Origin of the sequence: Vibrio sp. M260112, assembly GCF_036533775.1 — a bacterium.
Lineage (GTDB): Bacteria > Pseudomonadota > Gammaproteobacteria > Enterobacterales > Vibrionaceae > Vibrio.
Genome location: NZ_JATABH010000020.1, coordinates 1 through 57,671 on the forward strand (window position 1 = coordinate 1; position 57,671 = coordinate 57,671).

The window sequence follows — 57,671 nt, forward strand, 5'->3', positions numbered from 1 at the left end:
CTAAGCGCATTACTCACTTGCAAGAGGAGGCGATACACCATGTCTTGCCCATTAAACGAGAAGAGCGGATATATCCGAGAGCAATAAAACCAAAGGCAAAGAAATACCCCAATAAAAAGAAAGCCAGTCAGCTTAACTGACTGGCATTACCCTATTCTCGGCTGCTTTTTATCTCTGACTGAACGAACGCTTAGCTTACCACTTCAACATCTGTTTGCGGTACGCTACAACATGCAAGCACTACCCCCATATTTCGCTCATGCTCTTGCAACGCGGGCACGTCGGGTTGATGAACAACTCCTGATTCCACCGTGACCTTACATGCACCACACAGACCAGCACGACAACTATTCGCGATTGACGCTCCCGCATCTTCCGCTTGTTCAAGCAGTGTTTTCTGATTATCCCCTTTGAAAACGTGCCCATTAACACTTAGCATCAGTTCTTTAACTGGCTGCTGAGAAATCTGGCTCACCCCGAACGCTTCTTGGTGATAGTTTTCTTCCGGTAGCCCTTTTTTAATCAGCAAGTTTCTTGCTTTTTGCATAAAGCCATCAGGGCCACAAACAAATACTTGGCGGGACTTTGCATCCTTGATCTGTTTGAGGTGAGTTAGGGTTAAACGTCCCTTTAAGCCGAACCAATCGATAGGTGCCTGAGAAAGGGAGATGAGCACCGTTAAACCAGGATGTTGACGACGTAAATCATCCAACTCCGACTTACATGGAATGTCCTCTACACTGCGGCATTGGTGATAAAACACCACATCATCCAACTGATTATGATCTGCCAAATAGCGCAACATAGATAACATAGGTGTGACACCACTTCCCGCTGATAGCAGCAATAACGGCTGGTTGGACTTATCACCCAAATGGAAACTGCCATCTGGTCTTTCGCAAGTTAGCGAGTCACCAAGCGCCAAGTTGTCAACCAGCCAGTTAGAGACACGCCCACCATCAATACGCTTAACAGAGATTGCCAGACGCCCAGGTCTTGAAGGGCTAGATGATAAGGTGTAGCGACGCGCGATGGTCTCCGCACCAATTCTCAATGTAATCGGCAGATGTTGTCCTGGCTGATAAACGGGGAACTCTCCATGCTGTGGTTCCAACCAGAAAGTGATAAAATCTCTAGCGATCTCTTCTCGTTCAACGCATGTCATCACTAAAGTTTTCGGACTGTTGTCGGGATAGAACTCTTTATCTTTGTATTCAAGCACTTCAACTTTCTCGCCCTGATGAATCACACCTTCATTAAGAGCGACGAGGTTCTGGCCGAAAAATACCCCGCCACGCTCATTTGCACGAAACTGTGACAAGGTATTCAGTGGTTCTTTACTTGCTCTAAACTCACCTTTGTCAACATCAACCGTGGTCAGGATACAACGCTCACACGGCTTCACAGCTTCAAACTCGACTTCACCAATACGTATACGTTTCCATCCATCTTCAGCAAAAGGCTCAGTACCTGAAACCACTAAGTTAGTACGAAACTGATCCATAGAGTGAGTTTCAGGACTACGTCGGTTGAGCTCGGATAGCGATGCTTCGCTGATCACCAACAAAGGGTATCCATCTGCAAAACTCACGTTATAGCCGAATTTTTCACGCACACGATTCGACTGTTCACCGCAATAAAGCAGTTCCACACGCTGACCAAGAACATCACTAAACCAATCATCGGCAGCATCTGTGGTGGTGTAAGCGACGAAGTTATCACTCCACACCTGTGCTGGCGCTTGTTGCATTTTAAATTCTGAATAGCGAATTCGTAGGTTTGAATAACCCTTCGCAGTAAAGATAACGCCATCTGGCGAGAGATTCGCTTGGACTCTAACCATCTGTGGGTACTTGCGTGCAGTGACCATCGAACCATCCGCCAAGGCAAGCATAAAGCGACGATCGAACATCAAACCTTGTTTTTCAACCCAAGAAGTTGAGAGTGACAAACCGCCAACGGATTTGACCGGATAGACATTGATTTGTGAAAGAATAGGTGCTGACATTGCTTATCCTAAGCAGTAATTATTGTTGCGGTATTATACCTAATTCCGTTTGATTTAATTGAGTTTATTTTACAAATAACCAACAAGCACTGAGCGTCTCAAAAATGAAATCCGCGCCTAAAACACGTAAGAACACTCTGAATATTATCGTCTGCTAGGCTAATAGAATAGACATCTTGTCGCGGAACGAGATAATGCCGAACAGGTACAAACCGATGTATTCAATTTATTGGAGTTAAGCAGACTTATGAACAAACTAGTGATGATCCTACTGTGTATTTTTCTACCACCTTTGGCCGTCTTTCTCGATAAAGGTTTGAATAAAGACTTCGTCATCAACCTGATTCTGACGTTTTTCTTTTTCATTCCAGGTTCGATTCACGCACTATGGTTAACGGTCCGCTAACCACAACCGTTGAGGCGAGTAATTACCCAACCAATAGCTTCCACCAAAAAAGAAGATGAAATAGAAAGCGCTTTGCTCTATCATCCTGTCGCCTAAGCGTAAGCGTTTGCCTTCAAGGTTTTCGTATCGGTTAGGCTCCAATCAGACAACTTTTACAATGGTGGGAGCAAAAATGACAACACTTACGATCACACGTCCTGACGACTGGCATGTTCATTTACGTGACGGCGAAGTTCTAAAGGATACCGTGCGAGACATTAGCCGCTACAATGGACGCGCGCTAATCATGCCAAATACAATCCCACCTGTTACCGATACCGATATGGCTCTGGCTTACCGTGAACGCATCATGGCAGAGAAGCCAAGTGAACAGTTCGAGCCTTTAATGGCACTTTACCTAACAGATAACACAACACCTGATGAGATTCGTAAAGCTAAAGCTTCTGGTGCAGTAGTTGCAGCTAAGCTTTACCCTGCTGGTGCCACAACTAACTCCGATTCTGGTGTGACGAATGCAAAGAACATCTACCCTGTTTTAGAAGCGATGCAAGAAGTGGGAATGTTACTGCTGGTACACGGCGAAGTCACTCACCACCATGTTGATATCTTTGACCGCGAGAAAGCGTTTTTAGACACTGTACTGGCACCTATCGTCAATGACTTCCCTGATCTAAAGATTGTTCTTGAGCATATCACCACCGCCGACGCTGCGAACTTTGTGAAAAATGCGAATGAAAACGTCGCGGCGACGATTACTGCTCACCACCTACTTTACAACCGCAACCATATGTTGGTAGGAGGCATTAAGCCTCACTTCTACTGCCTACCGATTCTTAAACGCAACACTCACCAGCAAGCTCTAATTGAAGCAGCGACAAGCGGCAGCAAGAAATTCTTCCTTGGTACCGACTCTGCACCACATGCAAAAGGCATGAAGGAAGCGGCTTGCGGTTGTGCGGGTTCATACACAGCGCACGCAGCGCTAGAGCTTTATGCAGAAGTATTCGAACAAGAAGACAAGTTAGAGAATTTAGAAGCGTTTGCTAGTCATAACGGCCCAGATTTCTACGCTGTGCCACGTAATACGGATACCGTCACTCTAACCAAACAAGAGTGGACAGTGGCAGAGTCTATGCCTTTTGGCAAAGATGTTGTCGTGCCAATCCGTGCGGGTGAAACCATCGCGTGGACTGTGAAGTAATAGCAGGTTAGTCTAACTATAGTCACAACAGCCCTCATAGCTTAACTTGAGGGCTGTTTTTATTTCGCCGTTGATATCGCTAGCAGCATTTTCTCACACTCTTCTTGCTGCATGTACCTAGGGACCGGATAGTTCCATCTCGCCTCATGTAACGACTGTTTTGCCAGTTCATTGACGTGCTCATGAAGAATATTGTCAAAATGAGTCGGCAGATCCAATTTATGCTGTAGCAACTTTACATACTCAATTAAAGCCTGCGCTTTGTCTCGATCAGGGGTGTATGGATTAGTAAGGTTCAACGCCGACGCTAGTTCGGCAAGACTCGATTCCGCTTCGTTTTTGGAAAACTCTAAAACATGGGGTAAAACCACCGCGTTGGCCAGCCCGTGTGGCGTACCGTACTTAGCGCCGAGGGTATGAGCAATGGCATGAACATAACCTAAACTGGCTTTGGTAAACGCAAGCCCAGCGTAGTAGGATGCCAATGCCATGTTTTGGCGTGCGGTCGCATTCTGACCAAATCTCACCGCTTTTTCTAAATTCTCGTCTATAAGAGTGATAGCTGCAAGCGCATAGCGATCTGTTTCAGCGGTAGCGTTGCAGGAAATGTATGCTTCAATGGCGTGAGTCAGCGCATCCATGCCTGTTTGGGCTGTAATAGAGGCAGGTAGCGCCAGCATCAAAGAAGGGTCAAGCGCTGCCGCAATCGGCACCAACTTAGGATCCACAACTGGGGTTTTCTTATGGGTGACTGGATCAGACACAACCGCCGCAACGGTGACCTCAGAACCTGTCCCTGACGTGGTGGGAATCACGAAGGTTGGAGCTGGCGATTTCCAAACTCGCAATAATCCAACCAGACGTCGCACCGGTTTGTTATTGGTCGCACACGCAGCAATAACCTTTGCACAATCTATTGGTGAGCCTCCACCAATCGCGACCACGCCTTGGCACTGCTGCTCACGATAGATCACTAATCCAGCATCAACTTGATCATAGGTAGGGTCAGGGAGGACGTCACTGAAGATGACGCACTTGACGCCAACTCGCTCGAATTCAAAAGCGAGTCGTTTGGCAAAGCCTAGTTTGACGATCCCAGCATCCGTCACGATTAGAACCTTACTAATGCCCATGATGGAAACAGTGTGACAAAGCTGCTTCAAGGCATCCTTACCAATAAATAGTGTTGGTTTCGTAATGGGCAACACTTTAGCGGCGATTCTAAGCCCCAACATATAGAGCCTATGTAGCCAATAGTTAAGTTTCTGTAGCCAATAGTAGAGTTTCTGTTCCATCAGATATCTCTAAGTGATTGAATTGATACTTTTAGCCTAGACTTTACAAAGAGTTCTCTCTAGTAGTCACGTCTATTTTTTTGAATTTTATGACTCAGGCTAAATATGCGATAACAGACGTCCAACCCAGGTGATTTCACCGAACGCGATCAAATCATAAATAGTGAAAAACAGCGCGGAGATCAACGCCAGCTTAATTAAACGATATACAATAAACATCTTTGTTTCCAAACGTTAAAAAGCCGCACTCGGCGGCTTCTAAATCAGTCATCAATACAAATTAATGCACTGGCTTATCATTCTTAGCGTAGAACTTACCAAAGTACTGCTCTAGGACTTCTGGGGTCAATTTACCTTCGGCTTCAAGCTTCTTTAACTCTTGTGCAATCGCTTTCTGCTCATCAATCGACGGTAATGCCACTTCTGGTTCATCACCCATTTCCTGAGCCATCTGTTCTAGCTCTTTTTCGAAATCACTCATGATCTCACTTACCTTTTAAAATACAACAGGGGCTAAGTTTACCCACTTAGCCCCTGTTATGCCAGTCTACATCAGAGTAGTTTAAAGCCAAAGAACCAGCCATCTTGCTGCTGATTTAACTGACGCAGAAAGCCATTCTGCATTCGTTGATATCTTGGTCTGCAAACTTCGGTGTTATCACCAAAGTGCCATGCCTAATTTAGACCCTTCCCATGAGATTAGCATATCGACCGATAGTAAATTTTCTTTATAAATCAATCAATAAGAATGAAATGCAATTTTCCCTGCTGAGAGATTCGCCATTCAACCTAACTTTGCACAAATGAAAACTTGCAACTGAGATTTTAACCCCCATATTTTAACCAACTGAAATACATACATTTGTCGAGATGCTACTATCACAGCCTGCTGATATATCCACCTCTTGACCGAGGAGATGGATTTCACACGGAACTTTTTCAGTTAGCGAGCTACTAAGTGAAAAAATAAGGAGAAGCGAAATCATGAACGCACACGCTCTACAACACCTGCGCGATTATTTGAATAGCCAAATTATTGGCCAGAGCGAACTCGTGAATCAACTACTTGTCGCCTTGCTCGCAGATGGCCATATTCTTGTCGAAGGGCCTCCTGGGCTTGCCAAAACTCGAGCGGTAAAGTCCCTTGCCGACTGCATTGAAGGCGATTTTCATCGTATCCAGTTTACTCCGGATCTATTACCCGCAGATCTCACGGGTACTGATATTTTTAGGCCGGAAACTGGCGAATTCTGCTTCCAAGCCGGACCTATTTTCAACTCATTGATCCTCGCTGATGAAATCAACCGCGCTCCTGCCAAAGTGCAAGCTGCGATGCTCGAAGCGATGGCAGAAAAACAGATAACGGCAGGTCGTAAAACCTACCCATTGCCAGAATTGTTTCTCGTGATGGCAACACAGAACCCGATCGAGCAAGAAGGCACTTATCCTCTACCGGAGGCGCAGCTTGACCGTTTCTTGATTCACCTAGACGTTAGTTATCCTGACGCAGAAAGCGAACTGGCTATCTTGCGCCTGAATCGTGGTGAAGCTAAAGGGAATAACAGGGTTACGCCCCCCTCTTTATCTCAAGCGGATGTTTTTGCTGCGCGTCAGGCTGTACTGGATATCCATATGGCAGAAACCATTGAGCAGTACATCATTCGTTTGGTTATGGCTACAAGAGAGCCTTCCAAATACAATGATACCTTGGCGCAATGGTTAGAAATGGGTGTCAGCCCACGAGCCACCATTGCACTTGATCGCTGTGCACGTGCTTATGCGTGGCTCAATGGCCGAGACTATGTGTCCCCGCAAGATGTTCAAGCCATGGCCTACCCAGTGCTACGTCACCGTTTACTGCTAAGCTATCAGGCTCAAGCAGAAGGCATCGAAGCAAACAAGGTCATTAGCAAGTTGTTGTCTTTAGTTGGCAGTGCTTGAGGCGTTAAGGTATGGACACTAAATTACCTCCCTACAGCGATGGCGTAAATCTCTCACTAGATGAACTGATGTACTACAAGCAACAGTGCATCAAGTGGTTACCACCTGGCAAAAGTTTATGGTCACAGATGCTCGGTCAGCATCAAAGCCGTCAACTAGGACGAGGGATGGATTTTAGTGAAGTTCGACAATACCAATCGGGCGATGATATTCGCACTATCGATTGGCGTGTGACCGCTCGCACTGGCAAACCACACACAAAACTATTCTCAGAGGAACGTGAAAAACCTATCATCCTCTACATCGATTTATCACATAGTATGATGTTCGGTTCGACACTATTGCTGAAGTCGGTTCAGGCCGCGCATATGGCAAGCCTAATCGCTTGGCTGAGCGTAACTGAGCAAGATCGTATAGGCGCGGTAATCGATACAGGGGAACGTCTTATCGAACTCAAACCTACAGGGAGAAATAAGGGGGCGTTAACGCTTATTCAGTCGTTGATAACACTCCATCAACAACAACTGAAACAAAATAGCAAGATTGACTATGGCTTTGAGCAGGGCTTACGATCGATTGCACGTCTTTGTCCAAAAGGTAGCGAGATTATCATACTGAGTGATTTCTCTCGCTTTACACCAACGTTGGAGCCACAACTCAGTCGCCTAACTCAACACAACCGCATACGCTTAGTTCAAATTGTCGACCCACTCGAACGCGGCGAAACCGCTTTTCGTGGTAGCGAGCAAGTGTCTGATCAACGCAATACATTATGGCTAGACTTTTCATCAACTAAGACCCGCCAAGGTATAGGGCAGGCCTTCGAACAACAGCAGCACTATCTCAAGCAACTAACACAGAAGTTAGGCATCCGTTTTTCTACGCTCTCTAGCGATGCTGCTCTTACTCAACAACTACACGGATTTCAAAAATGAGCAACGAGACTCAACAATCACTTTTACCTCTTAACGCTATGCACCTCCCAGAACCACCAGCGTGGTTGCCTTTAGCCTGGGGATGGTGGGCTAGCATAGCTGGTGTCGCCTTATTGCTCATAGCCAGTTTGTTCTTCATTCGCTGGAACAGAAAACGCTTAGCCCCCAAGAAAACAGCACTACGCCTTTTGGCTCGAGGCCAAAAACCTTCTGAGGCGTTCGAGTTAGTCAGACAAGCTGCACTATGCTACTACCCTCGAGAAGAGATAGCCCAACTAACGGGCAAGGAGTGGTATGCATTTTTAGACAGCCAAGCGGGTGGTTCTCATTTTGGTGATAACTACGATTTGTGGCAACAGGCACTCTACACTTCTCAACCAATCGACAATGCACCTGAACTCATTCAGCATTGCAGTGACTGGGTTGAACAGGCACTGCCACCGAAAAAAAGGAGAAGAAAGCGTGACTAATATCAGCTTCGTTTGGTGGTGGGCCTTGTTGCTGGTACCACTGCCGTTGTTGATCTATTTTTTGCTGCCGAGTATTAAAGCTTCGGCCCCGATTCGCCTGCCCTATCTTCCGAAATCATCCAGTGGTCAGGTTCCCAAAAATAGAGTGGCAAAGCTGCTGGCTGCTCTTTTTTGGCTTACGTTCATCATCGCCTTAGCCAGACCGGTTTGGTACGGCGAACCTGTCACCAGCCAGCCTAAGCACCGAGATTTGATGCTGTTGATCGATCTTTCCTACTCTATGAGTCAAAAAGATATGCAGAATCAAGACGAGTATATCGACCGTCTTACCGCAGTTAAAAAAGTGGTCTCTGATTTTGCTCAACAACGCAAAGGCGATCGGCTGGGATTGGTGCTCTTTGCTGATCATGCTTACCTACAAACGCCATTAACTTTAGACAGAGCTTCAATATCCCAACAAGTGGATTCACTAGTCCTACGCCTGATTGGTGATAAGACCGCCATTGGCGAAGGGATCGGTTTGGCAACCAAAACCTTTATTGATAGCGATGCGCCACAGCGAGTGATGGTACTCCTCAGTGATGGTAGTAACACATCAGGTGTACTCGACCCTATTGAAGCCGCACAGATCGCCAAGAAATATCAAGCAACTATCTACACCATTGGTGTTGGTGCGGGCGAAATGATGGTGAAAGAATTTTTTATGACCCGAAAAGTCAATACCGCCCAAGATCTCGATGAAAAGACTTTGCAGCAAATTGCGCAAATCACGGGGGGGCAATATTTTCGCGCACGTAACGCCAGCGAGTTGGCAACCATTTACGATACCATCAATAGCCTAGAGCCGATAAGTAACGCATCGCAAACTTGGCGTCCGCAAAAAGAGTGGTTTGGGCTACCACTCTTGATAGCGCTGCTTAGTTTCACACTTTTGCTAGTACTAAGGAGAGATCATGTCTGAGTTTGTCGTTCTCTATCCATGGGTGTTGTTGGCACTTATGCCATGGGCGATGGTGATCTTTTGGCTAGTCAAAAGAACTCGTACACAAACACTTATTGCTCCTCACCTTGCCGCAGCAATGGGAGTATCTGCCCCGGCTAAAAAAACCGTAAGACTCTATATCACAGCCCTTTGTGGAATCGTGGTGATTGTTGCTCTTTCTGGGCCTAGCATGTCCAAACAACCCCGTCCTAGTTATACAAACAGTAGTGCCCGTGTCCTTGTGATGGACATGTCGATGTCGATGTATGCCACCGACATCAAACCAAACCGTTTAACTCAGGCGCGCTTCAAAGCGACAGACCTTCTGTCTAGTTGGAAAGAAGGCAGTACAGGACTCGTCGCATACGCTGGCGATGCCTATCAGGTCAGTCCCATGACTAGTGACAGTAAAACCATCGCCAATCTACTGCCAAATCTTTCCCCTGACCTGATGCCATATCCAGGCGCTGATGCCGCTGCAGGAATAAAGCTCGCGATCGAAATGATGACCAATACTGGCTTGGCCTCCGGTGACATCATACTGATAACAGATGATATCGATGATGTAGAGCAACGAGAAATCTCCAAACAGTTAGCCAATACGCCATGGCGACTCGTTATTTTTGGGGTCGGTACTCGTTCGGGCGCACCTATCAAGCTTTCTGATGGTTCTCTCATGACCGGTAGCAGCGGACAAACTGTAGTAGCAAAAGCCAACTTCGACAATATGCGAGCGCTAGCTTCTCAGTTGGACGGCTACTTTGTACCCGTTCAGGTGACAAACAGTGACGTAGAGAGTATTATTCTGGCGACTTCCCGTGTCGATGGCACCGGCACATCGTTAGCCAATCAAACGATTTCAGAACAAATCAATCAAGGCTATTGGCTGCTGCCTCTCCTTGTTATTCCTGCGCTGCTCGTATTTAGACGTGGTGTGTTTTTCGCCGCTACACTGATACTGTTGCCAGCTTTGTCGCCTAAGCCAGCGCTTGCCAGCCCTTGGCTCAATGACAATCAAAGAGCGATGGAGATGTATAACAAACAAGAGTATGCGGAGGCTGCCGAACTATTTGAAGATAGTCAATGGAAAGGCATTGCCCAATATCAGGCTGGTGATTTTTCGGCTGCCATTAACTCCTTGCAAGGTGCTCAAGAACTAGAGCAAAGATACAACCTCGCCAATGCCTATGCACAGAATGGTCAACTCGACCAAGCCGCCGAGATATATGAACAGATCTTAACAGAACAACCTGATCACAAAGATGCTAAACAGAATCTCGACATAGTACGTAAAGCACAGCAACAGCAACAGCAACAGCAACAGCAACAGCAACAGCAACAGCAACAGCAAGGTGAGTCGTCTCAGCAAGAGAGTCAACAACAAAATGGCTCTCAATCCGCCTCATCTTCACAAAATCAGCAAGAGAATAAAGGCGATCAACCATCGTCAGACTCTCAGCAAAGTGCTTCCCAGCCGTCAAGCGAACAAGAGCAGTCCGGTCAACAAAACGATCAGCAAAGCCCATCTGATTCGACTCAACAGAGTTCAGAGCAGACACAACTTGCGCAACAAAATCAAAAAGCAAACGTTCAGCAGAAGCCGGAGGATTTGTCCCAAGAGCAAATCGGTGAGGCAACAACCCAAGACAATCAACAGGCGATTGAGCCTGAGCTAAGGAAGCTTCAGCAGGTAGAAAGTGCGCGTGACCCAAGCCGACTTCTCCGAGCTCAAATCTTGCTCCAAGCTCAGCAAAAGAAACCGCCTCAAGATACAGGTAAGAAATGGTAATGAAGAGAATCATCAAACGACCTATTGTCGGCTTATTGGTCGCCGTGCTCACACTAATGAGCCCGCTAGCGCTAGCAACCAACATCACTGCCACAGTAAGTACCAACAAAGTAGTGAAAAACCAAGTGTTTCAGTTACGAGTGGTGGTTGACTCAAAAGTCTCATCTGATGCGTTGGATTTGTCTGGACTTGAAAAAGACTTTTATGTCGGCAGACCCAGCTTTGGCAGTTCCATGAACTTCATCAACGGAAAACGTTCCAACAGCAGTGAATGGAACATATCGCTTGCTGCACAACGCCTCGGTATCGCGACCATCCCTAGCTTTACCGTTGACGGCGCCACATCTCAGCCGATCACGATTCAGGTATCCGTTGACAATGATCAACCTCAAGTCCGTGATTTGGTTGAACTGCACAGTAGCCTAAGTAAAACAACACTTTACCCAAAAGAAAGCACTCAGTTGACCACCCGATTAATTGTCAAAGCCGACCCAAGACGACTACAAAATCCCAATATCATTGCGCCAAGATCACAAGGCATTGTTCTAGAGCCGATGGGAGAACCCAATCAGTATCAAGCTGTCGTTGATGGTGTTGAAGTCACTGTCGTCGATCAAAACTATCGAGTGACAGCACAACAATCTGGGCAATTCACGGTGTCGGGCATCGGCTTCACTGGCAGTGTCGTCTTTGGCGACAATCGGACTGGCACGACCAAACTGGTGTCAGCAAACACGCCAGCCGAAGAATTTCAAATCATAGTACAGCCCATTCCGAGTGAGTATCAGGGACAATGGCTACCAGCGGCAGCGCTGACCTTATCCCAACAATGGCGTGATTCCAATGGTCAGAACATCGATCCTTCTCAGCCATTTACGACCTCGGTCGGAGAGTCGCTCACCCGAGAGATTTACCTAGACATAGAAGGTTTATCTAGCGAGCAGTTTCCCGACCTCAAAGTAAACTACCCAGATTCAGTACGAGTCTATCAAGAGAAACCTCAGTTTAGCGATCTCGGGGATGGAAAAACGCGCATGACTTTAAAACAAGTCCTTATTGCTCAGCAACAAGGTCAAATCGAACTGAGTCAGATTGAATTGAATTGGTGGGATAGCAGCAATCATCATCAGGCAAAAGCCAGTTTAGACGGTTTACAGCTTTTCGTGAATCCCGCTGACCAAGTCAACAACGAGCCCATTTCAGCACCGACAGTGTCGTCGCCACAATCAAAAACCGTCACCATTTATCAAGCTGGAATCTGGCCCTATTTGACGGCGCTATTTGCCCTACTCTGGCTGGCTACCTTAGTATTGTGGAACAGAGCACGCCACGCAGACATACCTAACAACACCGAATCTGTTGCCAGTCCGACAGAAGATAAACTCAAGGGCGCCTTGGCGGCTGACGACAGATTACAGGCTAACTTCCTGCTCAATTGCTGGCTAGAAGAACACCCTCAAATAAACGCCGAGATTCGCCAACAAATTGAGCAACAACGTTCGATGATGAACCAGAGCAGTTACTCTCAATCCGAACAGTCATGGCAAGCAACTGAACTGCTCAGTTTGCTTAAAAAGGCTCGCAAATCGAAAACGAGTCGCAGCAACAAAACCTCTCAGCTCGCCTCTCTGTAAGCCGCTTAATAAAAACCAGGGCAGCCCATATGTGGCTGCCCTGTTCACTTTAACTCAGTTAATGATGAACTTTCAGTTTAATACCAAGTGATGAAATCACTCCTTATTAGTAAAAAGATCGATTAGACTGATAAAAGTATAGTTAGCAAGGGAATGTGGTTTTGGCTAAGTGGTTGTTCGTTGTTGGTTTAGTGTTTTGCTTGCCTACTTGGGCGAGCGTAGATCTCATTAAAGTCGATAAATCAAAGCGTCGAATGTATTTGATTGAAAACAACGAGGTGATCAAAGAGTTTCGAATTGCGCTTGGTAAGAGACCAAAAGGTCATAAAGTCTATGAAGGTGACCAACGCACACCTGAAGGACGTTATTTTTTAGATTTTGTTCTTGAGGACTCAGATTTTTATCGCTCTATTCATATCAGTTACCCTAACCAACAAGATTTAGCCTACGCAGAAAAGCGTAACTTAAACCCAGGTGGCAACATAAAAATCCACGGTCTAAAAAATGGTGAGACTCGCCCAGTCAACTTTGTGCAAAGCTTTGACTGGACGGATGGATGTATCGCTATCAGTAATCAGGAAATGGATCAGTTGCTTCAATTAGTTGAAGTGGGGACGCCAATAGACATTACTTGGTAGCTGATGGTAATTTTTCGCGAGTCACCCACCAGCACATCAAAGAGCCAATAGTCACCATTACCACCCCTTGAATAAAACTTTGAGTCAACACCAACCCCAAAATAAACGAAGAGATCACCGTCGATAGCACGGGAGTAAAGTAGGACATAGTCGCTAACAGCACCATGTTACCGCCTATAATCGCGTAGTTCCAAAGCGCGTATCCACTGCCCATTGCGATACCCGACACCAATAGAAGCCCACCGGATTCAAGAGTCAGAGTCATGCCAGTTTCATCACTGAAGGCGTACTTAATCCACAAAGAAACCGCCGTCATGATAAAAAATAGCGTTATCGCATTCTGACCATTGGAGATTCGTTTCGTCAGATTGCAGTAGATCGCCCAAAGAAATGCACCAATAAAGGCCATGGCATAAGTCGTGGGATTGGTCGCCACATTCGCGGCTATCTGCGCGAGAGACAGCCCCTGATCACCAGTGATGCTCCAAGCAACACCAAAGAAAGCCAACGCAATACTCGGATAAACCAATAGGTTGGTTTTCTTGCCACTGCCCAACACCGCAAGCAACACCGTTAGCGCAGGCCAGAGGTAGTTGATCACGAGCATCTCAATCGCTTGTTGTCGCGAGTTTGCCATTGCCAGAGCCAGCGCCAGACAAATTTCATACGCAACGAACAAGCCACCACCAATCAGAACGTAGCGCAAAGAGTATTGACGCAGTTTAGGTGCCCCCATCACCAGCACCAAAAACAGTGACGCTACTGTATAAATTGATGCCGCTCCGCCAACCGGCCCGAGCATTTCAGTGACGGCCCTTGCCAAGCCCATAACACTGCTCCACAGAAGAATAGCGATCATTCCTGCAATGGTGAATTTATGATTAGTATTGTTCATCGCAATTTGCTCAAAAAAAAAACCGAGCTGAACGCTCGGCGCTATCAAGTGAAAGGGAGTTAGACGATTGCCCAGCTGTGTGTCATCTCGACACCTTTTCCAAGCATTAAGCACACTGAACAATACTTTTCTAGCGAATCCGCTGCCACTTTCGCCACGACTTCAGGCGATAAGTTGTCACCTGACACCTCAAAGTGGATATTGACCTGAGTAAAAATACGCGGCGCGGTTTCACGACGTTCTGTGGTCAGTTTTGCTGTACATGCTGTCACTGCCTGACCCGCTTCTTTAAGACCATCAACCACGTCAACGGAACTACAACCGCCCGCTGCCATCAACACCATTTCCATTGGGCTTGGTGCCGTAGCTCCGCCGTTACCGTCCATAACGATTGAGTGACCCGACTGAGATTGACCCAGAAATTTAAACTCTTCTACCCACTTTACTTCAGCTTGCATGTATCTCTTCTCTATTGTTTAGGAGAAATGGCGTCATCTGTCGGGAATACTACCCCTGTTTGACGACGAATTTCTTCAAGTAACTTAGCGACAACGAGTGAACGTTGAGTGCATTGTTTATTGGCTGATTGTTGCTTAAATTGGTCTGCAAATTCAAGTGCTTCGTAATACATTGGGTTACTGACCTGATCGACGCTTTCATCAACCCGACACTTATCACTGCGTAGGATTTTCATCAGCTTGCTAGCAGTGGAAATCATTTCCATCTGCAACACCCCTTCTTCCCCCTGAATCTCACTAGGCAAGTAAGAGTCACTGGTCTTTGAGTGCAGGAGTACGACTTCAAAGCCCTCGTAATTAAGAATGACACTCCCACTACCATCGACACCTGAATCAAGCAGTTGCGCTTGTGCCTTAACCATCGTCGGTTCGCCAAATAACTCAATTGCCGAGCTCAGACAGTAAAAACCAATGTCCATGATTGAGCCATTGGCAAACTGAGGATTAAAGGTGTTAGGATTTTCACCAGCTAGATACTTGGGATAACGGGATGAGTACTGACAGTAGCTAATCATTCCTTTGCGTATCTGACCAATCGACGGTAACAACTGCTTTAGCTTTTTAAAGTTAGGCAAATGAGCCGACATAAACGCTTCAAATAACAGCACATTATTTTGCTCTGCTACCTCAAACATCTTCTTAGCTAGCGCGTAATTGGATGCCATTGGCTTTTCAACAATGACATGTTTTCCTGCTCGCATCATCTGAATAGCCTGTGGGCCATGCAACGAGTTGGGACTGGCGATATAGACCACATCGACTAGCGAAGAAGCGCCAAGCTGCTCTAGATCATCGAACAGTTTTGGAGAGCCATATTTTTGTGCAAAACGGCTTGCCTGCTCCATCGAACGCGAATAAACCGCTGTCAGCTGATATTCCTGGGTCATCAAAGCTGCTTCGATAAACTGATCCGTGATCCAGTTTGTTCCTATGACCGCTAGCTTTATCATTACAAGATCTCCTTAGTGAAGCGCAATTGTCTGTCCTAAACGGTCATGACAACGCGCAACGCAAGTAAAATTAACACTGCACCAGACAAGCGGTCGATCAACATCGCTTTGGAACGAATTTTATCAATCAGCTTAGGACTGGAGAGTAAAAAGGTAATTAGGGTATACCATAAGCCGTCAACAATCAGCGGCGTCATGACAATAAGACTTTTGGCGGTATACGTATCCCCTACCGCAACAAACTGGCTAAATAATGCAATAAAAAACAGGGCAATTTTAGGGCTTAGCAGAGAGATCAAAAAACCTTCTTTTGCCGATTGCCACACGCTAGTTTGTTCTCCTGATTCAAGTCGAGCGGCCACTCCCCCTTTCGAACGCAGTGCGTTGTAACCCAAATAAGCTAAGTAGGCTGCGCCAGCGTAACTGATTGTTTTAAAAAGCAAGGGAGATTGCTGTAGCACGACGGCTAAGCCAATGAGGGTGATAAAGGCATAGATGCCAATACCAAAGGCATGTGCCCACGCTGTCGCTAAACCGTTGACTCTGCCACCAGCGAGGCTATGTTTGGCAACCATCGCTAAACTCGGCCCCGGAGACATAGCCCCGAGAATACAAATGGTGAAAAGTGAAAGCCAAATCGTGAACGTCATTGATATTATCCTTGTTGGAGTCGAGCGATCTCGACATTGCTAACTGGCTATCCAAATTAAATCATACTGATAATGATCTGAAATCAAATGTTGTCATGGCCATAATGATTTCAAATCATACCTATTGAGTAAGGAGATGTCTGCATTGCATCAAGGAGATTGCTGCGCATCCACTGGTGAGCCTTATCCTGATCATACTTGGGATGCCACATTAACCAATAAAGATGCTCACTGGTCTCAAAAGGCAGAGGACGATAGGTCAAATCTGACTCCCTAGCCAGATGAAAAGCAATGTGTTCAGGCACTATCATCAGGTAATCACTGCTTTTCAGTGCATTCGCGGCAGCAGAGAAAAATGGCACTTTCAAAGCAATCCGCCGTTGATAACCTAGCTCAGCCAGAGCCAAGTCAGCATGACTATCCTTGTCACCCCCTCCTGTCACCTTGAGGTGAGGATAGGCGACCAGCTCTTGGCAAGTGATGCTTTCAAGACGAGCAAGCGGATGCTCTTTGCGCATCACACACATCGATTTATCATGACCAATTTTGATACTGCTTAAATGTTCGGGCTTATGTGACAGCATCGTTGACGCTAAATGAATCCCTGTCTGGTCAAACTGTGCCAAATACTCAGGCTGCCATAAGCGGTAAGCAATATTGACCTTAGGCGCCTGAGCGGTAGTCAAAGACACCACGTCCGGTAAAATATACTGGGCAACATAATCACTGGATGACAACACAAACTCTTGCTGCCATACCTTAGGATCAAACGGCTTATCGGCCAGAAGAGCATCAAACTCTCCAAGCAAGCTACGTAGCTTGTCCTGCATTTCAAGGGCTCTTGGTGTCGGCACAAGCTGGTTACCATCACGAACCAGTAACGGATCACCGCATACATCACGCAGTTGCGATAGCTGTCGGCTCACAGCAGATTGTGTAATATGCAGTCGCTGTGCTGCTCTGCTGACGTGACACTCTTCAAGTAAAACATGCAGCGAACGCAACAGATTGAGATTTAAGTTACTTAGCATGGTGTAAGGTGTTAAAAAATTCGGTTAGCACGGTGTGGGTCATCAAATGACGAAGCTCTGGGATTTTTTGCAATCGGTCTCGAATCGCATTCAATTGCGTCATCGTTTCAACTTCAACATAAAGCATCATATCGGTTTCTCCACTAATTGCATGGCACCATTTGACCCCATCAATTTGATAGATTTGATCGGCGTAGGTCTCGCAATATTGAGTCGAACTCGACATATCAAATTTCAACGCTAGATAAGCCTTAATGAATTCGGTGCTCTCCTTTTTTGCCACCGATGCGTGATAACCAAGAATAACCTTCTCAGATTCTAGTTTTTGAATGCGTGCGGTCACTGCTGAGCGCGAAAGATTTACCTGGCGTGCAATATCGCTTACGCTCTCTCGGGCATTGAGTTTTAAGATATTAAGAATCTGCTGATCAAACTTGTCCATTAAGTTACTTCCCATGTGCTCCAACTTATCCTGTCGGTTGAGTGCAATGTGACATAAAAAGTCGCCAGATGAAAGCAGACAAATTGACAGCGCTTAGTTAGCAAACCGACAATATGACGGCAAACTGCGACGAAATGACTAATGCATAGATAAGCCGCTTCAGCTAATCTATGTGAAAAAATATGCAGGGATGCAAGAAAAACATGAGCCAATTAAAACAAGAGATTACATTGCTGTCAGGGATCGGACAGCTATCAACGACCTTGCTAGGCACGGGATTATTTATGGTGCCAGCCATCGCTGCAGGCATCGCTGGTCAGTTGTCGTTATGGGCATGGCTGGTGCTGTTTATTGCCATCTGCCCTATCGCTTTAACCTTTGCTCAACTGGGTAAACACTTTCCCAACGCTGGCGGCACCGCCTATTTTGTTCGCAAAGCATTCAATACCAAACTTGAAAAAAGCGTCGCTTGGCTGTTTTTAAGCGTCATACCGGTAGGGGTGCCTGCCGCGATCGCTTTAGCCGCGGGTTTCCTGCAACAACTACTACCCGACGGCCTCGGGTCCTCGTTAACAGCGCAAATAGTAACCGTTGCACTGTTGGTTGGCGTCAATCTGGCAGGTGCGAAATCATCAGGCCGCCTACAGACCGTCATTGCCATCGCCATTTTTTCTTTGATTACGGCATTTTGGTGGAAAGGCGGCTTTACTGTCCAAGACCTCACCTTACCTCCTCTCACCACTGAAGGCTTACTGCCGATTGGATTGGCTCTTGGCGTGATGTTTTGGTGCTTTGTTGGTATTGAAGCCTTTGCCCATATGGGTGAAGAGTTTAAGAATCCACAACGCGACTTTCCAATCGCTATCATCATTGGCTGTTTTGTCGCGGGGGCTACTTATTGGATCTGTTCAATCATCATTCTCAAAATGGGCGCGTTCGGTAACCCCGCGTTCGACAGTACCTCTATTCCCTGGATATCAGAGCAGTTGTTTGGGGTTCAATTCAAAACACTCATCAGTGTGATTGGTTTTGCTGCCTGTTTTGCCAGTGTCAACCTATACACTCAGAGCCTGTCACGTATGTTGTGGGCACAAGCAAGAGAGTACACACCTCAAAGCGCAATCGCTCGTTTATCCATTCGAGGTGTACCCGCCAACGCCACCCTAGCCGTCGGCGCAGTGGTTTTGGTGTCATGTCTGTTCGGTGAAATGTCTGGCTTAGACTTGGAGTTTTTCCTTAAGCTCGCGAACGGAATCTTTGTACTTATCTACCTGCTCGCGATGCTGTCAGCCTATAAGCTACTGACCGGTTATAGCCGCAAGCTTGCGGGTCTCTCACTAGTACTGTGTAGCGCAGTATTTGTCTGCCTTGGTTGGTCGATGCTTTATGCAGTCTCTGTGTTCGCCATACTAAACCTACCTTGGAAAAGATGGCGAACGCTAAGACAGAGCAACGTTAGATAAGAAAACTTTCGACAACGTCAGAGTGGATTTGGAGAATACTTTGTGGTGTAACCGATTTCCACTCACTGCTTTGCTCTAAAGGCTCAGAAGCCAATACGATGTTGGCGCCATCTTGTTTGATAAACACGGTCGGCGCATCTTGGTTAGAGCTATAACGCACTACCCAGAAGTGTTGACCATCAGAAATACAGATCGACGCTTTTAGCGGATCGCCAATCTGTTTCTTTTCCATCTCGATACGAATCGTTTCCAACGTTTTTCTTATCGCTTCAATCGGGTTGTCTACCAAACCATTTTGCAACATTAACAGGAAAATCAACTCGCTGTCAGTTGTCCCCATACGTTTCAAAAATAGTGGCTCGCTGAGCAATTGCTGCAATGGGTACTTAACCTGATCAAAACCACCTATCTGACCATTATGAAGAAACATCCAGTTCTCATAGATGAATGGATGGCAATTAGAGCGCGAAACTTGCGTTCCGGTGGACGAGCGTACATGTGCCATAAAGCGATGTGAACGGATATGGTGAGCCAAAGAGCGAAGATTCTCATCTCCCCATGCTGGTAAAACTTCATGGAACTGGCCCGGCGTTTTCCGCTCGGTATACCAACCCAGTCCAAAACCATCAGCGTTGACACGAGTCACTGCTTTTCTCGCTTCTAAGCTTTGATGGACCAATGAGTGTTCCGGCTGATAAACCAACTCATCTAAATAGATCGGCTCTCCCTGATACGCTAACCAGCGGCACATGTTCTTCCCTTAATATGATGTTTACTTTGCTTCATATCATCACGATTCAAACAACTCGGCAAGCGTTTGAATGTGCATTTCTATCTCGTTTAACGCAACGTTTCCAAAACCAAGTACTGCACCAGACCAGTCTCGTTGAGTTTGACTAGTATGTTCATAATAGCTCAAAGGACGAATCACGATTCCACGTTGTTTCGCTAAGTCCGTCCACTGCTGTTCATCAACATAACCTCGCCATTTAAGGGTAATGTGTAAACCTGCCGCTTGGCTGATGACTTCAACCTTATCCGCGAAATAGAGCGTGATCATTTCAAGCATTCGTTGATGCTTTAGCTTATACAAACGGCGCATCTTGCGAATATGGCGGATAAGATCGCCTTCTGAGATAAAGTCTGCGAGAGCCGCTTGGGCATGAGTGGGCGAGTCCCCTGTTAGCGCATCTTTAATCATCAACGCCTTCTTAACCTGCGATTCCGGAACCACAAGGTAGCCGAGCCTCAAGCCGTTAAACATCACTTTGCTCAAAGAGCCAACATAAATCACATGATCGTCATAACCGGTTTTTGCCGCCAATCCCTGTAAACTTGGGTAAGGACGATGAGCAAACTGGAACTCACTGTCGTAATCATCTTCAATGATCCACCCCAGCCTCTGCTGCGCCCACTCAATCAACCTGAGTCTTTGATTGATATCGAGCGTTGTCCCCATTGGATATTGATTACTGGGTGTCACATAAATCACCCGTGCTTCGCTTTGCTCGACCCTCTCTAAATCGAGGCCATTTTTTTCTGTCACTGTCGCTTCAAGCAACGCTAAGTTGAACAGTTTGAGTACTTTAGCCATTTGTGTATAACCAGGCTGTTCCATTAACACACCTGAGTCCTGCTGCTTAGTTAACAACGCGGCAATGGCCAAAGCCTGCTGAGCACCAGATGTAATAATGATCCGACTGGGCTGACAAACCACGGAGCGACTTGATGCCAGATAGCTAGATAGCGCCTGACGCAACGCCATATCTCCTTGCACCTCTTGCCCTCCTAATAACGAGGCTCGACCTAAGTGACGCATGAGTAGCCTTTGCCATTTCTGCTGAGGGAATTGAGCCAAATCAGGAACTCCGGGAGCAAACGCTTGATTATTAATCGAAGAGGTGGTCACACACTGAGGTTCGGCCCGCGCCACAGAGGTGGCAACAAACTGATCGGGCAGTTCAAGTGCGACGAAGTAGCCTGACCCGATGCGACTTTCTAAATAGCCTTCTGCGTGAAGCTGTTCATAGGCGTGTATCACGGTGTTTCGACTCAGATTGAGCTCTTGTGCCAGTTTTCTCGTCGAGGGAAGCTTTAAGCCTTTACCCCATAACTGCGCGACTATCTTGTTGCGAATCGCCTCAAACAACGCGGTTTGTTTGGTGGTCGTCTTGTCATCAAGTTGCAAGTCGCCAATATCAATCAACGCCATAAAGTGGATCCATCCATTATCTAAAACTGGCTCTAAATTAAGATCCAATCTAAAGCTACATTAACGATAAATCAAACCGTTATCGAGGAGAGAGTCATGTTATCGACCACCAGCCGAACTGAAATTAAGAAAGGGGCGCATAAAGCCGTCAGCGACAGGCAAGCTTTGTACGACATCATCGATGAATCACTGGTCGCACATATTGCGATTACCACTCAGGATCAACCCTACGTGATCCCAATGCTCGCTTGGCGTGTTGACGACTATGTCTACATCCATGGCGCTCACAATAGCCGCTTATTGCGCAATTTAAAAAGTGGAACTCAGACATGTTTGACCTTCACTCTGTTTGACGGTTGGGTATTGGCAAGAAGTGCATTTCACCACAGCGCTCACTATCGCAGCGCGGTTGTATTGGGCCAGTTTACTCCGATTGAAGATCTGAGTGACAAAGACAGATTGCTCAATCACTTTATTGAGCAAATCGCGCCACAACGTACACAGGATGTCCGTTTAAGTAGCACTAAAGAGTTAAACGCCACCATGCTACTCGCTATTCCTTTGACAGAAGCGTCAGTGAAGATCAGTTGTGGTGAGGTAAACGACGATCAGAGCGATCTCTCACTAAACACTTTTGCAGGCTACCTACCCTATCGAACCGTTGTTGGTCCCCTAACGGCCGCCAGTGATTCCAAGCATCAGCACCTCCCTGATTACAGTCAGGCCTATGGTTCTCGTTGGCACGAGGAGACTTAATTCACTCTCTGCCCATCCAAAGCAAAATGCTGTATGTATTGGCTGGGCGTCATCCCGCGATTTTTCTTAAACATCCGATTAAAGCTCGCGGTATTTTGATAACCTAATCGTCTCGCCACGGTATCCGTGTCCACCCCTTTAGCCAGCATAGAGACAGCGATATTGCTCAGCACATAGCCACATACCGTTGAAAAGTTCATGCCCAGTTTTCTCAATGCTCTTTGAAGCTGTTGGGGCGACATAGCTAATAAGGAGCTAACATGCTCAAGAGTCGGCAAACCGTAGTAACGGCTATAATTGATGACCTCATAGATGACTTTGACTTCATCTTCAGGATCGGGCATGTTCAATAACTCATCGAGGTCAGCGAAATTCATCGCTAAACGCCCTTTCTGTATCTGGCTTTGCTGCTTGGATACCAAACGTAAATCAGAATGGAACCATATTTCCGTACATGAGTGGCTCCAATCGACGTCACAGCCAAAATAGGTGACATACTTACTGTGGTCTTTGCGTATCCCTGACAACCTGACCCGTAAGGGTGCAAAGTCGTCGCCAAGATACATACGCATTACTTTGACCAGAATCATCGCCATTCGAATACTGTCGTGAGCTTTACAACTCGGTTCAACATGCGGATTTCGATATGACCATTTGATGATGGAACCGCTGATGGACGCAGAAAGGAAAGCGCCATTTTGCAGGCTGCTCAACCCATAGTTAAGACGACGAATGGTTGAGGCAAAGTCGGAACCTGACAACAACCAATGACTAATCGCTCCAGCACGAGAAACTTCATGATCCCGCGCAAGATCCAGAATCACATCAGGGTTGCCAGTCAGACGCTCAAGTCTCGAGTACCATTCATTGACCACAGAGATGGGGACCAAGGTCATCGGATTATTGAAGATATCCTCAGGAATACCCAGCTCACCAGATCCAATGTTGTAGCGTCTACGTGCTTCATGGTGGATGTTCATAATCCCGATAGCACGGATAAATCTAACTTTCTTCACTGACAGATCCATTCATTTTGAAGTGATATTTGACTCAATGTGTCACAATGTCTACCAACTTTCAAATCTAGATCACAATCAAGCTCCGCTATTATATTGGAGCCTTGAATGAGTTTACTAAGTGTCCCGTTCGTTGGAACCAGCGCCGATACCATCTTGCACGTCGTCGCTACTGTTGTGCTTGTAGGCACTATCTCTGCCGCACTATTTGGATTTTGGAAATTCCACGAATTACCAATCAATAAAGCCCACAGTAAAGAGCATCATCAAATAGGATTAATAACTGCACTCACTTGGATTGGTTTTATCTGGCACTGGGTTTGGGTTCTCGCTGTCATTCTTGCATTCGTTGATGTGGAAAAAGCCATCATCAACCTTCGTGATACTTGGCGCCATGCACCAAAAGTCAACAACGATCAGGAGGAAGCGTAATGTTAGAAGGCTTAGCAGTATGGTCACTGTTTATCTATCTATTGCGTTTGATCGGTATGCCTTGGAACAAGGCAACGAAAACATTCGCCTATCTAGGTGGGGTATCCTGGCTAATGTTTGTTTGGGTTGGCTTAATCAACTTCACACCAATGGACTTATCCGGTGGTTCTGTTGTTCAATCTCCTCATATTCAACTGCGCCCTGATTCAACCAATGTTACGGGCAAAGTAGACAAAATCTACATTGAACCTAATCAACAAGTACACAAAGGACAACTTATTTACGAGATTGATCCTACCCAGTACCAGATTGCGTTCAATCAGGCCAAAGTGGCCGAAGAAGCAGCACAAGTGGCTCATCAAGTTTCGATTGAAGACATTGCCATTGCAAAAGCAACGTACACCTCGATGTTGCAGGACGTTAAGACGACTCAAAGTCGCTTAGCCTCAGCCAAAGCAGACTACGAGTTGCAACAGAAAATGCTTAAACGGTACCAAGAGCAGAACCGTGTGGTAAAAAATACCATTACTGCCAGTGATATCGATAAGCAGCAAACCACCGTTGAAAAAGCTCGACATAACATCGCAACGATTGAGTCTGAGTTAAGCAGTAAGAAAGTCGCGGCAGATAAAGCAAAGTTGGCGATTACCAAGTCAGAACTTACGGTTCAGAGCCGCCAAGCGGATTGGAAAACCGCAAGCGAACAACTGGCGAAAGCTCAATGGGACTTAGACAGCACCAAAGTCTATGCTCCGGCGGATGGATTCGTGACGAACTTTATTCTGCGAGAAGGTCAGCGCGTCTCTATGATGCCTCGCCTCCAAATGTACACCAATGAGAAATACGTATTAATGCGGGTTAATCATCAGGCTATCCGCAATGTCAAACCGGGTCAGCCGGCTGAATTTGCCTCTTCAGTCTACCCTGGTAAGATTTTCTCAGCTCAAGTAGAAGGTATTGTTGAAGCCACTGGTGAAGCACAGGGTAACTTATTAGGTATGGACCAATCCGTGCGCACGACAACGGGAAATAACTTGCAAAACAAGCACCACTTTGTGCGTCTGAAGATTGAAGAAGGTCAAGGCTACGATATACCTGTTGGTTCAGTCGGCTTGGCGTGGGTGAGCGGTGAAAAACCGATTGGATTCATGGCGTTTTTGGATGCAATTCGCGGAATTATCATCCGCATGAAATCGCAACTTTACTACTTCTATTCCATTTAACCACTGCAAGGACACAAATATACCGCCAGCCCGTCTGGCGGTATTTGGTTCACCAGCGATTAATATGGCTTAAAAACGTCCACTCAACCTCAATCCAATGCTCAAACTATTGTCTGTGACTCGCTAGTGTATTGTTTTTCTGCTAATTTCAACTACCGTGATAAACAGAATCTCCGTATAAACAACGAGGTAGTTAGTGAGCCAGTTCCAAGATCTCTCCACCCTTATTGCGCAGATCGCGCAAGCAGATGAAGCCGATCAGATTAGCATTCTTAATAACGCGATCGAACTTGGTTTAGATTCCGGCTCTATTGCACTGGTTCTTGAAGCCTTTCCCCTAGAGGATCGTGTGCGTTTATGGCGCAGTCTCCCTCTTGAACTTCATATCGATGCATTGACCGATGCCCGTGCTGAAGTACGTCATTCTATTATCGACCAGCTTTCTGAAACCGAGTTGAAGCTAACTCTAGCAAAACTCGACAACTTATCGCTTATCGAATGGGCCGATTCTCTTCCTGAAGAGATCATTAATGAAGCCTTGCAGTTAATCGAGAAAGACGAACTTGAGCTCTACGACCAAGCAAACCAGTACCAAGACGATGAATTAGGTCGTTGGGCAGAACGTAAAGTGGTGACATTACCTTTTAGTATTTCGGTCGAAAAAGCGAAAGGGTTGATGGAGCGATACAGCTATGATGCACCGCAAAAAATCTACTTAATCAATAAAGCTAAACAGTTTCGTGGCATGGTAAGTTACATTGATCTACTCCGTGCCGATCCTGTTGAGAGACTGAAAAATCTCGCATTAGACAATATCGTGCCCCTCAGTGCTAAGCTGAGTTTGGCGGAAAGTATCGATGCTTTGGAGCACTCCCCTCTACCCGTTATGCCCGTTACTGACGAATCACAATTGCTGGTTGGTGAAATAGATTGGCAATTTGCTCTAAGCAGCCAACGTGAAATCTACGAAGCGCGATTAATGGCCGGTACCGGTATGGACGAAGGCGATGACCTGTTCGCTCCAGTTGTAAAGAGCTCACAGAAACGTGGGGTTTGGCTTGGTATCAACCTAATGACGGCGATTTTAGCCTCTGTCACCATCGGGTTGTTTGAAGATGTCATCGCCCAAGTCGTGGCATTAGCGGTTCTAATGCCGATTGTTGCCTCAATGGGCGGTATCGCAGGTAGCCAAACCCTTACCCTGATGATCCGCGCTATGGCTCTTAACCAGATCACAACGGGTAACCGTTGGGCGCTACTTAAAAATGAAATTGGCATTGGTTCGATCAACGGACTGCTGTGGGCATTGATCATCGGCGCGATTGCTGGCTTATGGTTTCAATCATCAATCCTCGGGGCAACGATCGCCTTAGCCATCATAGTCAACATTATTACCGCTGCTATGTTCGGGGTGCTGATTCCAATCGCACTGGATAAACTTAAGTTGGATCCCGCTCTTGCGGGCTCTGTAATCCTCACCACAGTCACGGACGTCGTTGGCTTCTTTGCTTTTCTTGGCACAGCGAGTTTGGTCATGCTGTAAAGGCAGAATTAGCAAATATGATATTAGTTGCATTTTGCAATTTCAATATGCAAAAAGAAAGCGTAAATATCTGCAAATACCCGCCGTTTTAGCGCAATTAGTCGCTATTAAAACTGGCACATATACTGCGATAGTATGCTTGACCCTTTTTAAGCCGAGGGTCACCTAGCCAACTGACGTTGTTAGTGAACCTGATTTGTTCACATTTATAGCGGCCAATCTCCGAACTTGAGATTGGCCTTTTTGTTATATGAAGAACTGACTCAAACCATCGGCTCTCTACATCAGAAACATTCTTTTTTTAACCTTTAAACCAAATCCACCCAACAAGCCAACATTAACACCACTCAAAGATCGAAAATTAACCACCCATATTAGAACAAAGCGCAACGATGATAAGAAAACGTTTGCTTATCTGAAGATAATGGCTAGCACCAGCAAACACTAATTACAGAATGCCATATATGGCAACTTATACAAAAAATTCATATTTGTGTGAAATTAATCAGATTTAAGTTCAACTAAATTCATCTTAAATGTGAAATAAACATAAAAAAACAAAACCAATAACGCATTGTTTTTAATGTACTTAAAATAAACATATAAGGAATTTATTCAAAAAAATCACCTAGAGAATTGACAGCAAATTAAATATCAACATAATACGCGCCGTTTACCTAAAATATACTGACAAATTTTCATCATCATTCTATTTGCGGAGGTTATAGATGGCTGCGGACAATAACTACAGTCTTGGACCAGTACCGGACACAGCGAGAAAAGGCGTTGCTTCACTGACCATGGTCATGTTGGGACTGACATTTTTCTCCGCAAGTATGTGGACAGGCGGTTCACTTGGTACGGGGCTCTCATTTGACGATTTCTTCCTCGCAGTCCTAATTGGTAACCTCATTCTTGGCATTTACACTTCTTTTCTCGGCTACATCGGCGCTTCTACTGGTCTCTCTACTCACCTTCTTGCACGTTTCTCATTTGGTACTAAAGGCTCATGGCTTCCATCCGCTCTATTAGGTGGCACTCAAGTGGGCTGGTTTGGTGTCGGTGTTGCCATGTTTGCCATTCCAGTTCATAAAGCAACGGGAATTGACACCAACACCTTGATTATCATCTCTGGCCTGTTAATGACTGTAACGGTTTACTTCGGAATTAAAGCGTTAATGGTACTTTCAGCGGTTGCGGTACCCGCAATTGCTATCCTTGGTAGTTACTCTGTGTCTATGGCAGTAGACAGTGTTGGCGGATTGGCACAACTGCAACTTATTGAGCCTGAAACCCCGATGGACTTCTCAGTGGCGTTGGCAATGGTAGTAGGTTCGTTCATCAGTGCTGGTACCTTGACCGCCGATTTCGTTCGTTTTGGTAAAAAGCCAGCTGGCGCGGTACTGGTGACCATGGTGGCGTTTTTTATTGGTAACTCACTGATGTTTATCTTTGGTGCAGCAGGAGCGGCGGCAACAGGTCAAGCGGACATTTCTGATGTGATGATTGCGCAAGGATTACTGATCCCGGCTATCATTGTTCTGGGTCTAAATATCTGGACGACCAATGAAAACGCCCTATATGCATCGGGACTAGGCTTCTCTAACATTACAGGCCGTTCAAGCACCATAATGTCTATAGTCAACGGCATAGTAGGAACGATATTCGCTTTGTGGTTATACAATAACTTCGTCGGCTGGTTAACCTTCTTATCGACTGCAATCCCACCAATTGGCGGCGTAATCATTGCTGACTTTATCATCAACCGTAAACGTTATGGAAACTTTGCAAATGCCCAATTCAAAACCGTTAACTGGGCTGGTATTGTTGCTGTAGCCGTTGGCGTTGCGGCAGGTAAATTTATTCCGGGAATAGTACCGCTAAACGCTGTACTTGGCGGTGCACTTTGCTACGCACTTCTAAACCCACTATTCAACAAATACGCGCTGAAAACACAAGCAGCGTAAGGAAGCATCATGACAACGCTATTGATCAAAAACGTAACACTACCAGACCAAGAGGGTTTGAAGCAGATCCTGATTGAAGACGGTCAATTTAAGCAGATCTTAGACAACGATGCTGATTTGGCTTACCAAGGAAATCTTCTCGACGCAGAAGGTGGATTAGCTGTTGCGCCGTTTTGTGAACCACATATTCACTTAGATACCACCCAAACCGCAGGTGAGCCTAACTGGAACATTTCAGGCACTTTGTTTGAGGGGATTGAACGCTGGGCTGAGCGCAAAGAATTGCTTTCTATTGACGATGTCAAAACACGCGCTAAACAGACTCTGAAATGGCAAATTGCCAATGGTGTCCAACACGTCCGTACCCACGTTGACGTATCAGATCCAACACTGACTGCGCTAAAAGCGATGGTTGAGTTGCGTGAAGAGATGAAACCATGGGTTGATATTCAAATCGTCGCTTTTCCGCAAGAAGGAATACTCTCCTACCCAAACGGTAAAGAGTTGATGGAACAGGCAGTACAATTAGGTGCCGACGTGATTGGCGCAATCCCTCATTTCGAGTTCACTCGCGAATATGGCATTGAATCTCTGCATTATGCCTTCGAGTTAGCACGAAAATACGATTGCCTGATTGATGTTCACTGTGACGAAATTGATGACGAACAGTCGCGCTTTGTAGAAACCTTAGCAGCGCTCGCGCATAAATATCAGATGGGTCACAAGGTGACGGCAAGTCATACCACGGCTATGGGGTCATACAACGGTGCTTACGCTTCTCGCCTGTTCCGTTTACTGCGTATGTCTGGCATCAACTTTGTTGCGAATCCTTTGGTCAATATTCATCTTCAAGGACGCTTTGATGATTACCCTAAGCGTCGCGGTGTCACGCGAGTTAAGGAGATGCTGGCAGCCAATATCAATGTCTGCTTTGGGCACGATGATGTATTTGACCCTTGGTATCCGTTGGGCACGGCGAATATGCTACAAGTGCTTCACATGGGGCTGCATGTTTGCCAGGTGATGGGTTACGAGCAAATCAACAACAGTTTAGATCTCATAAGCACCAACTCAGCACGTACGCTGAACATTACCGACAAGCATGGCATCGAAGTCGATAAACCTGGGAGCTTGCTGATTCTACCTGCTGAGAATGGTTTTGATGCCGTCCGACGCCAAGTTCCTGTTCGATACTCTGTACGCGCAGGTAAGATCATTGCACAAACTCAACCTGCAACAACGGAAATACATTTGGATAGTACTGAAAGCGTGACGTTCAAACGCTAAGAAAACCCCACTAAGCTTTCGCCTAGTGGGGTCTATTCTTACTCGCAGCAATCCGGCTACTAATAGGTGCTCCCTGCATCTATTCCTTGATAGTACGCTGAATCCTTCAGCACTTTCCTTATCATCGCCTTCCTAGCGGTGTCCTTCGCTTTCCATGCCAATTATTCATCCTGAATAATCGAATCTTCTTCCTGAAGATGACCTATCCTTGGGTCTTTCCTGTTCCGTGTCTGCATCCTGCCGACGAATTAAGACTAAGCGAACGGTATTTTTTCACAACGGGTAAATTTTCATTTTTGATAACTTTTCCTTTGCTCAAGAAACATACAAAACACTTAATATTAATAAGTTACGATTAACTTTACTGTTTTTCTCAAACAACCAAGCTCTCAATGCTCACGACCTCGTGAGAGATCTCGCACAAGGTGACAGGCGCATCACTGCATTCTTCTATTTTGATAAAGTGACTTGGGTCACTAAGCCTCCTTGTACGAGAGTGAATCCACCAAACAGCAGCGCTTTTTTCTGGACTAACTGCACTTAAATTAGGATATTATGACCAGATCAATATCACAGAACTCAATTAACCTAGTTCAATTCTAGGCCGATATCTTTTAGAGGACAGACTCAATGATTTCTAAGTGGGCTCAACGTTTTTACCAAATGGCGGAATTAGTCGGCTCTTGGAGTAAAGATCCGTCTACTCAGGTTGGCGCCGTTATTACTAAACAGAACCGAATTGTCTCTGTGGGTTTCAATGGCTACCCGCACGGTATTTCCGATAGCGCGATGACCGATGATCGAGAGATGAAATATTTGAAAACGCTTCACGCAGAAGAAAACGCCATTTTGTTTGCTAAACGTGATTTAGATGGATGTGAAATCTGGGTAACTCACTTTCCTTGCCCGAATTGCGCCGCTAAAATTATCCAGACAGGTATTTCCGCAGTCCACTGCCCTGAGCAAACAGCTGACTTTCTATCCCGTTGGGGAGACAAAATCACCGTAAGCCAAGAGATGTTTTTGCAAGCCGGCGTAAAGTTGAACTGGCTGCCATTGAGCGAACTTGGTCAACCTTAATTAAAATCTAAGGTCTCAAACAATTGTTGTGATTTGTAGGGTTTAGGCAGATAAGCGTCCATACCAACGCCAAAACAATTCTGAATTTCTTCAGGCAATACGCTAGCCGTCAAGGCAATAATCGGCGTGTAATACTGCCATCCTCTTGAGTAAATGGCTTGAAAATTTCACTCAGCTTTTCCTGTGAAATGCCTACCCCACTGTCAGCAACATGACAAACGAGGAACCCTTCCTGTGCTGCCACTTCAATACTGACCGATCCCTGTTGGGTGAACTTCACCGCATTACTGAGCAAGTCCATCAGAACTTGTTTAAAGCGAAAGTCATCGATATCAATATGGTTAGGAAGATCATCCGCGAACTCAACTTTCAATTCGACGTCCTGCTTTAGCGCTTTTGAACTAATCATATTAATTGTGTCAAACACCATTTCTCGTAAACTGACGCTGTGAATTGATAGCATCAGGTTTCCAGATTCAATCTTAGACAAATCTAAAATATCGTTGATCAGCACTAGCAGGGCATGAGACGAGGTATCAATGTCCGACAAAATCTCTTTCTGGCTGCTCGATAGATGGCTAGCCGAGAGTATTTCCGCCATGCCAATAATTCTGTTTAGGGGCGTGCGAATCTCATGGGACATATTGGCAAGAAAGATACTTTTTGCTCGGCTGGCTGCCTCAGCGTCTTCTTTTGCCATTACCAGTTTTTGTTCATACTCTTTTTGTTGTTCTATGATTTGGTTGAGCTCGCTGTTGATTCGCATCAGGGTGCTATATCCCCAGGTAAACATCACAGTAAAAATGGTAACGCCTAAAATTGCGATTAACCACAGTGCTTGCTCCGCGTTGCTGATGGCGTGTTTTAGTTCGGTTTGCAACTGCTGGGTGAAAAAAATCAGTTGTCGGTCTTTAACCAGCAGGCCTTGCTGAAAATCTCGGCTAGCCAAAATGTCGAGTAGCACATCGATCTGCTCAGAGTCCGCGCCGAGATTAATAAATTTGTCCAAATAGAACTGCTGCCTTTCACTGATACGAAAGTACTCCTCCGCATAATCTGTGTATACCCAACCGAACCAGTTGATTTCCTGAGTCAGCCAAGCCTCTCTCTCCATCCAGTAATAGAGCCAACTCAAATCAGAAAGCACCAAATCTAAGCTGTGAATCGCAATAGAAGAGTTATGGCTAGCCAGTGGTTGCACTTTCAAGCAGAAGCTATCTTAACCAAGGATATTAGTGCTAACAGGTATGCGGGGCTAGATTACAGTTTGGGGAAAACCACACCTTATATTCAATATAGTCAGGCTCGGGTTTCAAGAACCAGCGAAAGCTACTTAGCCGGATTTCGTTATGACTGGACACCACAAATCAATACATCTCTCGAATGGCAACGGTTCACAGGAGAGCAAAACGTGATCAGTGGACAGTTTACTCAGTTGCAAGATCCGAGCAAACCGCTCGCGTCTAAAGTCGATGTCGTTTCCGCGGGTGTATCGTTTACCTTTTAAGTGTATTAATCAACTTTGATCACATACAGACGAGATAAGTCGCATTCTTGTTACATATTTTATGTGCGACAAGTATTTTTCATCACGAAATAAGCCACATCCTTTAAAAATGTCAATAGGCGATCCCTCGTACTCATTACAGTATTTTTCGCCAAATCACCCTCAATCTATAGCCTTTAGGTCTCATATTAATTTTACTAGCAGAATAAGATGTTAGGCCTTACAATCCTGCCGCATAAAAATTACAAAAATAATACATAGTTTATTTATCTCTACCTGCTCCCCTACAACAGCAAAGTAGAGTCAGTCCCCAAAACGTGAAAGGTCCAAACGAAACATGAGTCCAGAGAAACATCTTTTAGACTGGCAAACTAGCCAAACGATTGCGGAATCTATTTCTCCCCTGCTTGGTCAGCTTTACCGTCAGAAAGGCGTAGAAGTTTTACTTTTCGGTAAAACACTAGTCAACGCGGCAACCATTGATATCATCAAAACTCACCGTCTAGCACGCCGTTACACAGGTACTTCTCTTACCCCAGAACAAACTCTTCCACTGATTAAAGCGCTATCTGAAATGGAACTGTCACCATGTCGTGTCGACGTTGGTCAGCTTGCGCACGAGTTCTGGAGAGGACGAGATGATGAGCATGGAGTAAAGGATTTCCTTCACACTTCTCTAATGGGTGCTATGGATGGCAAGAGCGTTACGGAACCACGTGACGTCGTGCTTTACGGCTTTGGTCGTATAGGCCGTCTGCTTACTCGTCTACTTGTTGAGAAAAGCGGCCCAGGCTACCCACTAAGATTAAAAGCCGTTGTCGTTCGTGGTGGTAAAAAAGGCGATCTAGAAAAACGCGCGAGCTTGCTACGTCGTGATTCTGTTCACGGTCAGTTCAATGGCAGCATCATTGTTGATGAAGAGCGCAAAGCAATCATTGCAAATGGCAACTTTATCCAGTTTATCTACGCAAACAAACCACAAGAAATTGATTACACCAGCTATGGCATCAAGAACGCTCTCGTTGTTGATAACACAGGTGTATGGCGTGATGCTGAAGGTCTGAGCCAACACCTAGAGTGTAACGGCGCAGAAAAAGTTCTGCTGACGGCTCCAGGCAAAGGCGACATTAAGAACGTTGTGTTTGGTGTTAACGACAGCGTTATTCAACCTGAAGACACGATTATTTCTGCGGCGAGCTGTACAACGAACGCTATTACTCCGGTACTAAAAGCGATCAATGATAAATACACTGTCACTTCTGGTCACATTGAAACCGTTCACTCGTTCACTAACGACCAAAACCTAATAGACAATTTCCACTCAGGAGAGCGCCGTGGTCGTAGCGCTTCGCTAAACATGGTATTGACTGAAACGGGTGCAGCGAAAGCGGTTGCCAAAGCACTACCTGAACTAGCAGGTAAGCTAACTGGTAACGCAATTCGAGTACCAACTCCTAACGTCTCTATGGCTGTTGCAAACCTTAACCTAGAAAAAGGGACTAACAAGGAAGAGTTGAACAACTACCTACGTGAAGTCGCTCTGACCTCTGAGCTAGCGGCCCAAATCGATTACACTGAATCTACTGAAATCGTATCAACAGACCTTGTTGGTTCTCGTTTTGCTGGTGTCGTTGATGGCGCGGCGACGATTGCTCAAGATAACCGTTGTGTTCTGTACATTTGGTACGACAACGAATTCGGCTACAGCTGCCAAGTTGTTCATTGTATGGAACAGATGATGGGTGTTCGTTACAAAACGTTCCCTACAAAATAATCTCGCGGGATAAATAAGCGGGTTCTATTGAATAGAGCCAGCTTATAACAGAATATCGCTCTCACCTTCTCGGGAGCAAAACTCCACAACACTAATACCTATAATAATCCCCCGTAGTTGCCACTTCTGTTTTATGGAAGTGGCCTTTTTGTTTTCACCACGGGAGAGTATCAAGTGCCGTCTATGCTACGGTTTTTATTTGGAGACTTCTTCAAATTCACCCTCAATAACGTTTTTACGATTACCTTGGCTGAACATAGGGTGGTTCATTTTAATTGCTCGTTCGAGTTTTTTACCTGTAATAAGCGCCGCTATCGTTAGCGGTATAGCTAGAATCAAGCCAAATATGAGGGTAAATAAACCGATGAAAAGCGCAAATACGCCAGTAATCATTCTATTCATAATCAATCCTCTATTAAGTTAGCTTTAGCTTAACGAACTCAAATGAATCAAACATGAACAGAAGTTTTAAAAAAACGCCCAACAGTGTTGGGCGTTATTGTTACTTATCGATTGGGAATAATTTGCTTTCAAATACCGTCGCGTAAACGGGTATATCTTTAAGATTGTGTACATCCACTTTGTACGGGTCTTGCTCTAGAATCGTAAAGTTCGCCACTTTACCTACTTCAATACTGCCCAGACTGTCTTCCATTCCCCAAGAGTATGCCGCTTCAATCGTAATACCACGAAGTGCTGCATCCAGTGACAAGGCGAGATCCGGACGCAGGGCTTGTCCTTGGTTTGTTTGACGTGTTACAGCGCTCCACGCTAACAACAATGGATCTGATGGAGCCATAGGCATATCAGAGTGAAGTGACACAGGAATTCCTTCTTTCTCGATCGTGGCTAGGCGCACCATAGAGTGAGCTCGCTCTTCACCTAGACCCACCTCACCAAAACGTTGGCCAAATCCAGTAACGTAATATGGATTGACGCTGATAATAGCCCCTAACTTTTTCAACTCTTTGATCTGTTCATCGGTCGAGTTTGCAAAGTGAACGATTGTAAAGCGGTGATCATCACGAGGATATTCAGCCTGACGACGCTTCATAATCTCTATTAGTTTTTCAACACCTTCGTCACCATTTACGTGTACGAGGATCTGGTAATCTTTTTCCCAGAACGCTTTCGTAATGGCTTCCACATCTTCTGGTGTTTGGATCCACTCTCCATGGTGACCATCCAAGTAGCCATCTTTCATTTTCATCAGCTGTGAAATGATTGCGCCATCAAACAAGATCTTAATCTGCTTGTCGAAATAACGAACTTTTCCCTCTTCCGGTAAGGTTTTAGTCACCTCTTCGACCGCTTTAACCACTCCTTCTTTACCCTTCATTAGGAAAGGCGTTTTGCTCTCAGGAGTGAAGAATGAATACATAGGCGTCGATTCTGCGCCTAATATTCTCAGATACGTTTCTGTCATCTCGGCTGGGATAAATGCCCCTGGCTCATTGTAGGCTGTGACGCCTTTTTGATGCAGCATCTCAACCATCTGATTTAGACCAAACTCGAATCTTTCCTGATTGCCAAGATCTTTGTAGATACGTGGCAGCAAGTAAATAAGCGCCCCACCTTCCCAGAAATGGCCGTTAGCAAGATCAGATTGCCCTTGCACTTCAGTGCCAAGTGTATCTATATCCTGTTGATTTAGACCATAGCGTTCGACAAAGGCGCTATTAACATAGAACTCGTGCGCCGAACGGTGCCAAACGGCGATCGGGCGAGTTTTGGAAACGCTATCCAGTACCTGGCGATTTAACTCACCATGGAAAAAATTGTTATAGCCCCATGTCCAAAGTACCTCATTGGGATCAGTCAGTTCAGCCTCAACCGTTTTGAGTGCAGCTAGATATTCCTCATGACCTTCAACAGCTGGCCATGTGCGGCTTGGAAGTTGCCACTCTTCTGGAGCGATCACTGGCATGCTCAATGTAAGAGCACCTAAGAAGGGGTGAAGATGTTGCTCTATAAAGCCTGGCATAATCACTTTATCACCGAGATCAATCACTTTCGCGCTCGGATAAAGTGCTTTCGCCTTATCTTCTTGACCAACAAATAGAATCTGACCTTGATCATCAGCAAACACGGCTTCCGCTCTCGGCTGCTCGTCGTTCATGGTAATCACAGAGCCCCCCAAGTAAAGCGTACCTGATGGCGCGGGTGAACTGTTTGCAGTATCAACTTTGTCTGCTGGGCTGCATGCACTTAATAACGCAGACATACCGAGTACCGCAGCAGCCAAATATGTTTTTCTAGCCGTAAATAACTTCATATTATCTCTCTTACTTATCTATTCGAATCCTGCATCAAAACAAACGATTTTCTTGGCAGACGATTTCATAACTGACGCGTATTTATCCACATTTAACAAACAAATAATGTAGGGCAATACCTCATTCCCTACGCGTATCAAAAATGAGACTTCTTAAATCTGCATACGACTACAATATCAGGCTTGAGACCTTGTTTTTGCGTCTAAACTCCAATAGATGTTGCAGATAATTGACAGTTTTGTTATCTAGTATTTTAACGAGTCGCAAACACACCTATAACAATAAGGATTGACAGATGAGTACTGGTCAACGAGATATAACCTTACGTTTTCTAGCTGAGCCCGGAGATGTTAACTTTGGCGGTAAAGTCCATGGTGGCGCCGTAATGAAATGGATAGATTTAGCGGCATATGCTAATGCTGCCGGATGGAGTGGTAAGTATTGTATTACTGCCTACGCAGGCGGAATTCGCTTTGTTCAACCTATTCATGTGGGTAACTTGGTCGAAGTCAGTGCCAAAGTGATTTACACAGGTCGAAGCTCCATGCATATCGCAATCGATGTACAGGCTTGCGATCCTAAAGAGCTCAAAAATCGTCTTACAACTCACTGCATCGTGATAATGGTAGCAGTGGATGAAACAGGTACACCAACGTCTGTTCCAGAATGGATTCCAGAGACACCTGAAGACATCGAATTACGCGACTCAGCCATCCGTCTGATGAATATGCGCAAGCAGATCGGTGAAGAGATGGAAGCTCACGTCAAGTATCTGAAATAACCCATTCAACACACGGTTGTGATGGCAGAGAGTGTTTTGGCACCACAACCCAGCCTCTGTCATTTTTCTTTCATGTTTCTTTGTTTAAATCCTTGAGCACAGAAACAATTGAAGGAATAGACCTTGAACCTGAGTCAAACCACATTGAGTGAAACAACGCTGTTAAACCTTAAAGCGATCGAATATCAATGGGTGAGAACAATGTACGTTGAAGGGTATAACGACACAGAGATTAACCACTATATTCGTACTTGCTTCGGTGGTGATGAGCTGTTTGCTGATCTCTTTCGCAAAGTAGCGTTATCACAGGAAAGTATCTACGTGCTTCTGCAACATTTAGGCTGTGCGCCTTCTAACCGCGAGCTATAAACCCTAGCATTTCTGTGCTTTTTGCCGCAACTATCTGCAACGCCTCTATGCGTTGCATTTTGTAATCACCGCCTCCTCGCAACACAGCTATTCGACCCTGCCGTTCCATTTTTGCCTCCGTATAATCCCTTGGTAGCTGAATTTCAGGCATAAAAATACCCGGACAAGCCGGGTAATGGTTACAAAAACTGTTAGTAGTCAATAGTAAGGAATCTAGCTAACAGCCAGCTATGCGTAACGCCAGTTATGCTCTCTTCTTAACTGATCGGCGGCCAAACCAAAAGTGTTAAGCAGAGAAACAAATGGGCGACCTTGCGGTCGCCCTTATCGTTCTTATTAACCTTTCACACCACCGGCGGTCAATCCTCCGACCAACCAGCGCTGAGCAAGTAAGAATACGATGGTTATTGGTAAGGCAGACAGTACTGCTGCCGCTGCAAAATCGCCCCACAAATAGTTTTGAGGGTAGAGGTATTGCTGCATACCAACCGCTAATGTGTAAGAGTTTACATCAGAAAGTAGCAATGACGCCACAGGAACTTCTCCTACAACACCAATGAACGACAGAATAAACACTACCGCAAGAATTGGCACAGAAAGAGGGAGTAGTACCAATCTAAACGCCTGCCAAGGTGTCGCGCCATCAAGAGCTGCGGCTTCTTCCAATGAGGTGTCAATCGTTTCAAAGTACCCTTTGATGGTCCAAACATGCAGTGCGATACCACCAAGGTAAGAGAAAATTAGACCACCGTGTGTATTCAAACCAAGGAACGGAATGTACTGACCCAACTTATCAAACAGCGCATAAAGTGCCACAAGGGCTAGCACGGCTGGGAACATCTGAAAAATCATCATTGCTTTCAGAATCGTTTCTTTGCCTTTAAAACGCATACGAGCAAAAGCGTACGCTGAAGTAGTAGACAGAGCCACAATAAGCACAGATGTAATACCCGCAACTTTCACAGAGTTCCACAACCAAGTAAGAACAGGGAACGGCGGTGGTGTAACCGAGCCATCAGCGTTTGTAACAGAGAAACCTAATGCCAGTTTCCAGTGCTCCAGTGACGGATTATCTGGAATCAGACTACCCGTTGCGAAGTTACCTTCACGGAATGAGATCGCAACCACCATCAGTAGTGGGAAGATAATCGCTGACAAGAAAATCCATAGGGCAATATGCGTCGCCCATACGCGGTATTTAAGTGACTTACCTTGTACCATTGCCATTGTCAGTACTCCTTAATCTTGAGACAGCTTAGTGAAGCGTAAGTTGAGTAGTGCCAATCCACCAACCAATAGGAAGATAAGCGTTGCGATAGCACTTGCCAGACCAAAGTCCTGACCACCACTACCTTCAAAAGCGATACGGTAGGTGTAACTTACAAGTAGGTCAGTGTAACCCGCTGGCTCAGAAGTACCAATCATGTTTGGTCCACCTTGAGTCAACAACTGAATTAGAACAAAGTTGTTAAAGTTGAACGCGAAACTCGCAATAAGTAACGGAGTAAGCGGCTTGATCATCAACGGTAATGTGATAGTACGGAAGTTATCAAAGAAATTAGCACCATCAATTGCCGAGGCTTCGTAAAGGTCATCCGGAATCGCTTTAAGCAGACCCATACACAGAATCATCATGTAAGGGAAACCTAGCCAAGTGTTAACGATGACTATCATTGCCTTCGCCGTTAGCGGGTCTGAAAACCACGATGGACTGATACCAAATAGTGCTTCTAGTACCATGTTGATCTCACCAAAGCTTTGGTTAAACAAACCTTTAAAGATTAGGATTGAGATAAACGCTGGCACTGCGTAAGGCAAAATTAGCAACACTCGGTAGATTGCACGACCCTTAATCTCCTCCCATTGAACGATACTCGCAAGTACCAGACCAATGATCACGGTCAGACCAACGGTCAACGCTGAGAAAAGAATTGTCCAAATGAAGATGCTGACAAACGGTTCTTTAATACCTTCGTCTTTCCAAACTCGCTCAAAGTTCTTCGCACCAATGTCGACGACAAAACCAGGAGATACCGTCGCACCAATAAATTGGCCGTTCTCGTCAATAGGCTGGTAGAAACCAATCTCCATGTTTGGACGTAGAGTTTCACCAGTACGGTTGTTGTAGAGCGTCTCGCCGTCATCTTGCATCGTGTAGAGCGGTACAACCGCAGCAAACTTACGTAAGCCGCTCATGCGGATATCGTCACCATTTGGAAGGTGCAGGTCGAGATTACCCAGTGCCACTTTGTGGCTGATAATCGTCTTAATTTGTTCCTTGTCACCCTCAATCGAGTCAACAGGCTTCAAATCCATATCGCTTGCTGTCAGGGAAGCAAGGTCAAAAACATCAGTTGCTAGCAGTTGATCACCCTTCTTAATTGAAAGAAGGTGACCTGTCTCTGTTTTATACAGAGTGAATGGATAGCTATCACCACTTTGGAATGTACGATCCATCAGCACCACTTGGGCACGGTCAAATGAAAGTTGGTTTTTCGCACTGTAGTTAGTGAAAGCAAGACTGACCGTGTAAGCAAGAGGGAACAGGATGAATAGAATCATGCCTGCGATGCCTGGATAAATGTAACGGTGTGCGTATGTCTTTTTACTACCAAAAATGTACAACGCCAGAGCGGTTAAAATAAGGGTAAGTAGCGCAAAAGCCGTCTCACCACGAGAATACATAAGAACGGTTGCGTAACCATTAACAATACCAACAGAGGCCAATACGCCCCATTTGATGAGTACGCTTTTACTTGATGGCAAGCTCGTTGTTGTAGATGGCATAACATCTGTACCTTGAACTGACTGCATAAGAGAACCTGCTAGCGATAATAAAACTTGAAAAGGAGGAGAGGTTACCCTCTCCTCAAAAGGGTATTACTAAATTATTTGGTCATTTGTTTTTCTGCATCAGCAAGTGCTGCATCTACAGTTTGGCGACCGTCAACAACGTTAATGATTGCGTTTTTAGCGGCACCCCAGAATGCGCCCATTTGTGGGATGTTAGGCATGATTTCGCCATTCATTGCGTTGTCCATTGTGGCTGCAATACGCTTGTCAGCATCAAGTTCACGTTGGAATGAGTTAAGAGCAACCGCACCAAGTGGTTTGTCGTTGTTTACTTTACGTAGACCCTCGTTGGTTAGTAGGTAGTTCTCAATGAACTCAACCGCGAGATCTTTGTTTGGTGAAGCAGTGCTGATACCAGCAGTTAGTACGCCAACAAAAGGTTTTGAAGATTGGCCGTTGAACTTAGGTAGCGTTGTTACACCGTAGTTAATGCCAGACTTTTCAATGTTACCCCAAGCCCATGGGCCATTGATTGTCATTGCTGTTTTACCTTGGTTGAACGCTGACTCAGAGACAGAGTAATCCATGTCTGAAGAAATCACGCCTTTGTCGACAAGACCTTTCACAAAGTTCATTGCGTCTTTAACGCCATCTTTCGCGATACCTGCATCTTTCACATCGTAGCCAGCTGCACCATATTTGAATGCGTAACCGCCATCAGCTGCCATTAGAGGCCATGTGAAGTACGGTTCTTTCAGGTTCCACATGATTGCGGATTTGCCATCTGCTTTTAGCTTAGCGTCTAGAGCCGCGACTTCTTCCCAGCTCTTAGGTGGATTTGGTACAAGATCTTTGTTGTAGATAAGAGATAGAGATTCTACCGCTACTGGGTAGCCGATTAGCTTGCCGTTGTACTTAACTGCATCCCAAGCAAAATCGACAATACCTTCTTTAAGTTGTTTTGACGGGTTCACTTCAGCCAGTAGACCCGCTTCTGCGTAGCCACCGAAACGGTCGTGGGCCCAGAACACAATATCAGGACCGTCGCCAGTTGCAGCAGTTTGTGGGAACTTGTCTTGAAGTGCGTCAGGGTGAGCAACTGTTACCTTGATACCAGTATCTTCTTCAAACTGTTTACCTACTTCAGCAAGTCCATTGTAGCCTTTGTCACCATTGATCCAGATCGTTAGTTGACCTTCTTCGATAGCAGCATTTGCGCCAAATGAGCCAAGAGCAACAAGAGTTCCTAGTGCTACTGTGCTTAGGGCATTTTTCATGTTCATATCCTTTTTATATTTGTGTTGTAGGGCTCAACCAGAGGCTTCACCGTATTTCAGCAGTTATTTTCAGCCAAACGAATCAATGGCTCATCCTCCTACTCCCTACGCCCTCGCTATTATGGACTATTTTCGTGATCTCCATCGATACAGGTTAGCGACCTAAGTCACAAATCAACTCTCGAACGTGATCGAACTCTATATAAATGCAAGCAATAATTTGAACTCGATCTCTTTGTGCTTTCTCATCCCTTGATAACCTCATCCCCTCCTACTCCCCCTACAATTATTGCGTATAGGAGGATGTCGCTGACCTCATTTTTCCGCAAACTGCAGTCATCCAAGAGTGGATGGTAAGAACCCTTTCCAGTAAGACATGAATCATGTCACTGGTTGCAACGCCGCGAGGGTTTGCTAAGAGTACACAAGTGACATAGGTATTCAGGTAACTGATTCAACCGGGGGAGACGCTTGTGTTACACGGGGGAAGCAAACTTGACTTTGGCTTGATGGGTGTCGCGAGGAACTCCTTCACCCATATTTTCTTACCTGTAAAAAATCCATTTTCTTACCTAATTCCTACTATTATTGCCTTGTCCATAATTCATATAATGATAGGCAGTAAAATATAAAATTGATCGAGGACGAGCTAGATGGCGAGTGTCACGTTAAAAAATGTATGTAAAGCTTACGGTGACTTACTGATTTCAAAGAATGTAGATCTAGACATTCAAGAAGGTGAGTTTGTCGTATTTGTTGGTCCATCAGGCTGTGGTAAATCTACACTGCTACGCTGTATCGCTGGCTTAGAGGACATCACTTCCGGCGACCTATATATTGGCGATGAACGAATGAACGACGTTGAGCCATCAAAGCGTGGGGTCGGCATGGTGTTCCAGTCGTACGCACTTTATCCTCACCTAAACCTTTACGACAACATGTCTTTTGGTCTCAAACTTGCCAAAGCGGATAAAAACGAAATAGATAAACGCGTTGAACACGCAGCCGAAATCCTCCAGCTCAGTCATCTTCTAGAACGTCAACCAAAAGCGCTTTCTGGTGGTCAGCGCCAACGTGTTGCAATCGGGCGAACACTCGTTTCGCAACCCGATGTATTCCTACTAGACGAACCTCTGTCTAACCTAGATGCTGCGCTTCGCGTACAGATGCGTTCAGAGATCACAAAGCTACAGCGCAAACTGGGCTGTACCATGATCTATGTAACGCATGACCAAGTAGAAGCGATGACCATGGCTGACAAAATCGTGGTATTGGATGCTGGTTTTGTCTCTCAAGTGGGCAAGCCTTTAGAACTTTACCACTACCCACAAAACCGCTTTGTTGCAGGCTTCATTGGCTCTCCTAAAATGAACTTTATGAGTGTATTTATCGAAGCCGTTGAGAAAGAGCGCGTTATGGTTCAGTTGGCAAACGGGACGACTTTCTGGATCCCTGTCGATGGCACGACAGTGACGCGTGGTGAACGTATGTCACTGGGTATCCGTCCTGAACATTTACTACCGTCAAATCAAGGTGACGCAATCATTGAAGGTGAAGTCAATATCGTTGAAAAACTAGGTAACGAGACACAAGCTTATCTACATATCGATGCCGCTGATGCAGACATGATCTTCCGTCAACCGGATACCCTAGCGGTTGAACCAGGTGATAAGTTATCGGTAGGCATTCCAGCTCACCGTTGCCACTTGTTCCACAGTGACGGCAAAGCATGTCGTCGATTGTATAAAGAATCTGGAGTGGAGCTCGACTAACAAGTCTGCTCATTAAAACTCCCGCTGATAGAAAGCCCCTACTCATAGGGGCTTATTTAATCTCTATAGGCGATCATCATTGTTTCAGCCATACCTAGCCCTGTTTTCTTGTTTTGTAACGAGGTTTCAGCATAAGGCTACGCTGATTAACTGATGTAGCTGATCAGATCGTAACTTCCTGATTTAGTTCCATCAAATTACCCAACAAAGTCGTGGAAAATCGCTATTACTTCTGTTTTTTGTCTCTGATGGAGGTATAACCGTACTCATCAATCAGATTTTTCGCTTCATCTTCCGCCAAGTAGTGTACAAACTCTTGAGCGCTTTCGCTCAGACGACTTTGATCGTAAAGCACTAAGAACGGGCGGGCCAATCCATACTTCCCTGACGCAATGTTATTGGTATTAGGATCGACTCCCTCAAACTGAATTGCTTTAATCGAACTATCTACCGAACCCGTTGAAATAAAACCAATCGCCTGCTTGTTATGGTTAACGATCGTTTTAACCATACTATTACTATTAACGACTAAGTTATCTGGATTGATATCCGAGACCATTCGACCGTTAATCGTCTTAGTTAAGCCCATTAAGCTTTCAAAGCTATAACGCGAACCTGAAGACGCTTCTCGCGTTACCACAGCGATTTTTTGGTCACTACCACCGATCTGCTTCCAGTTAGTAATCTTGCCCTTGTAGATATCAAACAACTGATCTCGTGTCACATTGTCAACCATATTCGACTTATTCACGACAACGGCGAGTCCATCGTAAGCAATTGGCATCACCGTCAATGATTCAGTTTGTTCACTCTCAGTCAGGTAACGCGAGCTCATTCCTATGTTTGCAACACCCTTATTAACAAGCGTGATTCCCGCACTTGAGCCTACACCTTGAACCGCTATAAAGCTTTCAGGGTGAGTGGCATTGAATTTTTCCGCTAAGACATCCATGATACGTGCAACAGAAGTTGAACCTGATACGTTTACTTCTTTCGCAAATATTGGCGCTGAAACCAATGATGTAGATAAAAGTGCAGCCAGCGCAATGCGAATCATATTTTTCTCCTGATAGTTGATAGACTCGAGTTAACCGACCTCATAATATTTCCATAAGATGACAATTTTGTGAAAAACTGGGCAGATAAATAGTTCTGATGTAAATAGTATCTGTATGCATTAGGTATTCTGCTCTGATTAGAATACAGCACATTACTGAAGTGAGAGTGCAATGGGATTAGTAAGTTTGCTACAACGTCAGGTTGAAAGTCGTGCAGAGTCGATCTGTAAAGTGAGAAACCAAAACACACCAGCCGAGTTAGGTAAAGCCCGTTACGAGGTCACCAATAACGGTGTCATCTTCATAAAACAGCATTTCTTACTCGATTCAGCTCACTGCGATTACATGGATTATATTGCGAAACTATCTTGGTGCGCCAATGCCCAACGTTGGCAGTTGTTCATCCCCCATGAAACTCAAATAGACTCCTGGATACCTTACCCATTTCTGCCTCACAGTACCGACTTGACCGCCCTGATACGAGAAATAGATAAAGATCCCAAACAGATGTTCTGGAGTGATTGATATCGAGCGCATTCCATTGCCCAATAAACAAGGCCACTGTGAATAAAACACACCAAAATTAAATAGAATGATATTTAGTTAAGTCAACTGAAGCATTTTCATTGTAGGCTAATTTGACATTTATCAGCCTTTTACTCTAGAAACCAAAATCCTACATTTCTCATCCTCTTTGTGTAGGAAATATCGTATTTAATGCAAAACTATAAATGTTACCCCTATAAATCAGATCATATTCCATAAAGGTATTATAGAATATCACATGCATTAATATGATCAGTTGAGCAAGAATTGACATACATGAGCCACATCTAAATAAGGGTAAAGCAATTACTAAATTACCTATATCAATCATGTAGTTAATGTTTTTATTCAACTCACGTAACAGTAGCACTAACTAAAAAGAAGTAATACTATGTTTAGAAGTAATGGAATGGAAAAACACACCGTCCTTATATATGATGACCACCCTATCGTGTGTGAGTCACTTAAAATCATCTTATCCCGAATTAAATCGGTTGATAATATTGTCTGTACTAGCAATTACAAACAGGCTATCAGCATTATCTCTTCACATGAGTTTGATCTATTAATCTTGGACGTCAACTTAGATAGCGCCGATGGATTTCAGTTTTTCCGACGAGCAAAATCTCACGGATACAGTGGAAAAACTGTGTTTTTCTCCTGTAATAGCCAAGACTACTGCTCTAAAGTCGCTTATGAACTGGGAGCAAATGGCTACATAGATAAATCAGAGGGTCAGGACGTTATTATTAACGCCTTGGAAACGGTACTGAGTGGTTATAACTTTTTCAAGTCAAATCAGAGAGATATATCATCTAAGACACCCAAACTATCCAATCGGGAAGTGATGGTATTGAACTACTTATTGCAAGGAAAATCGAATAATGACGTATCGCATATTTTGGGGTTGAGTCCAAAAACAGTGAGTACATATAAGCGAAGAATCTTAGACAAATATGGCGTATCAAGCGTTATTGAGTTAATTGAAGTTAGTAAGCGAGAAGCAATTACTGGTGATTAACCTTTTTCGAGAATAAAAAATATGCGCAACGGTTATTTGAAATGCCAGTTAGACGACTGGCATTTTTTCGCAGGTAAGAAAGGTTACGAATCTGTCTCAGAAGCGGCCTCTTCTACACACTCTAAGTCAGCAAATACTTGAGTAGGTTTGGCAACTAAACTTCGCGTATCCTGATTAACTTCCGTTAACACCACTTCAAGAACATCACCCAAACGGTATGTTAGTTCTTTGTCGACAGAAACTGTGCCCATGTCACCGTTGCAATCCAGACGCTCTTTATTGGCTAAGATGAGAGAACCAGGGATAAAGGCTGCGGCACCATTCTCTAATAAACGAACACGCATGCCTGCACGGTTGATATCAAAGATTTCACCTTGGAATTTGGTTTCTTTCGCTGGCTCTTCCGCCAACGTACGAGCATATAGCCAGTCACCAACGTTACGTTCAGCAATCTTGTGGTGCTTTCTATGAATCGCCAACTCTTCGCCAACGGTTTCATCTGCAACTTGCTCAGGTTCTTTGCCTAAAATATACGCTTTCAACATACGATGATTGATCATGTCACCATACTTACGAATTGGTGAGGTCCAAGTCGCATAAATGTCTAAACCCATCGCATAGTGTGGTAACGGCTGATTGCCCATTTCACTGTAACTTTGAAATTTGCGAATGCGGTTGTCCAAGTAACTCGTCTCTTGTTGGCTTAACCAACGACGTAACTCAGCAAAGCCTTCCAACGTTGCCACAGAATCTACAGTGAACGGCAAATCGCCTTCTGCATTGACGAACGAGATAACATCTTGGATTTTCTCAGCTTTAAAGCCAGAGTGAGTGTTAAACACACCTGAATTAAACGCCTGCTTCAGTGTACGTCCTGCGCAAATATTGGCGGTAATCATCGCTTCTTCAACCAAACGGTTCGCACTGCGGCGCATATCGGCATGAATCGCGACCACATCGTTGTCTTCACTGAGTTCAAATCGATAGTCAGGACGATCAGGGAACACCACTGCATTCTGTTCACGCCACTGTGCACGAGCCAATGAAAAGTCGTATAAGTCACGGACAACTTGGGCCGTCACTTCGCTTGGTTGCCACTCATTGGATGAACCAGACTCTAACCAATCAGACACATGGTCGTACATTAGGCGTGCATGAGACTTGATATTGGCGGCAAAGAACTGGATATCATCCGCAATCACACCATCTTGTCCGACGGTCACAGTACAGCAAAGTGCTGGGCGAACTTCATCTTGCATTAATGAGCATAATTCATCAGCAAGGTCTCTCGGCAACATTGGGATATTGCGTCCAGGTAAATAGATAGTAAAACCACGTTCGCGTGCCACCTTATCCATTTCACTGTCTGCTGAGATATACGCGGTTGGATCCGCAATAGCGATAGTGAGTTCAAAATCACCGGATTGAGTTCTCTTTGCATACAGAGCATCGTCCATATCTTTGGTAGAAGCGCCATCAATTGTGACAAACGGAATGTGAGTCATATCGATACGTTCTAGATCGGCATCATCTTTAATTTCCCAGTGTTCAATACCAGCAGGTTCACTATTGGGTAAATCATTCTGAGCCAGTGTTACCCACCAAGGTGCGATCTTATCGTCCGCATCGGTGATTTTGTGGCTAATCTCGACAAAGAAACCATTGTCACCTTTTAGCGGGTGGCGAGTTAAATGACCGACGACCCAGTCGCCCTCTTTTAGATCATCGCTTTTAATACCTTTGCGTGTCTTCGCTTTTAAAGCCAGCTTTTTAAACTGCGGATGATCGGGGGTGACATTTAGGTTGCCTTTGATCAGTTTCACGCGACCAATAAAACGAGTTAGACCTTGCTCAATCAGCTCCTCAGGTTCCGCTACTTCACGCTCTTTCTCTGTACGGATAATGGCTTTGACTTTGTCACCATGCATACATTTCTTCATATATGGTGGTGGAATAAAGAAGCTCGTTTTACTGTCGACTTCTAAGAAGCCGAAGCCTTTCTCAGTTGCCTTAATCGTGCCTTCTTTCTTAGGAAGCGTTTCTTGAATTTGCTGCTTGAGTTGAGCCAGTAGAGGGTTATCTTGAAACATCTATCTTGTTTTACCGAGTAAGTATCTAACCAAAAAAATTCCGCCCACTATATCACTGTGTCTATAGCCTAGCTAGCGCATAAACATGACAACTTATCGTTTCGGCATTAATTCAATCAGTTAGCCTATGCCGTAAAATGGTCAGATTTCATGCTATTGGTGTATCGAGATGAGCAAGATATAAACTAGATGACTTAATTCAGGGATAAATTGTGATGAAATTCAATTTTTTCTAGCTTTTTTTATGCTTTTAGGGAATAATCCGCCCCCTTATTTACGTCCCTAGTGGCTTGATGCGATTTACGACTTTTCCGCATCTGAATGGAATCAGCTCTCAACTGGATTGGTATTGGAATTGGTAGAGCTCGTGGGACCTTTTGTTGACATATATAAAGTAGGATCCCAATGACAGATTCCGTAATTCAGTTCAGCGACCTAGCGCTTAACGACTCAATCCTTTCAGCTCTTGAAGGTATGGGTTTCGTTTCACCAACTCCAATTCAGGCTGCGGCTATCCCGCACCTATTGGCAGGTAAAGACGCACTAGGTAAAGCTCAGACTGGTACTGGTAAAACTGCGGCTTTCTCTCTACCTCTTCTTAACAAGCTAGACCTAGCACAACGTAAGCCTCAGGCTATCGTTCTTGCACCAACTCGCGAACTTGCGATTCAGGTAGCGGCTGAAATTAAGAACCTAGGTAAAAACATCGATGGCCTTAAAGTGCTCGAGATCTACGGTGGTGCATCTATCGTTGATCAAATGCGTGCACTTAAGAACGGTGCGCAAATCGTAGTCGGTACTCCTGGTCGTGTTCAAGACCTTATCAACCGTGATCGTCTGCATCTTGACGAAGTTCATACATTCGTACTTGATGAAGCAGACGAAATGTTAAACATGGGCTTTGTTGATGATGTAACAGAGATCATGGAGCACGCTCCAGAATCTGCGCAACGCGTACTATTCTCAGCGACTATGCCTCCAATGCTGAAAAGCATTGTTGAACGTTTCCTTCGTGATCCAGAAACGATTGACGTTGCTGGTAAAAACCACACGGTAGACAAAGTAGAACAACAATTCTGGGTTGTTAAAGGCGTAGAAAAAGACGAAGCGATGTCTCGTCTTCTAGAAACTGAAGAGACTGACGCGTCAATCGTATTCGTACGTACTCGTCAAGACACAGAGCGTCTAGCAGACTGGTTATGTGCACGTGGCTTCAAAGCATCGGCACTACACGGTGATATCCCTCAGTCTCTACGTGAGCGTACTGTTGATCACATCAAACAAGGTGTTATCGATATCCTAGTTGCAACTGACGTTGTTGCACGTGGTCTTGACGTTCCACGTATTACGCACGTATTCAACTACGACATCCCATTCGATGTTGAATCATACATCCACCGTATCGGTCGTACAGGCCGTGCTGGACGTAAAGGTAAAGCAATCCTTCTCGTTCGCACTAACCAGCTACGTATGCTGCGTACTATCGAACGTGTGACTAAATCATCAATGGAAGAGATTCAACTTCCTCACCGTGACAAAGTTGCAGAGTCTCGTCTAGCTAAACTAGGCGCAGAACTAGAAACAGAAAAAGAACACAAAGCACTAGAAAAATTTGCTGAGCTTGTAGAAAAGCTTCAAGAATCTCTAGAACTAGACGCAGCGACATTAGCCGCTATCCTGCTTAAGCGCCAACAAGGTAAACGTCCACTGTTCTACATTGGCGAAGACCCAATGACTGAAGCAATTGAGCGTGACAAGCAACGTCGTAAAGAGCGCCGTGAAGGTGGTCGCTCATTCAATACTCAAGATTGGGATACTTACCAACTTCAAGTTGGTCGCGAGCAAGGTGTTCAGGTTAAAGATATCGTTGGTGCACTTGCAAACGAGCTGGGGCTGACTAAAGGTTCTATCGGTGCAATCAAACTAGCACAAGGCGAAACTTACGTTCAGCTACCAAAAGCGATGTCTTCTGAAACTGCTGGCAAACTACGTAAGCTACGTATCCGTCAGAAGCAAGTTGACGCTGTAGTCTGTGACTTCAACGATTTCCGTGAGCCACGTCGTAGCGGTCGCGATGGTGGACCTCGTCGTGACGGCGGTTTCCGTGGTAACCGTGAAGGTGGTAATCGTGAAGGCGGCTACCGTGGTAATCGCGAAGGCAACCGTGAAGGTGGCTACCGTGGTAACCGTGAAGGCGGTCGTGATGGCAACCGTGAAGGTGGTCGTGCTCGTCGTGAAGGTGAACGTCGCTTTGACCGTAACCGTGGTGGTGATCACCGTGGTAACTACCGTGGCGAACGTGGTCACGGTCGTAGTACTCGCAGCGAAGGTTAATCTACTGCTTGAATACAAAAAAGGATACGCATTGCGTATCCTTTTTTTATTTGTTAATCATTTAGCATTGTCGCGAAAAACATACTTATCCATCATCGACACCATGCGACCAATTTCTGGTTTAGTAATCGTGTCATTTGCACCTAAGGCCAATGCTTTCGCTCGGTTGTCTTCGCTCATCAGTGACGAAAACATCACAATTGGAATGTTAGCGTAAGCTTCACTATCTCGTAACCGTTTGACCAAGTGCATACCATCCATTCGCGGCATTTCCACGTCAGTCACTACGCCGTCGATCAATTCACTGACTGGTAGATTCTCTTCTTTGGCAACTTCAATCAAATTCATTAATTTGTCGTGTGCCTCACCGCCATCTTTACACGCAATGACGTTGTAACCAGAAGAGCTCAATGTATCTTGAATCATCGAGCGGATGAACGCTGAATCGTCAACCACCATCAGAGTCTTGGCGTTGCGCTTCTTGACCATACGTTGGTTAAGATCCACGCTCTTATCCAAAGTCACATCGTATTTTTCCATACTCAGTTCTGGGTTGATGTCAGCAATGATCTTCTCAAAATCCAATATCATGATGAGATTGCCATCTTTACGAACTACAGCAACCACACAATCTTGTTCACCCGCTTCCAAAAACTGGCTAGGTGACTCGACATCATTCCAAGAGATTCGATGAATGCGGCTAATGCTATCGATTAGAAAACCATTAGTCATATTGTTAAAGTCAGTCACAATAACGAATTTACGTGAGTTGTCATTTGAGGTCGGAACACCAAGCCAACCAGCCAAATCCACCAGTGGTGTTAAGATGTCTCTTGACGAGAACACCCCAACCATATGAGGCTGTGCATTTGGGTAATCTGTCGTATCTGGTACTTGAATTACTTCACGAACCTTAGCGACATTAATCCCGTAATAGCAGGTTTTCTTTCGACCGTCCGGCAACTCTTTGACTAAATGGAACTCGATGATTTCCAGCTCGTTGGTGCCGCTTTCCGTTAAAATCGTACTACTTGATCCGCTCATAATTCTACTTTCAATATTTGCTCATTATTAGTTATCGTCATCAATGACTAATACTTTGATACTTTTTAACTGCAATTCAATATTTTGTAAATCTAATCAGCAGACTGACTTCAAACTTCTTACTATCTGCTAGTTTGACTACAACATTTACTCAACTGCTGCCAGTGGGATGGCATGTTTAGCCCCAACGCGACAGCTCACTTTTCGAATAGATCGCCTTACCTTGGTTTCCGGTCACAATCGGTATTACGGTTGATGCGCCTTGTACTGCAAGTTGAAGGAAGACGATGGAAATTGGCTCATCGTACAGTTTTAGGAGCATGTAGCTAAGTGCATTGTCGTCACCCAGCATGACGATATCAGGCTTAAACTCTTGATAGGCGGTAAAAGCCTGATCTGATTTCCGTTCAAATTGTTCCATCGGTAGACGTTTAGTGTCCATCTGAAATGTTTCGAACTCAATAGAGGGCAACAACGTTTGCTTTATGCCTTCGATGTAACTCGCATCCCAAGAGTAACCTGAGTGATAACTTTCAATAAGTAGCACTTTGGTTGCTAAGGCTTGTGACGAAAAAATAAGGCAAATGACTATCCAACGCATTGGGCTCTCCTACCGTATTTGTTAAGTGTAGTTGCCCTTCCACAACCTTCCACTTTATGTCGTTAATCACAATCAAATCTCGAGGTCTATACTGAACTTCCTGTAGCCCCGAGATTACAAGGAGAACTCTCGGTAATGATGAACAGCTTACCCGGTGTTTTGACTCAGGTTATTTCTAACTTAATCATCAATAGCATCAATCATGCGTTTAATGAACAACCCAATCCGGAGATAAGTATTGAATTTGAACAAGAGACTTCCGTCAACTGTTGAGTAGCGTGTTTCTGGGTTACTTTATGTTTTGTACGGTTGCCCTTTCAACTAGAGTAGGCTCTAGCTGAACCACTTGTGCGTCCGTTGCGCCTTTTTCAAGTCGATTAAGCAGCGCTTCCACCGCCGCTTTTCCTAAGCGGTATTTTGGCTGATGGATAGTCGTCAGTGATGGGCTCATAAACTTAGCAATATGAATATCATCGTAGCCAATAATTGAAATATCTTCAGGAATACGAATCCCTTTCGCGTTAGCTGCGTTGATCACCCCCATTGCCATCATGTCGTTACAGACAAAAATAGCACTCGGTAATCTGCCTTTCGCAAGCATTTTGTTGAATGCCTCAAACCCGCCTTCACATTCAAAGTCCGCTTCAATGATCCAATTGGCGTTAAAGTCTAAGCCTGATTCATTCAGTGCGCGTTTATACCCTTCATAACGCATTTGGGCTTGGTGTTTTACCAACGGGCCGGTAATACAGCCAATCTCGGTGTGACCTGAATCGATAAGATGTTTTGCCGCCAGATATCCTCCGCGCAAAGAGTTATCCTGAATCTTATCGCTGGTAAACAGCATTGGCCCCCAGTCCATCACTACCACGGGAATATCAGGGTACTGTTCGAAGACTTCGATGCGCTCTCCTTCAAGTGAAGAACACATCAGGATCAAACCGTCGACTCGCTTTTGCAACAAAGTATTGATAGACTCTCGCATTCGCTCATGGTCGCCTTCAGTGTTACACAAGATAAGATTGTAGCCTTGATGATAGCAACTGCGCTCAACACCTTTCACGACCTCACCAAAGAAAGGGTTGGTCGAAGTCGTCACCAACATCCCAATGGTCTTCGTCCTGTTAACTTTGAGACTTCTTGCTAAAGCTGACGGACGGTAGTTAAGTTGTTGAGCCGCACTATTCACCCGCACAGAGATCTCTTCGCTCACATAGCGTGATTTGTTTATGACGTGGCTAACCGTGGAAGTCGAGACTCCCGCAAGCTTTGCAATATCTTTCATGGTTGCCATGTCATTTTCTCCATCAAATAACGATCTCTACGACTCACTGTGTTCGGCTAAAAATGTATCCACTTCTTCTCTGGTTGGGATTGACGTCTGTGCACCAAACCGAGTTACTGAGATAGCCGCCGCTGCATGAGCAAACTTAATCGCTGATTTTAGAGGTAAATCTTCCAACAGACCAGTGACCAATGCCCCATTAAAGGTATCTCCTGCGGCAGTGGTATCCGTTGCGTCGACTTTAAAGCCCGAGATCAGCTCGCCTCGGCCATTCTCACTCAACCACACACCTTTGGCACCTAAGGTAATCAAAACAATTTCGATGCCCTTACGGTGTAACGCATTTGCGGCTTCTTGCGCACTCTCGTCGTCAGTCACCGTGATGCCTGTTAACACTTCTGCTTCGGTTTCATTCGGCGTAATCACATCAACACAAGCGAGCAGTTGATCAGACAGTTCACGCGCTGGAGCTGGGTTTAAAATCACGTTAGTTGCGGCGCTTTTTGCAACACTGGCTGCTTTTTCGATACCACACATTGGTGTTTCAAGTTGCATCAGTAGGAATCTTGCACCACGGATGCGCTCCAAATCGGATTCAATCGCTTCAGCGGTCAGTTTGGCGTTGGCTTCAGCAGAAATACAGATACTGTTTTCACCACTATCAGAGACTTGAATCATCGCAATGCCAGTTGGGCAGTTTGGCTCCATTTTGACACCAGCGATATTGATGCGATCCATCTTAAAATTTTCTCGGATATTGATACCGAAAGCATCATCCCCAACACAGGCGATAAAACCGGTATCCGCATTAAGACGTGCAGCAGCCACCGCTTGGTTTGCGCCTTTCCCACCGGGAATAACTTGGTAATTACGACCATGAAGCGTCTCGCCAGGGCGAGGAAAAGAAGGCACTTGAAGAACATGGTCAGCGTTAACACTACCTAAAACCACTAACTTATTCATAAGGTAATCCTCGGCTCAATTGAGCCTTGCAAATGTGAACAGGAGTAATAGCGATAAACTTTGCGACAAAGCTCATGGCTATTCGCCCTCCGCACCCTGTTTAGGCGGGAGGGCTAAGCGATATTATTTAGTGATCACTTTTAGCGGTACTGGGATGTACGCTTCAACCGCTGAACCTTTCAGTACTTTATCCGCGGTTTCAACGCCAAGCGCACCGATTAGGTCTGGTTGCTGCGCGATAGTTGCAGACAATTTGCCACGGTTCACCGCTGCAATACCGTCGTGAGTACCATCGAAGCCGACAATCATCACATCTTTACCTGAAGCTTGAACGGCACGTAGCGCACCAAGAGCCATCTCATCGTTTTGAGCGAACACAGCCTGTACGTCTGGGTTAGCCGCGAGGAGGTTTTCCATCACGTTAAGACCTTTAGTACGGTCAAAGTCTGCCGGTTGGCTCGCAAGAACTTCCATTTCGCTGCCTTTAACCGCGTTCATGAAACCTTCGCCACGCTCACGAGCGGCTGATGTACCCGCGATACCTTCAAGCTGGATAACTTTCGCTTTCATACCCACTTTTTCAACGATGAAGTTACCTGCCATTTCGCCACCAACAATGTTGTCTGAGGCAATGTGACTCACTACTTCACCACGGCTAGCACCACGGTCTAGTGTTAGAACAGGGATATTAGAGCGGTTTGCCATACGAATTGCATTCGATACTGCATCAGAATCTGTTGGGTTGATCAGAATCGCTTTTACACCACGAATGGTTAAGTCTTCAATATTTGATAGTTCTTTGCTTGGGTCGTTCTGTGAGTCCAGAACAATCAGGTCGTAACCTAGCTCTTTAGCTTTCGCTTCTGCGCCATCTTTCATCGTTACAAAAAATGGGTTGTTCAGCGTCGACAGTACGATTGCCATCGTGTCCTGTGCTTGCGCCGATACAGAAACGGTTGAAGAAAGTAGTGCTGCAGAGATTAAAGTTGCGAGTTTTTTCATTTTCTCAGTCCTTGTGTAGGGCGAGCCAAGACACGTCACTTGGCTCTATTTAGTTATGATTTACTTGTTTTTGTTGTCGACCAGTACCGCAAGCAAAATAACAACTGCTTTCGCGATCATTTGGTAGTAAGACGAAACATCGAGTAGGTTGAGCGCATTGTTGAGGAAGCCGATGATTAGTGCACCAATCAAGGTTCCCATAATTCTGCCCTTACCTCCCATCAAGCTAGTGCCACCCAATACCACAGCAGCGATAGCGTCTAGCTCATAGCCCATACCCGCAGTCGGTTGAGCAGAAGAGAGTCGAGAAGTCACGATGATGCCTGCCAATGCAGCGAGTAAGCCACAGATGGCGTATACGCCAATTTTTACACGATCAACGTTGATACCAGATAAACGGGTTGCCGATTCGTTACCGCCCAAGGCGTAGACGTAGCGACCAAAACGGGTGTGATTCAGCAGATACCACGCAGCAGCAAACACAATCACCATTAACCAAACCGGTACTGGAATGCCTAGTGCGTAGCCCGTACCAAACCAAGCAAACGCATCCGCCGTATCAGTAAAGCCTGTAGAAATAGGACGACCGTCGGTGTAAACCATAGTGACGCCACGAAGCAAAGTCATGGTTACCAAGGTAGCGATAAACGCTTGCACCTTACCTTTAGCGATAATGACACCACTGATAGCACCCAGTGCGGCACCCGCTAGCAGAGCGGTTGGCACCGCAATCAGGACAGGCACTTCCATTGCGATAAGACTCGCGGCAAACGCACCGCAAAGTGCCAGTACCGAGCCAACGCTAAGGTCAATACCCGCGGTAAGAATGACCAATGTCATACCGACCGCAATAATTGCATTGACGGACGTTTGGCGCAGAATGTTGAGAATATTGTCAACGGTAAAAAAGTTCGGGTTTAAAAACGATACGACGACAATTAAGAATAGAAGTGCGATCAAAGACTTTTGTTCAATCAACCACTCTTTGCTAAACAGCTTCTTGCCGTTTGTTTGTGTTGGTTTGCTCATGGTATTGGTACTCATGCTGCTTCCTCGTTAATCTTTTTGCCTACGGCACAGGCGAGTAGTTTTTCTTGATCGGCGTCTTTAGCATTGAACTCGCCGCTAATTCGTCCTTCATGCATCACTATGATTCTGTCACTCATACCCAGAACTTCCGGCATCTCTGAAGAGACAAGAATGATGCTCATACCGTCGGCTTTAAACTTATTGATCAGTTGATAGATTTCTTTCTTGGCACCAACGTCTACACCGCGTGTCGGTTCATCCAAAATTAGGACTTTCGGCTTGGTCATTAGGCCTTTCGCAATCGCCACTTTCTGCTGATTACCGCCTGATAAGTTGCCAATGATCTGATCACGTGTCGGTGTTTTGATGTTGAAAAGCTTGATAAAGTCTTCAACGGCAATAATTTCGTCTTGGTGCTGGATTCGACCACCTTTTGCCAGCTTATCGAGCGCACATAAAGACATGTTTTCTTTGACCGAAAGCCCCAGAATCAATCCGTCTCCTTTACGATCTTCAGAGATGTACGCAATCCCATTCGCCAAGCCATCTTGTGGGCTGACTGGGTTGATGGTTTTATTGTCGAGATTGATGACACCTCGTTCACTTGGCAGTGCTCCGTAGATCACCTTCATCAGTTCAGTTCGACCCGCGCCCATAAGACCGGATACACCCAAGATCTCACCGCGTTTGAGCGTGAAGCTCACATCCTGGATGCCTGAACCCGTTAAGCCAATCACTTCAAGGCAGGTTTCACCATGGCGGACATCAATGCGTGGGTATTGTTCATCAAGCTTACGCCCAACCATCATTTCGATTAGGCCATCTTCATCGGTATCCGACACCTGACATTGACCAATGAACTTGCCGTCACGTAAAACGGTAATATCATCGCAAATTTCAAAAATCTCTTTGAGACGATGAGAGATGTAAACAATGCCACATCCTTGAGCGCGTAACTCGTTGATGACATTAAACAGCGACTCTGTTTCAGTATCAGTCAACGCGTCTGTCGGCTCATCCATAATGATGACTTTTGATTCGAACGACAGCGCCTTCGCGATTTCAACCATCTGTTGTTCGCCCAAGCTAAGCTCGCCAAGCAAGGTGCTTGATGGATGTTTAACGTTAAGGCGGCCAAGCAACCGATCGGCTTCTTGGTACATCTTTTGCCACTGAATGCCACCAAACGCGTTGGTAAACTCACGGCCAAGGAAAATGTTTTCGGCAATCGTCAGTTCAGGGATCAGATTCAGCTCTTGGTGAATAATACTGATGCCCGCCTCTTGAGAGTCGCGAGGTCCTTTAAATGCTGCGGTTTGGCCTTGGTATTGAATGGTGCCCGCATCTTTGCTGTAGATACCAGTCAGTACTTTCATCAAGGTCGA

At 45.4% G+C, this 57,671-nt stretch carries 53 protein-coding genes and 1 pseudogene (1 of these 54 running past the window's edge); 27 read left to right on the forward strand and 27 right to left on the reverse strand.

The features are described 5' to 3' along the window. Nucleotides 1-140: pseudogene (locus QTN95_RS10590) on the forward strand (IS4 family transposase); the annotation flags it as partial. A gap of 50 nt (nt 141-190) precedes the next feature. Here the strand turns inward: QTN95_RS10590 and QTN95_RS10595 are convergent. After that, complete coding sequence (locus QTN95_RS10595) at nt 191-2,008, reverse strand: hybrid-cluster NAD(P)-dependent oxidoreductase (protein ID WP_331417455.1); 1,818 nt, start codon at nt 2,006-2,008, stop codon at nt 191-193. A gap of 247 nt (nt 2,009-2,255) precedes the next feature. On the opposite strand from QTN95_RS10595, the gene QTN95_RS10600 reads away from it, so the two are divergent. Together QTN95_RS10600 and pyrC are read left to right on the forward strand one after the other, a co-directional pair. After that, entirely contained in the window at nt 2,256-2,414 is a 159-nt protein-coding gene (locus QTN95_RS10600; RefSeq protein WP_138973221.1) for a YqaE/Pmp3 family membrane protein, read from the forward strand. A 172-nt stretch (nt 2,415-2,586) separates the two neighbouring features. Continuing rightward, nucleotides 2,587-3,615, forward strand: coding sequence for a dihydroorotase (gene pyrC / locus QTN95_RS10605; protein ID WP_331417456.1), 1,029 nt, complete (start codon nt 2,587-2,589; stop codon nt 3,613-3,615). Between the two features lie 59 nt (nt 3,616-3,674). On the opposite strand, the gene QTN95_RS10610 is transcribed toward pyrC, so the two are convergent. Both QTN95_RS10610 and QTN95_RS10615 read right to left on the reverse strand, forming a co-directional pair. Next, a complete protein-coding gene (locus tag QTN95_RS10610) occupies nt 3,675-4,910 on the reverse strand; it encodes an iron-containing alcohol dehydrogenase (RefSeq protein ID WP_331417457.1) in 1,236 nt (411 codons plus the stop codon). A 280-nt stretch (nt 4,911-5,190) separates the two neighbouring features. Further along, complete coding sequence (locus QTN95_RS10615) at nt 5,191-5,391, reverse strand: restriction endonuclease subunit S (protein WP_138973218.1); 201 nt, start codon at nt 5,389-5,391, stop codon at nt 5,191-5,193. Between the two features lie 503 nt (nt 5,392-5,894). Here QTN95_RS10615 and QTN95_RS10620 point away from each other — a divergent pair. From QTN95_RS10620 to QTN95_RS10650, 7 genes are all read left to right on the forward strand, one after another. Continuing rightward, nucleotides 5,895-6,851 (forward strand): AAA family ATPase, encoded by a 957-nt coding sequence (locus QTN95_RS10620; RefSeq protein WP_331417458.1) that lies wholly within the window; start codon nt 5,895-5,897, stop codon nt 6,849-6,851. An 11-nt stretch (nt 6,852-6,862) separates the two neighbouring features. Next, entirely contained in the window at nt 6,863-7,786 is a 924-nt protein-coding gene (locus QTN95_RS10625; protein ID WP_331417459.1) for a DUF58 domain-containing protein, read from the forward strand. Then, on the forward strand, nt 7,783-8,256 hold the full coding sequence (locus tag QTN95_RS10630) for a DUF4381 domain-containing protein (protein WP_331417460.1): 474 nt from the start codon (nt 7,783-7,785) through the stop codon (nt 8,254-8,256). The genes QTN95_RS10625 and QTN95_RS10630 overlap by 4 nt, the downstream gene beginning before the upstream one ends. Beyond that, the gene (locus tag QTN95_RS10635; RefSeq protein ID WP_331417461.1) at nt 8,249-9,217 is read left to right on the forward strand and encodes a vWA domain-containing protein; all 969 of its coding nucleotides are present in this window, start codon (nt 8,249-8,251) and stop codon (nt 9,215-9,217) included. Before QTN95_RS10630 ends, QTN95_RS10635 begins: the two co-directional genes overlap by 8 nt. Beyond that, the gene (locus tag QTN95_RS10640; protein ID WP_331417462.1) at nt 9,210-11,027 is read left to right on the forward strand and encodes a VWA domain-containing protein; all 1,818 of its coding nucleotides are present in this window, start codon (nt 9,210-9,212) and stop codon (nt 11,025-11,027) included. The genes QTN95_RS10635 and QTN95_RS10640 overlap by 8 nt, the downstream gene beginning before the upstream one ends. Then, on the forward strand, nt 11,027-12,661 hold the full coding sequence (locus QTN95_RS10645; RefSeq protein WP_331417463.1) for a BatD family protein: 1,635 nt from the start codon (nt 11,027-11,029) through the stop codon (nt 12,659-12,661). The genes QTN95_RS10640 and QTN95_RS10645 overlap by 1 nt, the downstream gene beginning before the upstream one ends. A gap of 161 nt (nt 12,662-12,822) precedes the next feature. Continuing rightward, nucleotides 12,823-13,299 carry a L,D-transpeptidase family protein gene (locus tag QTN95_RS10650; RefSeq protein WP_138973212.1) on the forward strand — a complete coding sequence of 159 codons (477 nt, stop codon included), beginning with the start codon at nt 12,823-12,825 and terminating at the stop codon, nt 13,297-13,299. Here the strand turns inward: QTN95_RS10650 and yddG are convergent. From yddG to QTN95_RS10680, 6 genes are all read right to left on the reverse strand, one after another. Beyond that, nucleotides 13,289-14,194: an aromatic amino acid DMT transporter YddG gene (yddG, locus tag QTN95_RS10655; RefSeq protein ID WP_331417464.1), complete on the reverse strand. Its 906-nt coding sequence runs from the start codon at nt 14,192-14,194 to the stop codon at nt 13,289-13,291. The two genes, QTN95_RS10650 and yddG, sit on opposite strands and share 11 nt — an antisense overlap. A gap of 59 nt (nt 14,195-14,253) precedes the next feature. Beyond that, complete coding sequence (locus tag QTN95_RS10660) at nt 14,254-14,652, reverse strand: OsmC family protein (protein WP_138973210.1); 399 nt, start codon at nt 14,650-14,652, stop codon at nt 14,254-14,256. Nucleotides 14,653-14,663: 11 nt separating this feature from the next. Then, nucleotides 14,664-15,662, reverse strand: coding sequence for a Gfo/Idh/MocA family protein (locus QTN95_RS10665; RefSeq protein ID WP_331417465.1), 999 nt, complete (start codon nt 15,660-15,662; stop codon nt 14,664-14,666). Nucleotides 15,663-15,697: 35 nt separating this feature from the next. Further along, entirely contained in the window at nt 15,698-16,312 is a 615-nt protein-coding gene (locus tag QTN95_RS10670; protein WP_331417466.1) for a LysE family translocator, read from the reverse strand. Between the two features lie 110 nt (nt 16,313-16,422). Further along, nucleotides 16,423-17,343 carry a LysR family transcriptional regulator gene (locus QTN95_RS10675; protein WP_331417467.1) on the reverse strand — a complete coding sequence of 307 codons (921 nt, stop codon included), beginning with the start codon at nt 17,341-17,343 and terminating at the stop codon, nt 16,423-16,425. Further along, nucleotides 17,333-17,785, reverse strand: coding sequence for an Lrp/AsnC family transcriptional regulator (locus QTN95_RS10680; RefSeq protein WP_331417468.1), 453 nt, complete (start codon nt 17,783-17,785; stop codon nt 17,333-17,335). The genes QTN95_RS10675 and QTN95_RS10680 overlap by 11 nt, the downstream gene beginning before the upstream one ends. Before the next feature lie 203 nt (nt 17,786-17,988). Here QTN95_RS10680 and yjeH point away from each other — a divergent pair, with 203 nt between their 5' ends. Next, nucleotides 17,989-19,248, forward strand: coding sequence for an L-methionine/branched-chain amino acid transporter (gene yjeH / locus QTN95_RS10685; protein ID WP_331417469.1), 1,260 nt, complete (start codon nt 17,989-17,991; stop codon nt 19,246-19,248). On the opposite strand, the gene QTN95_RS10690 is transcribed toward yjeH, so the two are convergent. Both QTN95_RS10690 and pdxR read right to left on the reverse strand, forming a co-directional pair. Continuing rightward, complete coding sequence (locus QTN95_RS10690) at nt 19,241-19,999, reverse strand: class II glutamine amidotransferase (RefSeq protein ID WP_269375668.1); 759 nt, start codon at nt 19,997-19,999, stop codon at nt 19,241-19,243. The genes yjeH and QTN95_RS10690 overlap by 8 nt on opposite strands. 39 nt (nt 20,000-20,038) lie before the next feature. After that, the gene (pdxR, locus tag QTN95_RS10695) at nt 20,039-21,460 is read right to left on the reverse strand and encodes a MocR-like pyridoxine biosynthesis transcription factor PdxR (RefSeq protein ID WP_331417470.1); all 1,422 of its coding nucleotides are present in this window, start codon (nt 21,458-21,460) and stop codon (nt 20,039-20,041) included. A 96-nt stretch (nt 21,461-21,556) separates the two neighbouring features. Here pdxR and QTN95_RS10700 point away from each other — a divergent pair, with 96 nt between their 5' ends. After that, nucleotides 21,557-22,216: a pyridoxamine 5'-phosphate oxidase family protein gene (locus QTN95_RS10700; protein ID WP_331417471.1), complete on the forward strand. Its 660-nt coding sequence runs from the start codon at nt 21,557-21,559 to the stop codon at nt 22,214-22,216. Here QTN95_RS10700 and QTN95_RS10705 read toward each other — a convergent pair. Next, nucleotides 22,213-23,232: an AraC family transcriptional regulator ligand-binding domain-containing protein gene (locus QTN95_RS10705; protein ID WP_331417472.1), complete on the reverse strand. Its 1,020-nt coding sequence runs from the start codon at nt 23,230-23,232 to the stop codon at nt 22,213-22,215. The two genes, QTN95_RS10700 and QTN95_RS10705, sit on opposite strands and share 4 nt — an antisense overlap. 108 nt (nt 23,233-23,340) lie before the next feature. Here QTN95_RS10705 and QTN95_RS10710 point away from each other — a divergent pair, with 108 nt between their 5' ends. The 6 genes from QTN95_RS10710 (at nt 23,341) to QTN95_RS10735 (ending at nt 30,764) form a co-directional block, all read left to right on the forward strand. Further along, nucleotides 23,341-23,664 carry an MFS transporter gene (locus QTN95_RS10710; protein ID WP_331417473.1) on the forward strand — a complete coding sequence of 108 codons (324 nt, stop codon included), beginning with the start codon at nt 23,341-23,343 and terminating at the stop codon, nt 23,662-23,664. Beyond that, nucleotides 23,664-24,887 carry an HlyD family secretion protein gene (locus QTN95_RS10715; RefSeq protein ID WP_331417474.1) on the forward strand — a complete coding sequence of 408 codons (1,224 nt, stop codon included), beginning with the start codon at nt 23,664-23,666 and terminating at the stop codon, nt 24,885-24,887. The genes QTN95_RS10710 and QTN95_RS10715 overlap by 1 nt, the downstream gene beginning before the upstream one ends. A 196-nt stretch (nt 24,888-25,083) precedes the next feature. Beyond that, complete coding sequence (locus QTN95_RS10720; protein WP_331417475.1) at nt 25,084-26,430, forward strand: magnesium transporter; 1,347 nt, start codon at nt 25,084-25,086, stop codon at nt 26,428-26,430. 728 nt (nt 26,431-27,158) lie between these two features. Continuing rightward, nucleotides 27,159-28,397 carry a cytosine permease gene (codB, locus tag QTN95_RS10725; RefSeq protein ID WP_331417476.1) on the forward strand — a complete coding sequence of 413 codons (1,239 nt, stop codon included), beginning with the start codon at nt 27,159-27,161 and terminating at the stop codon, nt 28,395-28,397. A 9-nt stretch (nt 28,398-28,406) separates the two neighbouring features. Then, nucleotides 28,407-29,684, forward strand: coding sequence for a cytosine deaminase (locus QTN95_RS10730; protein WP_331417477.1), 1,278 nt, complete (start codon nt 28,407-28,409; stop codon nt 29,682-29,684). Between the two features lie 630 nt (nt 29,685-30,314). Further along, nucleotides 30,315-30,764, forward strand: a complete 450-nt coding sequence (locus tag QTN95_RS10735) for a dCMP deaminase family protein (protein ID WP_331417478.1) — start codon at nt 30,315-30,317, stop codon at nt 30,762-30,764. A 109-nt stretch (nt 30,765-30,873) separates the two neighbouring features. Here QTN95_RS10735 and QTN95_RS10740 read toward each other — a convergent pair whose 3' ends face one another. Beyond that, on the reverse strand, nt 30,874-31,965 hold the full coding sequence (locus tag QTN95_RS10740; RefSeq protein WP_331417502.1) for a sensor histidine kinase: 1,092 nt from the start codon (nt 31,963-31,965) through the stop codon (nt 30,874-30,876). On the opposite strand from QTN95_RS10740, the gene QTN95_RS10745 reads away from it, so the two are divergent. Together QTN95_RS10745 and QTN95_RS10750 are read left to right on the forward strand one after the other, a co-directional pair. Beyond that, the gene (locus tag QTN95_RS10745) at nt 31,945-32,271 is read left to right on the forward strand and encodes a hypothetical protein (RefSeq protein ID WP_331417479.1); all 327 of its coding nucleotides are present in this window, start codon (nt 31,945-31,947) and stop codon (nt 32,269-32,271) included. The two genes, QTN95_RS10740 and QTN95_RS10745, sit on opposite strands and share 21 nt — an antisense overlap. A 337-nt stretch (nt 32,272-32,608) precedes the next feature. Then, entirely contained in the window at nt 32,609-34,045 is a 1,437-nt protein-coding gene (locus QTN95_RS10750; RefSeq protein WP_331417480.1) for a glyceraldehyde-3-phosphate dehydrogenase, read from the forward strand. 195 nt (nt 34,046-34,240) lie between these two features. On the opposite strand, the gene QTN95_RS10755 is transcribed toward QTN95_RS10750, so the two are convergent. Further along, entirely contained in the window at nt 34,241-34,447 is a 207-nt protein-coding gene (locus QTN95_RS10755) for a hypothetical protein (RefSeq protein ID WP_331417481.1), read from the reverse strand. A 100-nt stretch (nt 34,448-34,547) separates the two neighbouring features. Next, complete coding sequence (locus QTN95_RS10760; RefSeq protein WP_331417482.1) at nt 34,548-36,320, reverse strand: amidohydrolase; 1,773 nt, start codon at nt 36,318-36,320, stop codon at nt 34,548-34,550. A gap of 296 nt (nt 36,321-36,616) precedes the next feature. Here QTN95_RS10760 and QTN95_RS10765 point away from each other — a divergent pair, with 296 nt between their 5' ends. Both QTN95_RS10765 and QTN95_RS10770 read left to right on the forward strand, forming a co-directional pair. Next, entirely contained in the window at nt 36,617-37,102 is a 486-nt protein-coding gene (locus QTN95_RS10765; RefSeq protein WP_269375683.1) for an acyl-CoA thioesterase, read from the forward strand. 123 nt (nt 37,103-37,225) lie between these two features. After that, nucleotides 37,226-37,471: a hypothetical protein gene (locus QTN95_RS10770; protein WP_269375684.1), complete on the forward strand. Its 246-nt coding sequence runs from the start codon at nt 37,226-37,228 to the stop codon at nt 37,469-37,471. A gap of 336 nt (nt 37,472-37,807) precedes the next feature. On the opposite strand, the gene malG is transcribed toward QTN95_RS10770, so the two are convergent. The 3 genes from malG to malE form a co-directional block, all read right to left on the reverse strand. Continuing rightward, a complete protein-coding gene (gene malG / locus QTN95_RS10775) occupies nt 37,808-38,698 on the reverse strand; it encodes a maltose ABC transporter permease MalG (protein ID WP_138973193.1) in 891 nt (296 codons plus the stop codon). A gap of 12 nt (nt 38,699-38,710) precedes the next feature. After that, complete coding sequence (gene malF, locus QTN95_RS10780) at nt 38,711-40,285, reverse strand: maltose ABC transporter permease MalF (RefSeq protein WP_331417483.1); 1,575 nt, start codon at nt 40,283-40,285, stop codon at nt 38,711-38,713. A gap of 74 nt (nt 40,286-40,359) precedes the next feature. Then, entirely contained in the window at nt 40,360-41,541 is a 1,182-nt protein-coding gene (gene malE / locus QTN95_RS10785) for a maltose/maltodextrin ABC transporter substrate-binding protein MalE (RefSeq protein ID WP_331417484.1), read from the reverse strand. 653 nt (nt 41,542-42,194) lie between these two features. Between malE and malK the strand changes: the two genes are divergently transcribed. Next, complete coding sequence (gene malK, locus QTN95_RS10790) at nt 42,195-43,313, forward strand: maltose/maltodextrin ABC transporter ATP-binding protein MalK (RefSeq protein ID WP_138973190.1); 1,119 nt, start codon at nt 42,195-42,197, stop codon at nt 43,311-43,313. Between the two features lie 226 nt (nt 43,314-43,539). On the opposite strand, the gene QTN95_RS10795 is transcribed toward malK, so the two are convergent. Beyond that, on the reverse strand, nt 43,540-44,370 hold the full coding sequence (locus QTN95_RS10795) for a phosphate ABC transporter substrate-binding protein (RefSeq protein WP_138973189.1): 831 nt from the start codon (nt 44,368-44,370) through the stop codon (nt 43,540-43,542). A 172-nt stretch (nt 44,371-44,542) separates the two neighbouring features. On the opposite strand from QTN95_RS10795, the gene QTN95_RS10800 reads away from it, so the two are divergent. Further along, nucleotides 44,543-44,896, forward strand: a complete 354-nt coding sequence (locus QTN95_RS10800) for a DUF3024 domain-containing protein (protein ID WP_331417485.1) — start codon at nt 44,543-44,545, stop codon at nt 44,894-44,896. Nucleotides 44,897-45,326: 430 nt separating this feature from the next. Next, nucleotides 45,327-45,938 (forward strand): response regulator transcription factor, encoded by a 612-nt coding sequence (locus tag QTN95_RS10805; RefSeq protein ID WP_331417486.1) that lies wholly within the window; start codon nt 45,327-45,329, stop codon nt 45,936-45,938. Nucleotides 45,939-46,021: 83 nt separating this feature from the next. On the opposite strand, the gene rnb is transcribed toward QTN95_RS10805, so the two are convergent. Then, complete coding sequence (rnb, locus tag QTN95_RS10810; RefSeq protein WP_331417487.1) at nt 46,022-48,028, reverse strand: exoribonuclease II; 2,007 nt, start codon at nt 48,026-48,028, stop codon at nt 46,022-46,024. Between the two features lie 405 nt (nt 48,029-48,433). On the opposite strand from rnb, the gene QTN95_RS10815 reads away from it, so the two are divergent. Further along, nucleotides 48,434-50,362: a DEAD/DEAH box helicase gene (locus QTN95_RS10815; RefSeq protein WP_331417488.1), complete on the forward strand. Its 1,929-nt coding sequence runs from the start codon at nt 48,434-48,436 to the stop codon at nt 50,360-50,362. A gap of 57 nt (nt 50,363-50,419) precedes the next feature. On the opposite strand, the gene QTN95_RS10820 is transcribed toward QTN95_RS10815, so the two are convergent. Next, entirely contained in the window at nt 50,420-51,406 is a 987-nt protein-coding gene (locus QTN95_RS10820; RefSeq protein WP_138973184.1) for a chemotaxis protein, read from the reverse strand. Between the two features lie 178 nt (nt 51,407-51,584). Further along, nucleotides 51,585-52,007 (reverse strand): hypothetical protein, encoded by a 423-nt coding sequence (locus QTN95_RS10825; RefSeq protein ID WP_331417489.1) that lies wholly within the window; start codon nt 52,005-52,007, stop codon nt 51,585-51,587. A gap of 135 nt (nt 52,008-52,142) precedes the next feature. Here QTN95_RS10825 and QTN95_RS10830 point away from each other — a divergent pair, with 135 nt between their 5' ends. Continuing rightward, nucleotides 52,143-52,280 (forward strand): hypothetical protein, encoded by a 138-nt coding sequence (locus tag QTN95_RS10830; RefSeq protein WP_331417490.1) that lies wholly within the window; start codon nt 52,143-52,145, stop codon nt 52,278-52,280. 16 nt (nt 52,281-52,296) lie between these two features. On the opposite strand, the gene QTN95_RS10835 is transcribed toward QTN95_RS10830, so the two are convergent. From QTN95_RS10835 to rbsA, 5 genes are all read right to left on the reverse strand, one after another. Then, nucleotides 52,297-53,301, reverse strand: coding sequence for a substrate-binding domain-containing protein (locus QTN95_RS10835; RefSeq protein ID WP_331417491.1), 1,005 nt, complete (start codon nt 53,299-53,301; stop codon nt 52,297-52,299). A 27-nt stretch (nt 53,302-53,328) separates the two neighbouring features. After that, entirely contained in the window at nt 53,329-54,255 is a 927-nt protein-coding gene (rbsK, locus tag QTN95_RS10840) for a ribokinase (protein WP_331417492.1), read from the reverse strand. Nucleotides 54,256-54,378: 123 nt separating this feature from the next. Further along, a complete protein-coding gene (gene rbsB / locus QTN95_RS10845) occupies nt 54,379-55,257 on the reverse strand; it encodes a ribose ABC transporter substrate-binding protein RbsB (protein WP_331417493.1) in 879 nt (292 codons plus the stop codon). A 60-nt stretch (nt 55,258-55,317) separates the two neighbouring features. Further along, entirely contained in the window at nt 55,318-56,301 is a 984-nt protein-coding gene (gene rbsC, locus QTN95_RS10850) for a ribose ABC transporter permease (protein ID WP_138973179.1), read from the reverse strand. Next, nucleotides 56,298-57,671 carry the 3' portion of a ribose ABC transporter ATP-binding protein RbsA gene (gene rbsA, locus QTN95_RS10855; RefSeq protein WP_331417494.1) on the reverse strand. 132 nt of this gene lie beyond the right edge of the window, so the window shows 1,374 of its 1,506 coding nt (coding positions 133-1,506); its start codon lies beyond the right edge, outside the window; its stop codon occupies nt 56,298-56,300. Before rbsA ends, rbsC begins: the two co-directional genes overlap by 4 nt.

Bases quoted from the DNA above. Each gene is read 5' to 3' on its own strand.
- QTN95_RS10595 (WP_331417455.1), bottom strand. From the start codon at position 2,008: ATGTCAGCACCTATTCTTTCACAAATCAATGTCTATCCGGTCAAATCC.
- QTN95_RS10600 (WP_138973221.1), top strand. From the start codon at position 2,256: ATGAACAAACTAGTGATGATCCTACTGTGTATTTTTCTACCACCTTTG.
- pyrC (WP_331417456.1), top strand. From the start codon at position 2,587: ATGACAACACTTACGATCACACGTCCTGACGACTGGCATGTTCATTTA.
- QTN95_RS10610 (WP_331417457.1), bottom strand. From the start codon at position 4,910: ATGGAACAGAAACTCTACTATTGGCTACAGAAACTTAACTATTGGCTA.
- QTN95_RS10615 (WP_138973218.1), bottom strand. From the start codon at position 5,391: ATGAGTGATTTCGAAAAAGAGCTAGAACAGATGGCTCAGGAAATGGGT.
- QTN95_RS10620 (WP_331417458.1), top strand. From the start codon at position 5,895: ATGAACGCACACGCTCTACAACACCTGCGCGATTATTTGAATAGCCAA.
- QTN95_RS10625 (WP_331417459.1), top strand. From the start codon at position 6,863: ATGGACACTAAATTACCTCCCTACAGCGATGGCGTAAATCTCTCACTA.
- QTN95_RS10630 (WP_331417460.1), top strand. From the start codon at position 7,783: ATGAGCAACGAGACTCAACAATCACTTTTACCTCTTAACGCTATGCAC.
- QTN95_RS10640 (WP_331417462.1), top strand. From the start codon at position 9,210: ATGTCTGAGTTTGTCGTTCTCTATCCATGGGTGTTGTTGGCACTTATG.
- QTN95_RS10645 (WP_331417463.1), top strand. From the start codon at position 11,027: ATGAAGAGAATCATCAAACGACCTATTGTCGGCTTATTGGTCGCCGTG.
- yddG (WP_331417464.1), bottom strand. From the start codon at position 14,194: ATGAACAATACTAATCATAAATTCACCATTGCAGGAATGATCGCTATT.
- QTN95_RS10660 (WP_138973210.1), bottom strand. From the start codon at position 14,652: ATGCAAGCTGAAGTAAAGTGGGTAGAAGAGTTTAAATTTCTGGGTCAA.
- QTN95_RS10665 (WP_331417465.1), bottom strand. From the start codon at position 15,662: ATGATAAAGCTAGCGGTCATAGGAACAAACTGGATCACGGATCAGTTT.
- QTN95_RS10670 (WP_331417466.1), bottom strand. From the start codon at position 16,312: ATGACGTTCACGATTTGGCTTTCACTTTTCACCATTTGTATTCTCGGG.
- QTN95_RS10675 (WP_331417467.1), bottom strand. From the start codon at position 17,343: ATGCTAAGTAACTTAAATCTCAATCTGTTGCGTTCGCTGCATGTTTTA.
- QTN95_RS10680 (WP_331417468.1), bottom strand. From the start codon at position 17,785: ATGGACAAGTTTGATCAGCAGATTCTTAATATCTTAAAACTCAATGCC.
- yjeH (WP_331417469.1), top strand. From the start codon at position 17,989: ATGAGCCAATTAAAACAAGAGATTACATTGCTGTCAGGGATCGGACAG.
- QTN95_RS10690 (WP_269375668.1), bottom strand. From the start codon at position 19,999: ATGTGCCGCTGGTTAGCGTATCAGGGAGAGCCGATCTATTTAGATGAG.
- pdxR (WP_331417470.1), bottom strand. From the start codon at position 21,460: ATGGCGTTGATTGATATTGGCGACTTGCAACTTGATGACAAGACGACC.
- QTN95_RS10700 (WP_331417471.1), top strand. From the start codon at position 21,557: ATGTTATCGACCACCAGCCGAACTGAAATTAAGAAAGGGGCGCATAAA.
- QTN95_RS10710 (WP_331417473.1), top strand. From the start codon at position 23,341: ATGAGTTTACTAAGTGTCCCGTTCGTTGGAACCAGCGCCGATACCATC.
- QTN95_RS10715 (WP_331417474.1), top strand. From the start codon at position 23,664: ATGTTAGAAGGCTTAGCAGTATGGTCACTGTTTATCTATCTATTGCGT.
- codB (WP_331417476.1), top strand. From the start codon at position 27,159: ATGGCTGCGGACAATAACTACAGTCTTGGACCAGTACCGGACACAGCG.
- QTN95_RS10730 (WP_331417477.1), top strand. From the start codon at position 28,407: ATGACAACGCTATTGATCAAAAACGTAACACTACCAGACCAAGAGGGT.
- QTN95_RS10735 (WP_331417478.1), top strand. From the start codon at position 30,315: ATGATTTCTAAGTGGGCTCAACGTTTTTACCAAATGGCGGAATTAGTC.
- QTN95_RS10745 (WP_331417479.1), top strand. From the start codon at position 31,945: ATGGCTAGCCAGTGGTTGCACTTTCAAGCAGAAGCTATCTTAACCAAG.
- QTN95_RS10750 (WP_331417480.1), top strand. From the start codon at position 32,609: ATGAGTCCAGAGAAACATCTTTTAGACTGGCAAACTAGCCAAACGATT.
- QTN95_RS10755 (WP_331417481.1), bottom strand. From the start codon at position 34,447: ATGAATAGAATGATTACTGGCGTATTTGCGCTTTTCATCGGTTTATTT.
- QTN95_RS10760 (WP_331417482.1), bottom strand. From the start codon at position 36,320: ATGAAGTTATTTACGGCTAGAAAAACATATTTGGCTGCTGCGGTACTC.
- QTN95_RS10765 (WP_269375683.1), top strand. From the start codon at position 36,617: ATGAGTACTGGTCAACGAGATATAACCTTACGTTTTCTAGCTGAGCCC.
- malG (WP_138973193.1), bottom strand. From the start codon at position 38,698: ATGGCAATGGTACAAGGTAAGTCACTTAAATACCGCGTATGGGCGACG.
- malF (WP_331417483.1), bottom strand. From the start codon at position 40,285: ATGCAGTCAGTTCAAGGTACAGATGTTATGCCATCTACAACAACGAGC.
- malE (WP_331417484.1), bottom strand. From the start codon at position 41,541: ATGAAAAATGCCCTAAGCACAGTAGCACTAGGAACTCTTGTTGCTCTT.
- malK (WP_138973190.1), top strand. From the start codon at position 42,195: ATGGCGAGTGTCACGTTAAAAAATGTATGTAAAGCTTACGGTGACTTA.
- QTN95_RS10795 (WP_138973189.1), bottom strand. From the start codon at position 44,370: ATGATTCGCATTGCGCTGGCTGCACTTTTATCTACATCATTGGTTTCA.
- QTN95_RS10800 (WP_331417485.1), top strand. From the start codon at position 44,543: ATGGGATTAGTAAGTTTGCTACAACGTCAGGTTGAAAGTCGTGCAGAG.
- QTN95_RS10805 (WP_331417486.1), top strand. From the start codon at position 45,327: ATGGAAAAACACACCGTCCTTATATATGATGACCACCCTATCGTGTGT.
- rnb (WP_331417487.1), bottom strand. From the start codon at position 48,028: ATGTTTCAAGATAACCCTCTACTGGCTCAACTCAAGCAGCAAATTCAA.
- QTN95_RS10815 (WP_331417488.1), top strand. From the start codon at position 48,434: ATGACAGATTCCGTAATTCAGTTCAGCGACCTAGCGCTTAACGACTCA.
- QTN95_RS10820 (WP_138973184.1), bottom strand. From the start codon at position 51,406: ATGAGCGGATCAAGTAGTACGATTTTAACGGAAAGCGGCACCAACGAG.
- QTN95_RS10825 (WP_331417489.1), bottom strand. From the start codon at position 52,007: ATGCGTTGGATAGTCATTTGCCTTATTTTTTCGTCACAAGCCTTAGCA.
- QTN95_RS10830 (WP_331417490.1), top strand. From the start codon at position 52,143: ATGATGAACAGCTTACCCGGTGTTTTGACTCAGGTTATTTCTAACTTA.
- QTN95_RS10835 (WP_331417491.1), bottom strand. From the start codon at position 53,301: ATGGCAACCATGAAAGATATTGCAAAGCTTGCGGGAGTCTCGACTTCC.
- rbsK (WP_331417492.1), bottom strand. From the start codon at position 54,255: ATGAATAAGTTAGTGGTTTTAGGTAGTGTTAACGCTGACCATGTTCTT.
- rbsB (WP_331417493.1), bottom strand. From the start codon at position 55,257: ATGAAAAAACTCGCAACTTTAATCTCTGCAGCACTACTTTCTTCAACC.
- rbsC (WP_138973179.1), bottom strand. From the start codon at position 56,301: ATGAGTACCAATACCATGAGCAAACCAACACAAACAAACGGCAAGAAG.